At 34.4% G+C, this 57,671-nt stretch carries 22 protein-coding genes and 11 pseudogenes (1 of these 33 only partly in view); 9 read left to right on the top strand and 24 right to left on the bottom strand.

Features of this window, described 5'->3' with window-relative positions:
* Window positions 1–243 precede the first annotated feature (243 nt).
* A complete protein-coding gene (locus AC0L0O_RS20875; RefSeq protein WP_473786125.1) occupies window positions 244–1,269 on the top strand; it encodes an alpha/beta hydrolase in 1,026 nt (341 codons plus the stop codon).
* 329 nt (window positions 1,270–1,598) lie between these two features.
* Here the strand turns inward: AC0L0O_RS20875 and AC0L0O_RS20880 are convergent.
* The 5 genes and pseudogenes from AC0L0O_RS20880 to AC0L0O_RS20900 all read right to left on the bottom strand — a co-directional run.
* Window positions 1,599–2,939: pseudogene (locus AC0L0O_RS20880) on the bottom strand (IS4 family transposase).
* A 175-nt stretch (window positions 2,940–3,114) separates the two neighbouring features.
* Window positions 3,115–3,738, bottom strand: a pseudogene (locus AC0L0O_RS20885) (ABC-2 transporter permease).
* A pseudogene (locus AC0L0O_RS20890) lies at window positions 3,731–4,478 on the bottom strand (ATP-binding cassette domain-containing protein). Before AC0L0O_RS20890 ends, AC0L0O_RS20885 begins: the two co-directional pseudogenes overlap by 8 nt.
* Window positions 4,479–4,608: 130 nt before the next feature.
* Complete coding sequence (locus AC0L0O_RS20895) at window positions 4,609–5,451, bottom strand: DNA alkylation repair protein (protein WP_473786033.1); 843 nt, start codon at window positions 5,449–5,451, stop codon at window positions 4,609–4,611.
* A gap of 433 nt (window positions 5,452–5,884) precedes the next feature.
* A pseudogene (locus AC0L0O_RS20900) lies at window positions 5,885–6,580 on the bottom strand (IS4 family transposase); the annotation flags it as partial.
* Here AC0L0O_RS20900 and AC0L0O_RS20905 point away from each other — a divergent pair.
* Window positions 6,554–6,775: an ArsR/SmtB family transcription factor gene (locus tag AC0L0O_RS20905; RefSeq protein ID WP_473786126.1), complete on the top strand. Its 222-nt coding sequence runs from the start codon at window positions 6,554–6,556 to the stop codon at window positions 6,773–6,775. The pseudogene AC0L0O_RS20900 and the gene AC0L0O_RS20905 sit on opposite strands and share 27 nt — an antisense overlap.
* Before the next feature lie 727 nt (window positions 6,776–7,502).
* Here the strand turns inward: AC0L0O_RS20905 and AC0L0O_RS20910 are convergent.
* On the bottom strand, window positions 7,503–7,808 hold the full coding sequence (locus AC0L0O_RS20910; protein ID WP_473786034.1) for an ArsR/SmtB family transcription factor: 306 nt from the start codon (window positions 7,806–7,808) through the stop codon (window positions 7,503–7,505).
* 656 nt (window positions 7,809–8,464) lie between these two features.
* On the opposite strand from AC0L0O_RS20910, the gene AC0L0O_RS20915 reads away from it, so the two are divergent.
* On the top strand, window positions 8,465–8,842 hold the full coding sequence (locus AC0L0O_RS20915) for a DUF1093 domain-containing protein (protein ID WP_473786035.1): 378 nt from the start codon (window positions 8,465–8,467) through the stop codon (window positions 8,840–8,842).
* Window positions 8,843–9,071: 229 nt separating this feature from the next.
* Here AC0L0O_RS20915 and AC0L0O_RS20920 read toward each other — a convergent pair whose 3' ends face one another.
* Window positions 9,072–9,938: a LysR family transcriptional regulator gene (locus AC0L0O_RS20920; RefSeq protein WP_134189245.1), complete on the bottom strand. Its 867-nt coding sequence runs from the start codon at window positions 9,936–9,938 to the stop codon at window positions 9,072–9,074.
* A 317-nt stretch (window positions 9,939–10,255) separates the two neighbouring features.
* Between AC0L0O_RS20920 and AC0L0O_RS20925 the strand changes: the two genes are divergently transcribed.
* A complete protein-coding gene (locus tag AC0L0O_RS20925; protein WP_473786036.1) occupies window positions 10,256–11,422 on the top strand; it encodes an MFS transporter in 1,167 nt (388 codons plus the stop codon).
* A 602-nt stretch (window positions 11,423–12,024) separates the two neighbouring features.
* Here AC0L0O_RS20925 and tnpB read toward each other — a convergent pair.
* The 3 genes from tnpB to AC0L0O_RS20940 all read right to left on the bottom strand — a co-directional run bounded on the left by tnpB (window position 12,025) and on the right by AC0L0O_RS20940 (window position 15,523).
* Window positions 12,025–13,113, bottom strand: coding sequence for an IS200/IS605 family element RNA-guided endonuclease TnpB (gene tnpB / locus AC0L0O_RS20930; RefSeq protein WP_473786037.1), 1,089 nt, complete (start codon window positions 13,111–13,113; stop codon window positions 12,025–12,027).
* A 119-nt stretch (window positions 13,114–13,232) separates the two neighbouring features.
* Window positions 13,233–14,711 (bottom strand): sodium/proline symporter PutP, encoded by a 1,479-nt coding sequence (gene putP / locus AC0L0O_RS20935; RefSeq protein WP_473786038.1) that lies wholly within the window; start codon window positions 14,709–14,711, stop codon window positions 13,233–13,235.
* Between the two features lie 581 nt (window positions 14,712–15,292).
* Complete coding sequence (locus AC0L0O_RS20940) at window positions 15,293–15,523, bottom strand: DUF3953 domain-containing protein (RefSeq protein WP_134189235.1); 231 nt, start codon at window positions 15,521–15,523, stop codon at window positions 15,293–15,295.
* A gap of 222 nt (window positions 15,524–15,745) precedes the next feature.
* Between AC0L0O_RS20940 and AC0L0O_RS20945 the strand changes: the two are divergent.
* Together AC0L0O_RS20945 and AC0L0O_RS20950 are read left to right on the top strand one after the other, a co-directional pair.
* A pseudogene (locus tag AC0L0O_RS20945) lies at window positions 15,746–16,004 on the top strand (zinc ribbon domain-containing protein); the annotation flags it as partial.
* A 98-nt stretch (window positions 16,005–16,102) separates the two neighbouring features.
* Window positions 16,103–16,555: a hypothetical protein gene (locus tag AC0L0O_RS20950; RefSeq protein WP_134189234.1), complete on the top strand. Its 453-nt coding sequence runs from the start codon at window positions 16,103–16,105 to the stop codon at window positions 16,553–16,555.
* Window positions 16,556–16,804: 249 nt separating this feature from the next.
* On the opposite strand, the gene AC0L0O_RS20955 is transcribed toward AC0L0O_RS20950, so the two are convergent.
* On the bottom strand, window positions 16,805–17,701 hold the full coding sequence (locus AC0L0O_RS20955; RefSeq protein ID WP_473786039.1) for an Rpn family recombination-promoting nuclease/putative transposase: 897 nt from the start codon (window positions 17,699–17,701) through the stop codon (window positions 16,805–16,807).
* Window positions 17,702–18,394: 693 nt separating this feature from the next.
* Here AC0L0O_RS20955 and AC0L0O_RS20960 point away from each other — a divergent pair.
* Window positions 18,395–18,598 (top strand): annotated as a pseudogene (locus AC0L0O_RS20960) (nucleoside hydrolase); the annotation flags it as partial.
* A 925-nt stretch (window positions 18,599–19,523) separates the two neighbouring features.
* Here the strand turns inward: AC0L0O_RS20960 and AC0L0O_RS20965 are convergent.
* Window positions 19,524–20,222, bottom strand: a complete 699-nt coding sequence (locus tag AC0L0O_RS20965) for a YrrS family protein (protein WP_473786040.1) — start codon at window positions 20,220–20,222, stop codon at window positions 19,524–19,526.
* 237 nt (window positions 20,223–20,459) lie between these two features.
* Window positions 20,460–20,855: a sodium:proton symporter gene (locus AC0L0O_RS20970; protein ID WP_473786041.1), complete on the bottom strand. Its 396-nt coding sequence runs from the start codon at window positions 20,853–20,855 to the stop codon at window positions 20,460–20,462.
* A 423-nt stretch (window positions 20,856–21,278) separates the two neighbouring features.
* Here AC0L0O_RS20970 and AC0L0O_RS20975 point away from each other — a divergent pair.
* Window positions 21,279–21,427 (top strand): annotated as a pseudogene (locus tag AC0L0O_RS20975) (IS3 family transposase); the annotation flags it as partial.
* A gap of 101 nt (window positions 21,428–21,528) precedes the next feature.
* Here the strand turns inward: AC0L0O_RS20975 and AC0L0O_RS20980 are convergent.
* From AC0L0O_RS20980 to AC0L0O_RS21025, 10 genes and pseudogenes are all read right to left on the bottom strand, one after another.
* Window positions 21,529–21,750: pseudogene (locus AC0L0O_RS20980) on the bottom strand (nucleotide excision repair endonuclease); the annotation flags it as partial.
* Window positions 21,751–22,272: 522 nt separating this feature from the next.
* Complete coding sequence (locus tag AC0L0O_RS20985) at window positions 22,273–22,995, bottom strand: thioesterase II family protein (RefSeq protein ID WP_473786042.1); 723 nt, start codon at window positions 22,993–22,995, stop codon at window positions 22,273–22,275.
* A pseudogene (locus AC0L0O_RS20990) lies at window positions 22,982–23,218 on the bottom strand (4'-phosphopantetheinyl transferase family protein); the annotation flags it as partial. The gene AC0L0O_RS20985 and the pseudogene AC0L0O_RS20990, both read right to left, overlap by 14 nt.
* Window positions 23,219–23,513: 295 nt before the next feature.
* Window positions 23,514–38,396: a non-ribosomal peptide synthetase gene (locus tag AC0L0O_RS20995; protein ID WP_473786043.1), complete on the bottom strand. Its 14,883-nt coding sequence runs from the start codon at window positions 38,394–38,396 to the stop codon at window positions 23,514–23,516.
* Complete coding sequence (locus tag AC0L0O_RS21000) at window positions 38,393–44,863, bottom strand: amino acid adenylation domain-containing protein (protein ID WP_473786044.1); 6,471 nt, start codon at window positions 44,861–44,863, stop codon at window positions 38,393–38,395. Before AC0L0O_RS21000 ends, AC0L0O_RS20995 begins: the two co-directional genes overlap by 4 nt.
* A 2-nt stretch (window positions 44,864–44,865) precedes the next feature.
* The gene (locus tag AC0L0O_RS21005; RefSeq protein WP_473786045.1) at window positions 44,866–49,422 is read right to left on the bottom strand and encodes an amino acid adenylation domain-containing protein; all 4,557 of its coding nucleotides are present in this window, start codon (window positions 49,420–49,422) and stop codon (window positions 44,866–44,868) included.
* Between the two features lie 14 nt (window positions 49,423–49,436).
* Window positions 49,437–50,690, bottom strand: coding sequence for an MFS transporter (locus tag AC0L0O_RS21010; RefSeq protein WP_163247817.1), 1,254 nt, complete (start codon window positions 50,688–50,690; stop codon window positions 49,437–49,439).
* 958 nt (window positions 50,691–51,648) lie between these two features.
* Window positions 51,649–52,569, bottom strand: a pseudogene (locus AC0L0O_RS21015) (S-layer homology domain-containing protein); the annotation flags it as partial.
* Window positions 52,570–54,361: 1,792 nt separating this feature from the next.
* Window positions 54,362–54,826, bottom strand: a complete 465-nt coding sequence (locus tag AC0L0O_RS21020) for a DUF5065 domain-containing protein (RefSeq protein ID WP_473786046.1) — start codon at window positions 54,824–54,826, stop codon at window positions 54,362–54,364.
* Window positions 54,827–55,741: 915 nt separating this feature from the next.
* Complete coding sequence (locus tag AC0L0O_RS21025; RefSeq protein ID WP_243501055.1) at window positions 55,742–55,849, bottom strand: YjcZ family sporulation protein; 108 nt, start codon at window positions 55,847–55,849, stop codon at window positions 55,742–55,744.
* A 400-nt stretch (window positions 55,850–56,249) separates the two neighbouring features.
* Here AC0L0O_RS21025 and AC0L0O_RS21030 point away from each other — a divergent pair, with 400 nt between their 5' ends.
* Window positions 56,250–56,540: an LCI fold-containing protein gene (locus tag AC0L0O_RS21030; RefSeq protein WP_473786047.1), complete on the top strand. Its 291-nt coding sequence runs from the start codon at window positions 56,250–56,252 to the stop codon at window positions 56,538–56,540.
* 650 nt (window positions 56,541–57,190) lie between these two features.
* Here the strand turns inward: AC0L0O_RS21030 and AC0L0O_RS21035 are convergent.
* Window positions 57,191–57,671 (bottom strand): annotated as a pseudogene (locus tag AC0L0O_RS21035) (helix-turn-helix domain-containing protein) (it continues 412 nt past the right edge of the window).

The raw sequence follows: 57,671 nt of genomic DNA on the forward strand, positions 1-57,671 counted from the left end.
ACAAATTGTATACAATTTTGATATAATATTTTGTATCAAAAGATTTTACCTATCATTTTAGTCTATATATTTTGACGAAGGATATAGACTGTAAGTAACGTGGGTACTGTAAAAACAAATACCCTTTTGTATACAATTGCAAATATACATCAGGAGGTGAAAATACATCTGATTTTAAAATAGTAATCCTCATTTTACTTTTTTCGTGACTATCATACTAAAAAGGATGGAAATCGTATAATGATGAAAATAAAACAACCAAAGCCTAAAGGAGTATGGAAAAAAAGAATGTTTATATCTCTACTTATTGTTTTCGGATTAATTGTTGCAGGAGTTAGTTATTGGAACCTTTCTCCTACCCCAAAAGCATTTCTTATAAAAAAAGCGTTTGAAGGTGGAATGTTTGTTGAATCTGATAATTATAAAAATTCCTTCAAAGAAACAAATATATTTAAAGATATCAATTATAAATCTAAATTTCCCAATGGTACATTAGACATTGTTTATCCGAAAAATCATACTGAAGATTCACCTGTTATTTTTTGGGTACATGGAGGTGGATTTGTAGGTGGAGATAAATCTGACATCACTGGTTATGCAGTAGAATTAGCCGCTCGTGGTTACACAGTAATAAATATAAATTATGCTCTTGCGCCTAAAAGGCAATACCCTACACCAGTCATCCAACTTGGTGAAGCGTACGAATATATAAAGGAAAACGCAAAGAAGTATAAATTAAAATTAGATCATGTTTATTTTGCAGGAGATTCGGCCGGAGCACAAATATCCGGACAATTTGTTAATATCCAAACATCTCCCGATTATTCAAAATTAAGTAGAATTTCCTCTCTGGTTGATCCTTCAACAATTAAAGGAGTGTTGTTATTTTGCGGTCCATATAATATGCCAGCATTAGCTAAAATGGAAACAACTAAAGAAATTCAAGATTTTATGCGTACTACTGGTTGGGCTTACTTTGGGAAAAAGGATTTTGAAACATTACCTGAAATAGAAATTGCTTCTATCTTGAAACACGTTACAAAAGATTATCCGCCAACATTTATTACAGATGGAAATACTGCATCATTCGAAGATCAAGGCAAAGCATTAGCAGGTGCGTTAGAAAGCAAAGGAGTATATGTAAATAAACTCTTTTTTGATAAAAATATTTCTGGTGAGTTAGCGCATGAGTTTCAATTTAAAATGAACACGCCAGCAGGTCAAGAAGTTTTCAACAAAGCACTTGAGTTTTTAAATACAACCAAATAATATGTCTTACACTGGTTTTACTGTCATTTAGTTACCGATTATTAAAGTGAATATGTTCATATTTAATGTTGATATGTAATTATCCGTTGAATGTTTTTTACACTATTAAGCAAAGGCCGATTCCCTTAGCGTACAGGAAATCGGCCTTTGCTATGTGAAAAATTACTTAGCGTACGAAATTCGCTTTTTATTGGTTCTACCCCATCGCTATCAAGCTAAGCCCATACAATGTCAAGTATAGTAGAGGTTGTTTCTTTTTTCTAAAGGCTAGGTGTAGAAAATTTAAAAATTTGCATGTGAAATAAACCCTATCGGGTTTCATATTTGAATTAGGCCGCTTGATCATTAGACATGGTACAATTGTAAACAACACCTAATATATCAAAGACAGTTTTTTTCTCATACCTATGGGATTTTCGCCCGTTTTGCTGTAGGAGGTTGAACAGGCGAATGAGAATCTTTGATAGTTCTTGGGTGTCTTTCTGTGTAGCTTGATAAATAAGAAGAAAATAATCTTTAATCATATATATTGCCTTATATTCACTGAGTTCTCGCTTCTTTTTCATAAGAAGTAATTGTCGCATTTGAAACATAGTAGACGAACAGAGTACAATGGCAATCAGTTGCCCATACAAATGGCATTTCAACCTTTCTTGTTTTATCTTTTTACAATGATGAATATGAAAGAATGATTTCCATGTTTTAAATAAAATCTGGATTTGCCAACGTAAAGAGTACCAATCATGTACTTGTCCCATCGGGACAATATCTGTAGGGGTATTGGTCATGTATATATTGATACCGCTAAGTCGTTTACTACGAGCAGAATACCTCATTCCTTTCTTTTTTTCTCTTACAGCGTCGGATATTTCATATGTTTGACCTGGCTGAAGAGAATTCATTAAGACATCCATATCTATCTGTATATACTCTGTACCTTTTTTGATTCTTCCATCTTGAAAATAATCAGGGTTGGGATTTTTTTGATAAATACGTGTGTTGGATTTAATACGAGAGATATAATAAGCCTTTTTATCTTGTATATGTTGAAGATCTTTTAAGTGAAAATACCCTAAATCTCGGATACACAAATCATTCGCTGTTACAGTTGGGACACACAGAGAGCCATAGGTTCTATCATGTTGTTTACCTGAACCTGTATGGATATGTAGAAATTGTCCGCTTAATAGATCATATTCAAGTTGAATTTTCATCCCAGCAGTATGGCTACATCCTCCCGCCTCAGGATAAATGGATGAAAATATATCTGGAAGCTGAAATGCAGTTGAATCTAAAATACGAATACGCTTGAAAACAGAGGTATATGGAGAAGAAATTTACATAGATGAAGTTAGTTTTTTACTTAGTAGTTCGGCTAGTAGGTGTTGTAAAAGCTGGACGGCCGACTTATTAAATCGTTGATTCAGCCCCTCAGGACTGATGAGTACTTCTGTTGATGCTTCTAAACAACTAGATAACTGATTTAAAGAAGTCATAGCTACATTTTGGCTCGCCCATACACATAAAGCTACTAAATCTTTTGCTTGGTACTTACTGGTTCGTTGTACAAAACCAACATCTCTAGCAAAATTTCGTAAGATATTTGGAGATAAAAAACTTTGAATCTCTTGAGCAAATAGTTGTAATTCATTGGATACAGAAATAGACATAAAAAAATCGCCATCCTTTCCTATGATTCTACAGAAAGAATAGCGCATTTTTTCATTTTGGGGGAGAACTTTGTTTTATTAGTTTGATAGCGATTGAGTAGCGCCACAGCGTTTAAGAGCTCATCTGTATAACAGTGACTCATTAGGTATTTTATATTTCCGCTATACAAGACTCTTAAAAATCAGTGCGTTTATAAATTCTCGCCGTTAAGAAGTAAGAACCGATAAATATAAGTATGGTAACGATTGAAACAAGTATAGTGAGTTGATTAATAGTAAATTGTGTAGTCACGCTATATGCAAGGTCAGTAATATTTACATATGCCTCAATTGTTCTCCATAAAACAACAAATACAGGAAAAATAATTCTGACAGCGGCTATCAAATATTTATTGGTAAAGCGATAGAAAAATGTTAAGTAGAGAGATGCAAACAACATTGCAGTAAGAATACTAATCACAATTTCCTGTGGAGTTGCAATTTGATCATAAGTGGGAGATACAAACTGAATTATCGCTTGAATCGATAAAGAAAATAAAACCACTATAAGCATAAAAATCATTACACCTATATATTCTGACATAACAATTTAATTCCTACTATAAGGAAGGCTGTTAATAAACTTGTGACTATTATTCTTTGCGTCATAATAATGTAGATTTATCACATAAGAGCCAACTGGTAAAACGACCATTAAGTAAAAGCTTCCAAATGTCATAATAAAAAAGCATATGATAATCAAATACAATAATATAATTAATTTTTGTAATCGAAAGTCCTTTAATATTAAATTATACATATTGAATATTCCCCTTTTTTGTATAGTACATAATATCTTCTAATGTCGCTTCTTCAATTAAAAAATCATTCCCTAGTTGAGTATGTGTATGGAGTGCATTACTTGTAAGTGCTTCAAATCCAATGTTTGTTTCACGAATCCCAATTAATTGTTCCCTGATTTTTGGTGTAAGTAAAGCTGTATCCCCTTTTACAATTGCATATTCTTCAGAAATACTATGCATATCTTTTTCGAACACAATTTCTCCATTATGAATAAATACAATATAATCAGCTATACGGTCTAAATCCGTTGTAATGTGCGTAAAGAAAAAGATTGTTTTATCTTGATCAACCATTAAATCATAAAGAATGTCTAAAATTTCTCTTCGAAATACAGGATCAAGCCCAGAATTTGGTTCATCCATAATAATAAATTCGGCATGGTGTGAAAGTGCAAACGCTAGGGAAGTCTTCATTTTCATCCCATTTTTTATAAGCTGGAGCAATGAATTTTTTTAGTTGATGAACTGTCATATCTTCATAAAAGGTATTGTCATCATATACGAATCCAATACGTTCTTTAATAGAAACTTGATCCTTTTGATAATCCTTACCAAAAACTTTGATATCTCCACTATCCTTACTAATAAGATCCATAATTAGTTTAATTGTTGTACTTTTTCCTGCGCCATTTCCGCCAACATAACGCAAATTTCGTACGCTAAGGAATTTTTCATTTAAAAAACTTGGTTTTTCCATACGTTAAGAAGGTTCCATAAACGACCGTGTTGTTTTGGAATAAAGTTTAATCCAATTAACATTAATAACACTGATATCAAAACATACTCTTCTCATTTTTGTTCAAATTATTCTTTTATAAAAAGATTAATTATTTATATTCCTTGTTTTTCAATATTGTTCTTTTAGCTTTTTTAATAATTCTACTAGTCGATTTCATGTCAGTATCCTTTGTCCATTCTGCACACAAGTTGATCACCCAATCTGGTTTGGTTTTACTTGCATCATTTAGCCAATTTCCAACCGAATCTTGAACATATTTTGATGGATCTGACTTAAGTAAATTAAGAATAGGACGTGCTCTATCAGGTTCTTGTTTTAATATTTCAATATGCTTACTCCATACACCCCGAGGACGAATAGATTCTACAGAGAACCTGCGAATATTCTCATCTTCACTTTTTGCCCAGTCTACTAACAATTCCACACTTTTTTCTATATTTTGTGAAAGGTCTTCTCTAATAGACATCCAAGCAATTTCTCGAACACCAAAATGACGATCCGCTGCAAAAGGGCGAATGTACTTCAATTTATCTTTTAATGTGTTATTTTGTTTTTTATTCATAAACGCTGCCCAACATCGTACACTATCTGAGATATGATTAGAGAATTTTAATAAGAAGTCTGCTTTTTTCCTTTCATTCTCTTTGAATATGACTTTATCTAATAAAGCTCCTGTCATTCGTATGGCTTTCATTCCAGTTTCAACGTTCTGTTTTTTCAATTCAGCTACCACTAATTCTAAACTATCTTTCAGTCCTATTGAAGGCAAAACATTTTTAAGTAATTCAATATGGTTTATAGCTAGCCATTCTGTTAGATTAACACTTTCTAATTTCCCTTGATTTAGTAATTGTAATACCTCATTAGGGATTTCGCTTGCTTTCTTGGCTCCTTTTCTATTTAAGATAGCGTCTGTTTCTTTCACTACCATTTAATTTCCTCCTCACAATACTGTCTTCACATAGACATTCAATAAATAGGAGTAGCTTCCCTTTCTGCCCTTTCTAAGACTACTTTGTTCCCTGAGTTGAATAAGAGAAAAAATTGCATTGATAATACAAGCTTTTGATTAAACTTTTTTCAAAACGGTACGAAATTATTTCAAATCCACAGATCGCTTGCAGTTCTTATTACGAAATCCTTATTATATAAAGGGTTATAGTCTTAGCGTACAAAATCCGTGAAATGTTGGTGCTACCCCATGCCCATCAACTTAAGGATAGAAACTCCACGGTTTTCCATTAATTAAAATGAACAAACTTTTAAACAGTATAATTCTCTTAAAAATGAGCATACAAAATAAACCCTAACGGGTTTTATTTTTTCACTTATGCAGCTTTCTTTTGATTTCTATATCCACTATACTACTCATAGATAACACTCATAATATTAAAGATAGTTTTCTTCTCATATCGATGAGATTTCCGTCCATTTTTCTTTAGTAGGGTAAACAGACGGAGTACAATCTTTGCTATTTCTTGGGTGTTTTTCTGTATCGCTTGATAGAACAGAGATAGATGATCTTGGATCATCCCAATTACTTTATATTCACTTAGTTCTCTTTTGTGCTTTCGTAACAGAAGTTGGCGCATCTTAAACATCATGGAAGAGCAGATAAAAATGGCAATGAGCTTTCCATACACATGGCATTCTAATCGTTCTTGTTTGATAGTTTGCCAATGATGAATTTGAAATAGAGATTTCCACGTTTTAAATATGATTTCGATCTGCCAGCGGAGGGAGTAAAAATCATGGATTTGTTCCATCGGAACCACTTCCCAAGGCGTATTCGTAACATATATGTTGATACCCGTTAATCGTTTACTCTTTTCTGAAAATGTAATCCCCTTTTTACTTTCGGTATAGCTTTGTCTTTTTCTACGTTCCATTATTTATTTCTCTGTTAATCGGTAAATAATTACTCTTGTAAATAATCTTTGGTTCTTGCCAATATACGCCTCTTTTATTTCATACGTTTGTCCTGGCGTTAACGTGTGCATAATGTTCTCTAAATCAACTTGGATATACTGTGACTGTTTTTTGATTGTCCCATTTCGAAAGGTCCATTAAATGTATCCGAGTTACAGAAGTTACTACGCGTTCCACAATCTACAATGTTACAGCATTTAATAAAGCTAAAACAGTTTAAAATGGTTTCCTATGAGCGAAAAGGAAATGAGATTTATTATAAAGTAAGTGACGAAAAAGTGATTGAGAGTATGAAGGGATTAGAATGTTTGCAACAGTGGACGTAAGAAGATATGAAAAATCTCTTTATTTCTATAGATTGAGATTAACTTTTTATAGTATATATAGTTTTAAAATAACGAAAAGTAGATAATTTAGATGAATTGTAATACCAGGCGTACCACCAGCATTTCGGAAAAAAACCACGCTAAGAGTATGCAAAGTTTTATGCAAAAAAATCGGGAGACATAGGGAACTATGGGGAGGCCAAAAGGTACGTCAAAATAGGAATGTATAAAAAAATGCATAGAATTATAGAGAAATTCAAGAGAAAAGAGAACCCAAATGGATTCTCCTTTCTCGGCATATTTACAACATAGAGAATACTGAGACAGCTCTTTCAAAACTTTATTAGGGGAAAGTTTTAAAAAATCCTCTTATGACAATACTTACATAAATGTAATATATAGTAAATTGATATAATAAATACTGTTTATTAATAATTTTCAATAAATTTAACCTTTCCCATGCAATGGGCAACACCAACATTTCAATAAAACACCCTTATTTGAAATCTGAATTTATTTTTATAAAGAAGATTAAGCAAAACTCATGGACATATCTATTACAAAAATTTCTCACTTGTACTGGATTTAATCTATTCTTCAAAGCAAAATAGAAATTCAATTGTCATAGTTAGAGTAATTTGTAAGTCGAAAGATAGGAATATTGGTGGTTCTTCTCTTTTTGCTTATTTTTTTACTAACTGCTTCCATACTCTCACCAATACAAAAATTAGTCTAATAACCCTAATACTTTCATAATCTCAATAATTGTTTCATCTTCTACTGCACAATAAACCTGGTGGCTTTTATACTCACAAGTTACAATTTTGAATGCATACAATATCTGTAAATGCTGCGAAATTGTATGTTTAGGAATATTTAATGCCGCACTTAATTCAAAAACGTTCAAGGGACCACTTACAATTAATTCATGCACGATTAATAAACAAGCTTCTTCCCCTAGTAACCCTAATATCTTTGCTCCTCTATCATATTGGTTAGACTCCATTTGAAAAGCTTTTGACATATTGTCCATCACCTTACCCCCATAGCTATACAATATAAACTCAATGAATCATCTTAACAAAAAACAAATAAATTAATTTTTAAAAATTACCTGGATATATATGAAGTTTATATACTAATATTCACATCAAACAGCCAGCACCTTAAATGCTTAAGCTGCGGTTTGACCGGGATACGTGTGAAAAATAGGTATGGACTTACTTTTATTTCCATATGCAATGTACAAGGCTTATAAACACCGCTTTGTCTATTGTGGTTACACCCTAATCATCTATCATTAGTTACTAACAACACTTTATTTGAACTGTATGATAATAAGCACATTTAGAAATAAATGTATGTTTAATAGTTGCAATTACATGTATCTCGACTGCACTTAATTAGTTATAATATTCAGAAAATATTCGTTGTATTGTCGAATGATGTCGAGTGTTTGTATTTTATATTCTAATTTCAAAAAATATTTTTGTAAATATTTAATTTTTGGTAATCTTGAACAGACATATACCATTATTCCGTACCGAACAATTTACTGAGCCGCTATAAGTATAATTTCGACATCATTACAAAATTGTAAGATTAGACTATAGTTATTGTAAGAGTATCCCCTTACAATAAAGGATATATTAATATAGTAACAAAAAAGAGAATAAAGGATAAAATATTATGAAAAAAGGTGTGGGTTTATTAATTTTAACTGTGGTATTTAGTATGGGTTTAGCTGGTTGCAAAATATGGGATCGCTATAGCCCTTTTGCAAGTAAAACAGATGTTTACGGAGTGGTGACAATGGAACCTACATTAGACACTAAGGCTAAAGAAAACGGTGTAGTATCCTATAGCTATGATTTAAATGGATATGATAAAGATTTAAACAAAGTTGACTTAGGTTTTGGCTCACCTACCAAACATCCAATTGGAACATATATCAAAGCAGTGAAAAAAGGTAGCGATACAAGAATGCATGATATAGAGGTTATAAAAAAGGAAGATGTTCTAGAAAATATAGTAAATAAATTAAATGAAAATCAAAAAAAGAATTAGCATCGTTCTGTTGCAAAGCTTGAAAAGGTGGAGTCTCTTTGAAGATTTCGCCTTTGTTTGCATGGCCTCACCATATAAAAAAAGACCATTATACGTTATCAAGACCAAAATCCAAAAAATGCTTAAAATATCAAGCTTTTATAAAGTTAAATATAACAGTTCGAAGGAAAGGGTCTTGCTTAGCAAAAAAAGCGGATTTGGACGATTAGGATAAAAAATAGCAAGGAACTTAAAATAAGTTCCTTGCTATTTTTATAAATTCCAGAACATAATGGCCTTCTGCTTGTGTTAATTCTGTAGAATCTTTATAAGATATGTATATATTTCTATAATGTCGATCCGGTAGTTCATATATTTTTATATTATCAAATGATTTTAAGAAAAGCTTGGGTCCTATAGAAATACCTATACCTAAATCAATCATTTTCACTATTGTATTGCAGTCACTTATATATGAATTAATCTTAGGCTCTATACTGTGCTGATTAAAAAAATTCTCAACTTGATTTCTGTATGGCGCTGCTGGCATAATAATATTATTTTGATCAAAGAAATCCTTTAACGAGCAATCTTCAGGAATTAACTTTAAGTCACTTGGTGTTGCTATAACTAACTCATCTTCCCAAAATGGAACGGATTCACATCCGAATTCCCCGTTAATTGTAAATCCCAGGTCAATTACTTTATTAATAACCCATTCTTGAATTTCATCATAAGTCCCCTCAAATATTATAATTTCAATAAACGGATACAATTTATTAAATTCTTTCATAATTGGAGGTAATATATGTTTTTTTACACTTGTAAAGGCCCCAATCTTCAGTGTTTTAGGCGATAGTTCATCATTAAAATTAGTCTCTATTAATTTACGGTTTATATTTAATATCTGACCAATATACTCATAAGCTTTAGTGCCATGAGGAGTCAAAGTAATTGTTCGACCAGTTCTTAAGAATAAAGACGTCCCTAATTCCTTTTCTAAGCTAGAAATTGCATGGCTTACTGCAGATTGCGTCATGTTTAATTTTTCAGCAGCCTTTGTAAAACTCCCCGTTGTAATAACTGATTCAAAAATTTCATACTTGATAATACTCATGAGTTTTTTTCATCCCTTGCATTAATATTATTCATTTTATTTAATCCCATTCATTAAGTATACTAATATTAACCTACTTAAGCTAGACGAGTAATGATTATCAAATGTTATTTTACCTTAATTTAATCTGCAGATTTTTTAATTACTATGACATTATTCAATAATTATATATAGCCCAATTATTATAATTGAAAATAAAATCCTAATAGGGTTATATATTGATTTAATGATCATTCACTATTTGTATAAAACTAGCAACTAGAGTGTATAAGATTGATAATTTATTTTAATCTTGACAATGTAAAGGTGGCAGAACTATGAAAAAAGTTATTTTTTTAGCTATTGGTATGTTTGCCTTGGGATTCGATGCTTATATTATAGCTGGACTGGTTCCTGGAATTAGTGATACCTATCAAAAAAGTGCATCCCAAGTTGGGCAAGCGGTAAGTATATTTACATTATGTTATGCAATATCCGCTCCACTGTTTGCTTCTCTCTTAGCAGGTAAACCTATCAAAAAAGTTCTATTGACTTCAATAATTATATTTGGTCTTGCAAATGCATTAACTGCAATATCTCCAAACTTTTCGGTATTCTTAATATCAAGGGCAATTGCTGGTGTTGGTGCGGGGTTATTTTCTCCTTTAGCTGTCGCAGGCTCAACTATGTTAGTACCTGTAGAAAAGAAAGGACGCGCACTTGGTTTAACAATCGGTGGCATGAGCATGGGAACTGTATTAGGTGTTCCTATAGGTCTTTATATCGCAGAAAAGTTTGATTGGCAATCAGCAATGTGGTTTGTGGTACTACTTAGTTTAATTGCTGCTATTAGTATTCTTAAGTTTCTACCACATGTTCCAGTCACAGCACCACCTGCTATGAAAGAAAGACTTGCAATGTTTTTAGATAGAAGAGTTACTATCACTGTTTTAATAACATTCTTTGCAAGTATTTCAAGTTTAGGTTTATATACCTATCTATCTCCATTATTACAAGATCTTGATAATACAAGTGATTTAACAATTTATTTATGGGCTTGGGGATTGGGTGGATTATTTGGAAGTATAACAATTGGATATTTAATTGATTACTTCAAAAAACCAAAAACTTTAATGGCTCTTATTTTAATTATTTTAACTGTCTCAGTTGTATGTATTCCAATAATGATTAATCTAACAATTATAAAATACTTACCATTTTTCATATGGGGAGCAATGGGGTGGGCATCAGGAGCACCACAACAACATATTTTATTATCCTACCAACCTAAGCACGGAAGTGCAGCTGTGGCCCTTAATAGTTCGATTAACTATCTAGGAAGTTCCGTAGGTGCCACATTAGGTGGCGTAGTAATTTCTCTTGGAATGGGGACTATGGCTCTAATCTACTTTGCGATAATTTCTATGATTATATCATTAGGCCTACAATTTTATAGCATGAGAAGTAATACCTTTAAAATAGCTACTACTAAAAAAGCTGTTTAAAATAGATCTATTGCATTTATAAAACATGAAAATGGGCATTAATTAGTCTGTATATTTTTATAGAGAAATAAAAAGGGTTCACCATACATGCCCATGAACTTAAGGGAGTTTAATACCCCTAATTACCAAAAAACGTCATTCTTTCTAAACAAGCTAGATTAGAAAGAATGACGTTTTTTTATGAATCTTTCGATTAAAGATGAACTACAACCATTAGTGGAAGAATTACAGCGATATATTACACATGTATTTTTATTGTTCAAACTTAGGTACCATCTATAGGTGCTTTCATTGGATAACCATGTAACAGAACCCTATACATTATTAGATTTATTGTAATTTTTTATTATCTCCTCATTCTAAATAAAGAAAAAATTCATTAAGAAACAAGATGTTGAAATTCCCTTATCTCTTTTACCAAAGGAAATCCAATCTGCCTTTCTGTTAAAGGCAGTGTGAAGTCATCTGTGAACCACACACCACTTAACACCCTTATGGTTTGTTTGAAGTGGATGCTTCTTGGGAAGTAGACACTATATATTAGCCCATCTATATTTTCCAAGCTATCAGGGTAGTTCCTACCCCTAAACAAAAACATCAAACTACAGGGCTAGCTTTAGCAAGTTACTACTTGCATTTACATCTCGATTATGATGGCTATTACACATTGGACAATCCCATTCATAAAGATTTGTCTTTTCTACAACTTTGTTCTTATAACCACAGCAAGAACAAAGTTGATCACTTAAGTAATTCTTTGGTACAATGATTAACTCACGATTTTTCCATAGTGCTTTGTAGGTTTGATATTCTCTAAATTTAGCCCAAGATACTTCACTGATTGATTTTGCCAACTTATGATTATTTTGTATATCCTTCATTCTCAAATCTTCCATCACAATTACTTGGTTTTCGTTAGTGATTTCATTACTGATTTTGTGAAGAAAGTCATTGTGTTGGTTAACAATTTTTTCGTGAAGTCTTGCAATTTTTGATTTAATTTTATTTTGATTTTTAGAACCTTTCTTTCTGCGCAGCAAAGACTTTTGTAAAAAAGCTAATCTATCTTCAGTTTTTATCATCCACTTTGGAATTTCGTACTTCTTACCATTAGATAGGGTTGCAAAACCCTTTAAACACATAACAATACCAACTCTTTTTTTTAGTTCAGGAAACAGTTGTTCCTTTTCCTCAACTAAAACAGAAGCAAAATATTTGTTAGTAGTTGTTTTAGAAATCGTTACAGACTTAATCAAGCCCAAAAACGGTCTGTGTTGCTTAATTCTTACCGTTGTCCTTAGTTTTGGTAGCTTCATATATCCATTCTCTATACTTACGGTTCCTTTTTGATTATTCGTTGTATAACTACAACGATTTTCTTTTTTATTTTTGAATTTCGGAAAACCAATAGATTTGTCGCGAAAGAAATGAGCATACGCCTTATTTAAGTTCATTTGTGCATTAGCTAGGGCAAGGCTATCCACTTCTTTAAGAAACGGAAATTCCTTTTTGTATTGGGCTGGTGTAGGATACTTGATGGTTTTATCAATACTTGTTTGAGATTCATAATAAGAATTAATTCTATCAGCAAGCATTTTGTTATATACAAATCGTACACATCCAAATGTTTTAGAAAAAAATGTACGTTGTTCCTTATTCGGGTAGATGCGATACTTGTATGCTTTTAACATGAACTACACCTACTTTCTTATTCAAATATTATATATTCAATAAACATGGAGATTATAGTATTTGAACATTCTCACACAAATGTCTTTTGTATAGTTTAATATCAAACACTTACATTAGATTACTTTGTTTCTTGTTCCAGCAATGTTTTCATCTCACTAAATTCACAATAAATTGCCTTCGTAGGTTCTGGTGTCAACAAGCTCACAATAATGACAACTAGTAAACTTAGTGAAAATCCTGGTACCATTTCGTACATCATCACTTTTAGATTGGGAATTTGCACCCATGTAATGACTACTGCTGCACCGGTAATCATCCCTGCAAGTACACCCCATTTTGTCGTTTGCTTCCAATAAAGACTTAGTAAAATTGCTGGACCGAATGCAGAACCAAATCCTGCCCACGCATAACCGACAAGCGTTAAAATTGTATCGCTTGGATGATATGATAAAACAACTGCAATCATAGCTACTATTAACACGGACAGCCTACCTATAAATACGAGTTCTTTATCACTTGCATGACGGCGGAAAAACGTTTTATAAAAATCCTCTGTAACTGCACTTGCAATAACGAGTAATTGTGAGGAAATACTACTCATAATAGAGGCTAAAATAGCTGATAATAAAAATCCAGTAATATACGGATGGAATAAAACACTTGAAAATGTTACAAAAATCATTTCTGGATCTTCTAATGTAGCACCATTTTTGGCGTAATAAGCAATACCAATAAGTCCTGTAAGCATTGCACCTATTATCGAAATCCCCATCCAACCGATACCGATTCTACGAGAAGTTTTTAAGTCTTTAACGGAGGTAATTGCCATAAAGCGGACAATTATATGTGGTTGTCCAAAATATCCGAGTCCCCATGCTAAAAATGATATAATGGAAAGTATTGTAGTTCCTTTAAACAGGTCTAAATATGAGGTATCGACTTGTTTTATTATATTAAATGTTTCTGTTACACCACCCACATCTGTAAAAGCAACAATTGGCACTAATACAAGTGCAATAAACATAATGCATCCTTGCACAAAGTCTGTCCAACTGACTGCTAAGAAACCGCCAAATAGTGTATATGCAACAACAACACCAACTGTTATAAATAATCCAATTTTATAATCAAGATTGAAGGAATTTTCAAATAGACGTCCTCCTGAAACTAAACCGGCTGACGTATAAAATGTGAAAAAGACTAAAATAACAATAGCGGAGACAAAACGTAGTATTTTCGTGTGATCTTGAAATCGATTTTCTAAAAAGTCTGGGATAGTAATAGAATCATTTGCTACTTCTGTATAGGTTCTTAAACGTGGGGCAAGAATTAAATAATTTACATAAGCACCTACTAATAACCCAATTGCAATCCATACGCTTGCTACTCCTGTTACATACATTGCACCAGGCAAGCCCATTAACATCCAGCCACTCATATCAGAAGCGCCAGCTGATAAAGCTGTAACTGCTGGACCGAGTCCCCTTCCACCTAACATATAATCTGATAAATCGGATGTCTTCTTATAAGACCAATATCCGATGTACAACATAGCTGCCATATAAATGGCAAGCGAAACCATAATTTCAACCTTCACCAAATCTCTCCTTTGTGTTACCATAAGCCATTCAAAATTCCGGGAAATGACTCTTTCTATTTTTTAGTTTTTGCTTATGGTTCACTACCTTAACAAACATCTTCTGTTCTTTCAAGTGAACAATCCCTTTTAGTCAAAAGAAAAAACGTTATAAACGCCTTTATTACAGTAGATTACTCCGTTTTTCAAAAAAAGAAAAATAATAATATTCAGTCAATATAAGATTGACTTTTTTATACATTCTCAACCTAAAAATACTAGGATTATTCAGTATTATTTATGTATCATTTAATTATTCGCATACTTTCACTTTCAGGTATACAATTTCCATTTTTAAGGAACTACAAAAGTACTATTTTTAACAGACCCAACTAGTCATAAGTTGGAATTCCACACAGAAACTCTACAAAATGGTTTACACTATTATAAAGAATAAAAAAATATGACTTTTTATAAATCAAAACAGTTAGTAAAATAAACTCATGTTATATGTATGGATAATTATTATTGTAAAAAACTAGCTCTTTTTACTCCTAATAATGGTAAGTTGTGTTAACTTGATTTTTCTAAGTAAATATATGTTAAGAACTGAAAGTATAAACTGCAACAAAGATAATAAATCCTGATGCTAAAAATAGCATATACGCTGAAGCTTTTTGATTTTCTTTTAAGTCAGAAATTCCTGTCATTAAAATCATCAATCCCATAAATAACGACATAAAAGGCATTACTTCAAATTTATCAGTTACTAGATAGTGCATCGCTAAAATACAACCAATTAATCCAAATATAACCTTTAATAATGTCAGCAAATAATAGCCTCCTCAGTTCAATTTAATATAAGTATAGAGAATATTTTATAGGATATCATTATTTTTTTACTGTTTATCATTTTAGGCAAGAAGACTCCTTCCTAAAGGAATGTAGTGTAAAGGGGCACAGCCCTGGGAGATGAATTGGCTCTTCCAACAAGGGATGGTATGAAGTTATCTTAATTGTTAGGGATATATAGCGTTACTAAACAATTGGTCAGGTCAAAGTTTCGAACCATGTTAGAATATAAAGCACAGTGGGATGGCAAACAAGTTATTGTTGTATCAAAAACATTTGTTTCTAGCAACTATGTTCTTTAATTGTTAATACCAAAACAAAGATGTTAAAAATCTCAAGCCACATACATGGGACTGCCCTTCTTGTCGTACACATGATGATAGGAGGAATATTGGCGGAAGTATCCATTTAAAGAATGAAGCGATAAGGATGCTAACCGCAAGGACTTCAGAAATAGCCTAAGTGCGATAGAACTCTTTACTTAGGAATCCCTCACTTCTAAGCGTAGTGAAAGTAGGGAGAGTTCAAAATACGAAAATATTCTTAAGGAGGCATTTATTATGTTTAAAAAATCATCAAATAATGAACAAGCTATTGTTATCACTGCTAGTGGTACCTATGATGTGTTTTTATTTCCAAATATCGTTGACAATCGATTCCATTTGATCACGGAAAACTTTCACAATATGGGATATAATCATTTTGAGTTATATGTCGATACAGAAAATCACTTATTGCATATTTATGATGATATTGGTTGGGGTGCAAAAGGAACAAGTGTAATCAATATAATTGATCAATACTTAATAGATAAAATATGTGCTTGCCTACACCTATCTAATCCCGAAGAAGCAAAAGTCATTATCTATTTTCCAGAAAACCACACACAAGGTGTAGGTATTGCAACCTACGGTTATCATGCGCGAGAAGATGAATATGGTTTTGGGCATCCTTTTGACGAAACAAGTACATATGAACCATTTATCAACATGGCTAAGCAACGAAAATACTAACGTAATCCTCTAGAAATAATACACTTAAATGGGATCTAAACGACTATATAAGCATTAACCAAAAGGGGAGAAATTCAAATGAACTTTATAAGTTGTAAATAAACAGATGGAAACACCGGTTATTATATTGATGAACCAGGTGTAAGATGAAAATATACACCTGAAAATGATGGTGGTCAGCACCTTCCACGCGGGGACGGTCATTAACAAATAACACCTACAAATACTGTAGGTGTTATTTGTAATTATTTAGGCTTGTAAAATGTTTCGTATCTCTTCTATACTTAAATTTGTAAACTTTGCAATATCTTCTATTGGCATTCCGTTTTTGTACATACCACAAATAAGCTGTATTTTTCCTTTTTCAATTCCCTTTTCAATTCCCTTTTCAATTCCTTTTTGTTCTGCATAAGCAAACTTTGCAGCCTCATCCATAAGAGCTTTTTCTCTTGCTTCGTACGCTTGTCGGAAAGAAGAATCTTGACTCATACGTTCCCATTTATTCATTGCTTTTTGTAAAATCGGGTCTTGGTTCATCGCAATATCCTCCAATGTTTGGGTTAATTGTTCATCCTCATTCGCTGGAAGTAATAACAACCAACGAACAAATGAATCTTCCCAGGGATTTACTTGTTCATTTCGCCACTGTTGCATGAGTTTTGGAATCTCCACAATATGAACTTCAATATCATCACTCAATATCATCTGTTGTTGTTGATTCCACAGAATTCCTGTTGTATGAAATGCCTCGTATTCAGGAAACATAACGAAATTTAACAAATTAATCGTAATTGTTTTATGAAGAGAACTGTATGGCATTCCTTTTTGAAGTTGGGATGTGTATAGCCTCCCCCAATAATATAAACTGCGTTTAATCATATCATGATTATTATTCAGCTGTATTTCGACATTTATCTTTGTACCTGTGTCTAATGTAGCTGAAATATCTAAAATAGATAGCTTATCTTCTTCATGTTCTCGATGCAAGTGTGGGTCCTCTAATTGTAAGGAAACAATAGGGGATTCTAAAGAACCTTGTAACATAGCATTTAAAAACGCAATGAGAATATCTTCATTTCCACTTGTACCAAATAATTGTTTAAAAGCAAAATCAATGCGTAAATTCACTAATTGTTGATTGGACATGGGTTTTCCTCTCCCCATCTCATAAGATGTTTTTCTTTCATTGTACATAAAAGAGGGATACACATGCAAACAAGCTCTTATATCCATTGACATAAGAGCTTGTTTGACACCATACATAATTAACAGATTAGTTGTGTTTCATAGAAACTGAAAGATTGCCTACTGTAAGAAAAACTCACGTTTAGTATACAAAATACCAACGAAAATGCCAATACATAAATTCATACAAAATAGCTCAATACATTTAAATTTTTATCCAATCTGATTATTCAAAGCACCATTTTTCCTCATTTCTTATCCGAACAAAAGGATTTGTGCGTCATTTTTTAAAATTGCTCTCCAACTGTCACATAATAATAGCCACATACCTTTAAGTACATATACCTGAATCATGAAAAATATTGTGATTTCAACATTTTTTAATGCTTTTCTCTCAAAAAAACAAAAGATTATACATCACTCAAAACCGCAACTTAATACACTTTTACCATAATAAATATCACGTCAATATCAGCTTATAAATCTGTTCTTTAAATAATAAACTTATTTAAATTCTTAAAAAATGAAGAGCCGACATCATAAACCTGCATTATTAATGTAGAATAGTGATGTCGGCTCTTCATCTACTAAACTGGCAGGTTAGTGAATAAATTATTCATATTTATTTCAAGCTCATCTTCGAGAGGAGGTTATGCAATGAGTGCAATTGTCAATCCAGATTTTCTTCAATACATGTATCGAAAAGTAGAGATTGATTTAGAATCTTTAAGGGGACAAACTGTCGCAGATTTTCGTCCAGATGCAAAAGCTGAGGGAGCTAGAATTGGATTGAAATTAAATCAAAAACAGTTTATTAAAAATTTCATGGAGATTATGATAGATAGAGGAACAAATTAGAAAGTGAATTTACTCATTCGTATGTAAACCAGTGTGAAATAATAAATTTTCTTTAAATAACATACAATATACCTAAAAGGAGTATGTATGCACTTTTTTGTAGGATTATTAAAATACTCAGTACTTACAATTGGGTGGATTTTTTAATACTGCTTTGGTATGCAATATTCTTTTTGCAAAAACTCTACTATTTCATTCATACTACTCAAGAATCCTAAGAGACACAAAATGTGTCTTTTTTTTATACACAACTAATTGGCGACCATTGCAAAAAGAAGATGACACAGTTGAACTTAATTATTCTCCTTCATATCAAGAAATTGATTGATATGCTCTAAAGGTTACCCCAGTATATGAGTAATATTAATATATGAAAAACACCTTACTACAAATAAGGTGTTTTTCATATATTTCTTACTACAAATAAGGAAGGTATTATCCTTGTTGTATCTTTAATTTTAATCAATTCTATTATAATTACACAGATTGAAATATCTAATCAATTTCAAAAATAGTACAGGGAATGTATATAAAAAGATCACTTGTCTTGAAAACAAGTAATCTTTTCATTAGATAAATTGCTACTTGCAAAAAGCAGGTAGTTGCTATCCTATTCATATGTTCAATAAATATTATAACACTTTTTTAGTTATATAGACGGAATATCTTCTAATGAAATGAGTCCAAAAATATTTTAAAAGGTACCATTAATTATTTAGTATTTTAAAAATGCAATTTTGAATCTTTCGAAGCACTAAATCAGGTGGATTTTAATAAACTTCAAACTTTGTCTGCATCAGAATTTAACAATTGAGTCCTAGTAATTAATGCTGATAGCATTACCAAAAGAACCCTGATTGAAACGAACTCTTTTATGAGTTTTTACAAAAGTAAACTTTTAAACACATAATTACATTTTTATTATTTATTTTACCACTTGTACAGATGCTGGTTTCCACCCCTGATTCTCTACCCAATCAATATCAACCTTATATTTTTTGTTACTTTGCTTATCTCGCACATTACCGTAGGCTTTATTATTACCATTATTCCCAATAAAATCGAAAATCAATTGGCTCTCTGGAACATCAATAGCATAAGAAATTGCTTTTTTCATCTCATTCCAATCTACTGTTCCTTCTTTAAATTTCATTTCAGGTTTAACCCCTTGCTTTGTACCAATTGGCTTCCAAGAAGGATTAGTTTGAGAACCCTTTTCTTGAGATACCGATTTTTCTGCTTTTTGTTTCTCTTCTAACTGTGCTGCTTCTTTCTCTTCACGTTTCTTCTCTTCTAACTGTGCCGCTTCTTTCTCTTCACGTTTCTTCTCCTCTAACTGTGCCGCTTCTTTCTCTTCACGTTTCTTCTCCTCTAACTGTGCCGCTTCTTTCTCTTCACGTTTCTTCTCTTCTAACTGTGCCGCTTCTTTCTCTTCACGTTTCTTCTCTTCTAACTGTACTGCTTTCTTTTCTTGAGCAATTGCTTTCTTTGATGTATTAGAAGAGGTAAACAACTGGTATGTCACTATACCAACTGTCACTAATATTAAAGTAAATGCAATATTAAAAATTGCCTTTTGACGACGATTATGTTGTTTTTCTTGAAATCTGCTTACTTGTCCCATTCTTCAAACCTCCGTGTTTACTTTCTCCTCTACTCTTTATGTATTATCCCTATAATTCTTAATATTTTTATTAAATAATAGAAATACACTACACGTTCCATACAGGATTTCATATCATAATAAAATTTGTGTTTTTTCAAGCATCTGACATATGTTATTCAAAATAGTTTAATACATTACAAATTGATAAGTTTCTGCACTTAAACAACTTTCAATTTTATTCAAAGTTGTTTCCAATTACGTCCACATTAGATCTCCTGTAGAAAGCTTTTTAACAATTAAACCTCTTCTTCCCTTATTTATAATTTTTAAATTAAATTTCCCTCTATAGTATAATAAAGATGTTTCATTTTCTAATGGGGTATGTCGTAAAATCAAAAGGGATTTTATCTCTTTTACCTTCTTTTCAGAGTAAATTTCACCACTAGGAAATTCTATTATTCCTAATGTAATCTTTAATTCGCTCTCATCAAAAGGCCACTCCTTATTAAGTTCCCTTATCTTTTGTATAAAGCTTCTTTTAGTTTGTCCTATATAGAGCAATGTTACAGTCTTAGCATATACTCTAGAGATTGCAAATACTCCCTTCTTAGAAGCTTCTTCCCTATTATAAAAATCATTTATACTATACATTCCATACCATTTAATATGTACTGTTTCTATGAATCACACCTCATTTTTAGATAATATTATAATTTCTGAATGTTCGAATTATAATGGGTACATAGTCCTGATTACTTGAATTATAAATTGTGCTTTTCAATAATACATTTTATTATTACTAATTTCAATAATGCAGAAAAAATACAATATTATAGTTTAATTACAAAACTATCTAAAGACAAAGTGAAGTCGTACCAAATATTTTATTTTTTCAATATCAGACTATCGTGAACAAAAGTTAGGGAGTTATGGAATAAAACTGTTGACTAAATATCGGAGTATTTTTACATATTCTATTAATACTATTAATTCTTTCTTCAAAAATTCCCCTAAAATGAAAAGATACGATATTCTTTCTGTAGAATCATAGGAAAGGATGGCGTTTTTGTATGTATATTTCTGTATCAAACAGAATTTAGAAGTATAACACATTCCAAACAAGAATTAGCAAAGTATATAGACTATACTCAAAAAGAATAAGGGCAAAATTAAACGGTATGAGCATGGTACAATACCGGGCTCATACCCTAGAGGTTGTCTAACTTTCGAGAGGTCACTTCAACCGGCTGTAGCCCTTCACGTTTATTTAGGACGGAGCCCTCATGGCTAAAATGATAAAAGCTACAGATTTGCTACTTTAAAGTTAAGAATTTAACCTTGGATTACTTAAATTCTTTTTTCCAGATAGGGCATACATTATATCTTGATGCTTTATCGTCCTCTAATGATTATCTGGTATTCGGAATTTGTTTCGGTGTTCTTTAATTGTAATTAAAGTTTGAAGTTCTACGTTCAATACTTTTGCGAGGGCATGATAGTTAGATCTATTATCTAACAAAGAAATTATTTCATAAAACATAGTTTTTCATCCACCTGTTTCACCCTTTCTACATAAATTATAATTGCCTACTAAAAAATAACGAATTTGCAGGATGATTGAAAAAAGCCAAGTGCATTGCACTCGGCTTTATGGTCGATTAAACAATTTTACTTCAGAAGTATTCATGAAATAGTACAATGTATGCACAATTACATATCTAATTAATTGCTTTTAGTGTTATATTTTAATAGCGATGAATGCTATTATTTCATAAGTTGTCAACAAGCGTTATGTATGAGAAAAAGGAAGGGGTTAAATAGAAAACTTCCTTTTTCTACCAATTAACTAAATTACTCTCTGGTAAAAATTTAAATAGTGATGCAAATAAGTTGCATCACTTTTTTAGATAAATACGGGAAGTAACTCTTACGATTCAATGAGTCTTTTTTTCTGCCTTTGAAAAGTTCGTTTAGGCTTCAATGCCCTTATTCAATGATATTTCAGCAGTTCCTTTATTTTTCATATTTAATATTTTGTTCCTTAGCCATGAATATACTTAGAAAACCTCTAAAAACTATTTGATAATCTTTTAGAATCTAACTTTCTTATAATACTCTTTGCTATTTCTTCAATATTTTCATTTAGAAAGAAATGATTACCTTCAAAAGAATGAAGAGTACACGTTTTACTTGTATATTGCTCCCATTTTATTACTTGATCATATGTAGTAAATTCATCATTTTCCCCATTAAATATAAGAAAATCAATATCACATGGTCGTATATTATTGTCATGAATATATGTTTCGACAATTTTAAAATCTGCTCTTAGAACTGGGAGAAAAATCTCCATTAATTCTTCTGATTGAAGTACCCCGGCCGGTGTACCTCCCATTGCAATAACCTCTCTTTTAAATTGCTCATTAGAAAGATTATGTCGGATATTTTTTATTTTACTATTTGGATGATTTCTACCAGACAAAACAAGAAATTCAGGCCATACGTTTTTAGAATCTTTTATTTTTCTGCCTACTTCATAGGCGATCAAACTTCCCATGCTATGCCCGAATAGAATGTAGGGCGAATCATCTATCTGCATAACTATTTTATTGTAGACATCATTTACTGCCTCTTCCATACTTTGGTACAAGTTTTCTTCAATTCTATATCCTCTACCAGCTAACTCTATCGGGACTACCTCAATATATGGATTAAAGTAATTTTTCCATTTTGCGTAACTAAACGCAGATCCCCCAGCATGTGGAAAGCAAAAAAGTTTAGTCTTCTGCATTGATTTTCTCCTTACTTTCAAATTTGTATATATTTTGGCAAATTGCATAAATGTCTTTAATTATTATCTCTTGGGGAAATTCATCCCTTGTTGCACAAGCAGATATCTTATAATTTGGCTCAATGTTATATTGTCTAAAGTAAAAGTTTTGAGGTATATACTTATATGAAATTAAAGTTGGTGACTCTTTTTTTATAGAGAATAAATTTAACGGGATATAAATTCAAATTAACTTTATTAAATTGAAAATACAATAGAAAAGGTGCATATTTACATATCAATGAAAATATACACCTTTCCTCAGTAATATCATCAAAGCATTAGATTCTATTACAAAAAAATGGAGAGCATTTACATCATTCTATGAGCAACTCATATAGGTTTCTATGTCTCTATCAAGTAATTTTTCCATTATCCTCTTAAAAAGTAATACTCTTGATATATTCATTATTGCCTACACTTTATTTGCAGTTATTGGGCTGCCCTTTTCGTTCATAGCGTTGCATCTTTTGTACTCTCTACTTTTCAGTTAATGAAAGGGATGTTTCTTTTATCCCTTCAAATTCATTTAATAGGTACTTAGCTATCTTTTCAACTGCGGGGAAGTCTGCTATTTCTTCATGTGATCCAGGGACAGAATACTCATTTACTCTTCCTTTTAATAAAGGTCCCCAATCTGTAAACAACTCTTTTCCTTCCTCAGCACTAAAGTAGATAACTTCTCCAAAGTATGGTATCAAATCACTCTCTGCCATTAAGTTCAGGCATTTCCTATGAGCATTGATAACTTGCTTCAAATTCATAAGATTTGCATCAGGCGGGAGTACTCCTTCCATAATTAATCGCTCCACAAGCATATCTTGCTTATGGACGAGGCCTTCTTCCTGCTCAGTAAAATCTCTAGGAATGAAATGTTCAGATATATATGAGAGCATATCCTCCCTTGTTTTACGATCTTGCTCTGAAGGTACTTTAGTATCCATTAGTACCAAAAACTCAACTTCCTCTCCTTGATTCCTTAATACAGTTGCAATTTTATAAGCAATTGCACCGCCTAAAGACCATCCTCCAAGACGATATGGGCCTTCTGGCTGAACACGTTTTATTTCTTCAATGTAAAGTTGAATTACTTCCGGCAAAGTCAAATCATCAATTTCTCTCTTTTCTATGAGAGGATTCTGTAAACCATAAAATGAACAGTGGTTCTTAAGCAATCTTGCTAGTTGAATGTAACAAAATACATTTCCCATAAACGGATGAACGCAAAAGAAAGGTCTTTTCTCTGATTCTTGTAGTGGAACCAGCGCTGATACAGATTTTGTCATATCATGCTTATCACGAATAAGGCATGCGATTCCTTCCAATGTTGGATTCTTAATCAATGTAGACACCTTAATCTCTTTTCCAAACTTCTCCTTAATTTTTGAAATTAATTTAATTACAAGGAGAGAATGTCCCCCTCTATTAAAGAAATCATCATTTACATAGACATCTTCTATCTGTAACACATCCTGCCAGATTTTAATCAACTGATATTCAATTTCATCCCTTGGAATGATTGGTGTAGACAAATTATTTTCTCTTTGAATTGTTAAACTGTTCAATGCCTTTCGATCAACTTTTCCATTCGGTGTAAGAGGAATCTTGTCTACCTTTATAAAGTGTGCGGGAACCATATAATTCGGTACTTGTGTCTTGAGATATTCACGCCAGTCATGCATACTTCCATCTCCAACTACATAAGCAACCAATCTCTGCTCTCCTAGCTTATCCTCTGTCACCAAAACTACCGCTTCTTTTACCAATGGATGACTCTCTAGATTTGCTTCAATCTCTTCAAGTTCAATACGGAATCCTCGAATTTTCACTTGATTATCAATTCTTCTCAAGTAATCTAAATTACCATCAGGTAAATAACGAACCAAATCTCCCGTACGATATAAACGCTCTTCTTCATTAAATGGATGACGGATGAATCGCTCTGTTGTTAATTCTGGACGATTCAAGTATCCTCGCGCTATACCTGCACCACCAATATATAGCTCACCTGTTACACCCACTGGAACAGGTAACAAATTTTTATCTAATACATAAGTTTGAACGTTCGGCAACGGACGTCCAATTGTAACTCTCTTACTATCTGTTTCGATATGATAACACGTTGCATCAACCGTACATTCTGTAGGACCGTATACGTTATAAAAATCAATTTTTTCAGTCTCTACTAGCTGTTTCCATAATGACGGCATGATTGCTTCACCACCGACCAATATCTTGCTTGGCACATGAACATCAGCACTTGTTTCTAGTAATCCTCCATCTATAAGTAATTGAAGTAATGAAGGTGTCATATCAAACATTTCCAATTTATTCTCCCTAATATAAGACACAAATCGTTCCGGATTAGTGCGAACTTCACTTGGGATAATATATAAACTTGAACCATACAGCAGCATTTGTAATTGCTGAATAGATACATCAAAGGCAATTGACGCATTTAAACCGACTCTCATATTATTAGGTATTTCATGTGAGAAAACTTCTTTTTGTAAACCATATGATAGGTTTATTACAGAATGGTGCTGTACTAAAGCACCCTTTGGATTCCCTGTCGAACCAGAAGTATAGATAACATACGCTAAGTTTTCCCCTGTTACCTCACATATTGGTGAAAGTTTGCTTTCTTGAGAAAGCATCCCTTGATCCCTATCTAGGCAAACTATCTTGATGTCTTTAGGTATCCATCCTAGTAATACCTCATTTGTAACTAACACTTTAATTCCCGTGTCTTCTAAAATATATTGCAGGCGGCTTTCCGGATTCGATGGATCCAATGGAACATAGGCTGCTCCAGCCTTCCAAATTCCCATGAGACCAACAACCATCTCAACTGATCGATCAAAGCAGAGGCCAACTAATGACTCTGTCCCAATTCCACATTTCTGTAAATGATGGGCTAATTGATTAGCTCTTTCATTCAGCTCTCGATACGTTAGTTGCTGTTTTTCATCTACCACTGCCACCGTGTCAGGTGTACGATTTACTTGCTCTTCGAATAGTTGATGAATTACATTCTCACGTGGATAGGATATAGCATTATTATTCCATTCTTCCAATAGCCTTCTTTGTTCAGCCTCCGTAATATATACTAGCTCCGATAGATTTTGATCAATGTTTTTGAGCATTTGCATTAACACTTTGTGTAAATGACCCAGCATTCGTTCAATGGTTACTCTATTAAACTTACTACGATCATACATTAACTTTAACGATAACTGGATTCCTGGAACTACAGCCAATCCTAATGGGTAGTGGGTTTGTTCTACCCCTTTCAATTCACCAATTTCCAGATTTTCTGAAGATTCTTCTTTCACTGGATAATTTTCAAACACATATAAATAATTGAACAGCGGTGTACCTCTAGGAACCTCACTCCACCCCTGAATCTCTGTCAAAGAAGCATATTCATATTGTCTTCTTTCTATCTCTTCCTCTTGTATCTTCTGCAACCAATCTATTACTTTTATATCATCCATCAATTGAATTCGCGTCGGTGACGTTGTAATGAAAGGACCTACGATGTTTTCAACATCAATAATCTCCGTAGGACGCCCTGAGCTTGTTACACCAAAGACAATGTCATTTTCTCCACTATATCGGCTCATGAGATATGCCCATGCACCTTGAATTACTGTACTCAAAGTAAGTTTATTTCGTTTCGCCCATCCTTGTAACTCTTGAGTCTGCTCTTCTGATAAATACGTGACCTTCTCTGAGTAACCTTTTTCTTCCTCTTTACTTCCTAAACCCAGTAAAGTTGGTGCAGTAAAACCTTTTAGCTTCTCTCTCCAGAATTGTTCCGCCTGCTCCTTATCTTGTTCTCTGAGCCATTGGATATATTTCTTATATGGTGAGGGTTTAGGTAACTTTACAGCTTCTCCATTCATTCTCTTCTGATAGACTGTAAGTAATTCATTAAAGACCAATGGTAAACTCCATCCATCCAGTAAAATATGGTGATGTGTCCAAACAATCCGATATTCTTCCTCACCTTCTTGAATGACCGTTACCCGCATTAATGGCGCTTCATCAAATTGGAAGGCTTGTTTTTGATCTAATGCCAAAAAGACTTTCCTTTTTTCCTCTATCTCTTTAGTTGTCATTGTACGCCAGTCTTCTTTGTTCACTTTAAATGGGATATTTTCATACACCACTTGTAATGGTTCTTCAATTTCGTCCCAAACAAATGCTGTACGAAAAATTTCATGCCGCTGAATTACAGATTTCCACGCCTGCTCAAAAGTAGGAATATCCATTTTCCCTTTAATCATAAAACTTAATTGCACTATATACGGTGCAACATGTTCATTTCCTTGGTCATGCAATGTGTGGAAAATCATACCTTCTTGCAAAGGTGATAGTGGATATAAATCAGTAATCTGATTGTTCTTTCCACGATTCATTTTGTTTAGTACATTTGTCAAACCTACTTGGTTAAGATTAGCCATTGCAAAATCCGAAACGGTCAGCGCAGATTCTCTATTTGAGGATTGAATCAATCCGCTCAGTTGGTGAAGCATATTCTGTGCAATACTTTGAATCGTTGATTTCGCAAATTGTCCAACATTGTATACCCAAGTGAACTGAAGTTTTCCATCCGTTATAACCCCAATTACATCAATTAAATGCGATCGCTTGGAACCAGAAGCATGATTTAAGCGCTTAAATTCGTTCTCCGGCATAAACATTGCATCGCTAGAAAACATTTGATCAAATTGTCCAAGATAGTTAAAACTAATAGACGGTGTATGTTGAGAGCTCAATTGCTCACACATTGTTGCGTTCATGTAACGCAACACCCCATAATCAACACCCTTATTAGGAATTTTGCGAACTTGTTCTTTAACTGCTTTTAATGCTGCAATTGGCGTATTAGCACTAGTAATATTTAAATGAACTGGGTAAATACTTGTAAACCATCCCACGGTTCTCGATAAATCAACATCTTCAATAATCTCTTCTCGACCATGTCCCTCTAAATCTACGCTTAATATCGGCTGCCCCGTACATGCTGCTGTAGCTTGTACTAATGCTGCTAATAATACTTCATTGATTTGGACACGGTGAGTGCTTAAAGTCTCTTGCAATAACATACGGGTCTCATTCTCATTTAACACCACAGTAATTTCCTCAGTTACTGCGCTTACTGGATTACTTATAGTATCATCTACTGGCAGTATAACTACGTCTTGTTCAGCCTGCTGCTCCCAGTAATGTAGCACTTCTTTTGATATTCCAGTTTCAGCGTAATGTTGTAATTTCTCCGACCATTCTTTATAAGATGTACTCTTCATAGGTAATTGAATGTTTTGCCCTTGGACTGCTTGCGTATATGCTGTTTGCAAATCTTCCAATAAAATTCGCCAAGAAACACCATCCACGGCTAAGTGATGAATTGTCCAAAATAATCGGCCAGTCTTCTCACCTTCATCAAAATACACCATTCTCATTAAAGGACCATCATGTAAATTCAATCTTTCTTGTGCAACATTAATCTCTTTTTGAATAACTCCATGCCAATCCGCTTCCGGCACTTCGTCTAATGAAATGACAGTCAGCATCAATTGTTCTTCAATTCCTTCATTCCACTGTTCCCAAGTCCCATTAGGTAAACGTTCATATCTTAAACGCAGGGCATCATGGTGAAGTAAAAGGTTACGCGCTGCCTTTTCCAGTGATCCTATATCCAATTTTTCTTTCGTTCTAAAGAACATGGATTGATTCCAATGATGTGGATTAGGATGATTTTGTGCAAAAAACCTTTGCTGAATAGGTGTAAGTATCGTCTCTCCAGTTATAATTCCCTGTTCAGCTTGTACACCTTGTTCTTCTTTGACTACTTGCGCCAACTCAGCAATCGTTTGGTGTTCAAATATTTGTTTTGGTGTCAATTGTAAACCAGTTTGCTTCGCACGAGAGACAATCTGAATGCTAAGAATTGAATCTCCACCAATTTCAAAAAAGTTATCATAAATACCAATACGTTTTGAACCCAGCACACGTTCCCAAATGATAGAAAGCTTGTGTTCACGTTCATTTCTTGGGGCTACATAGCTTTCTTGTGTTCCTTGATAATCTGGTATAGGCAATGATTTCCGATCAACCTTTCCATTTATGGTTAGCGGTAAATCTTCCATTTCGACGAAGTAGGAAGGTATCATATGGGTTGGCAGTTTTATTTTAAGATACTCACGCCATTCTTCTAAACTGCCTTCGCCCACTATATAAGCTACCAACCTCTTATCTCCCGATTGATTTTCCCTAACTATTACAACTGCCTCTTTTATCAAGTCATGCTCCTGTAAAGTCGACTCAATCTCCCCAAGTTCGATTCGAAATCCTCTAATCTTCACTTGATTATCCACTCTTCCTAAATAGTCTATATTACCATCAGAAAGATATCTTACGAGATCGCCTGTTCTATATAATCTCTCGCCTTCTTTGAATGGATGAGAAATAAATCGTTCGGATGTTAACTCTGGACGATTTAAGTATCCCCTCGCTAGACCCGCTCCTCCGATATAAAGTTCGCCCATCACACCAACTGGAACTGGCAACCCATTTCTATCCAATACATAAGTTTGAACGTTCGGCAACGGACGCCCAATCGTTACTCTCTCACTATCTTTTTTGATATGATAGCATGTTGCATCAACCGTACATTCTGTAGGACCATATACATTATAAAACTCAATTTTATCAGTCTCTACTAGCTGTTCCCATAATGACGGCATAATCGCTTCGCCGCCAACCAATACCTTACTTGGAACATGAACACCATCGGACGTTTCTAACAATCCGGCATCTATAAGTAATTGAAGCATTGAAGGTGTTATATCAAAGATTGCTAACTTGTTCTCTCTAATATAAGCTACAAACTGTTCCGGATCACTTCGTACTTCATTCGGGATAATATACAAACTTGAACCATACAACAGCATTTGTAATTGCTGAATAGATGCATCAAAGGCAATTGACGCATTTAAACCGACGTGCATGTTAGATCGTATCTCATGTTCGAAAACCTCTTTTTGTAAACCATGCGACAAGTTTATTACAGAATGATGCTGTATCAAGACACCCTTTGGATTCCCCGTCGATCCCGAAGTATAGATAACATACGCTAGGTTTTCTCCTGTTACTTCACATTTTGGTGAAAGAATGCTTTCTTTTGAAATCATTGCTTGATCCCTATCTAGACAAACTGCCTTGACTTCTTTGGGTATCCAACCTTCTAATGACTCATTCGTAACTAATACTTGAATTCCAGTGTCCTCCAAAATATATCGTATGCGACTTTCTGGATATGATGGATCCAATGGAACATATGCTGCTCCAGCCTTCCAGATCCCCATAATACCAACAATCATCTCAACTGAACGCTCAAAGCAAAGTCCAACTAATGATTCAGCCCCAATCCCACATTGCTGAAGATAGCGGGCCAATTGATTAGCTTTTTCATTCAGCTCTCGATATGTTAACTGCTGTTTTTCATCTACCACTGCTACCGCATCAGGTGTACGATTTACTTGCTCTTCAAACAGCTGATGAATCGTACTTTCCTGCGGATATGCTACAGCATCATTATTCCACTCTTCCAACTGTTTTTGCTGTAATCCTGTTAATATAGGCAACTTAGCTAATGATTTATCAGGATTCTCCACGATTACATTCAACCAGTTTCCAAAATGTTCAGCCATGGATTCAATAGTTAAGCTATCAAATAAATCAGTTCTATAAACAAAAGTAAGTAATAAACCCTCTTCCACTTCTGCAGCAGTTAAACTTAAATCAAACTTAGCGATTGGAGCATTACTTTCCATTACTTCTATATTTCTTCCATGTAGTTCTGGTAGCTTCTGTCCCGCATTTTGCAAAGTAAACATGGTTTGGAAAATCGGAGAATAGCTTGTATTTCGTTCAGGTTGGATAACCTCTACAATTTTCTCAAACGGAACATCTTGATACTCATACGCCTTCAATGCTTTTATCCGCACTTGAGACAACAACTCTTGAAATGCCGGTGTATTACTTAAATCAGCTCGATAAACCAATGTATTGACAAAGAAACCAATCAGTCCTTCAATTTCTTGATAATTTCGATTTGCAATTGGGCTGCCAACAATAATATCCGTTTGTCCTGTATAACGAGCAAGGAAACTTTGATACGATGCCAATAAGGTCATGAAAAGTGTGGCCCCTTCTTGACGACTTAGTTCGTTTAATTTGTCCAGTAATGAGCGCGATAACAAAACATTATGAGTTAATCCATGATGGTTTTGCACTGGCGGACGCGGACGATCCATGGGCAACATTAAGACTGGTAACTCACCAGATAATTCTTCCTTCCAATATGCAAGTTGTTGATATAGTACTTCATCTTTCAACCATTCTCTTTGCCACTGAGCAAAATCGGCATATTGAACTGGTAGTGGTTCCAGCTCTGCTTGTTTTTCACCAATCGCATTCTCATAAAATGCCATCCATTCTTGAAGCAAGATTTCCATCGACCATCCATCCGAGATAATATGATGCATATTACACAAAAGAACCCATTCTTCTTCTGAAATTCTTATGAGTTTCCCACGGAACAATGGCCCTTGTTCTAAATCAAATGGAGATTCGACTTCAGTTTGAATCCATTGCTCCAACTTTCTTTCTCGCTCCTCTAATGAAAGCTTAGTTAAGTCCATTTGCAGAAGCGGACGGAAAACGTACGGTTGAATCTGCTGCACAGGATGGCCATCCTCTTCATAAAATACAGTCCGCAAAGATTCATGACGCTCTATCAACTGATTCCATCCCAACTCCAATGCCTCTGGTAACCAATTCCCTGTAAGGCGGCATACCATTGGCATATTATAAAGTGCACTATTAGGTGCAAATTGATCAATAAACCATAAACGCTGTTGGGCGTAAGATAGTGGCATATTATTTCCGCGTTCCACCGGCACCAATGGTGGAATTTCTCGTTTTTCGCTCCCCTTACGTAACTGATCTATTCGTTTCGATAATGCCTCGACCGTTGAATATTCGAACAGTTCACGTACTGACAATTTGATTTGAAAGACTTCCTGTAAGCGTGAGACCACTTGTGTAGCAAGTAGAGAGTGACCACCAAGCTCAAAGAAAGAATCCTGAACATCAATGTCTCTTATTCCTAGCACTTGACTCCACACTGAAGCAATAAGTTCTTCCAGCGGAGTTCTTGGGTATACAGTATTTTCAGCGGATTGTTCACTAAGTATAGGCAATGCCTTCAAATCAAGTTTTCCATTCGGTGTAAGTGGTAAAAAATCCATCTCAATAAAATTTGTTGGAACCATGTAATTTGGTAAATGTGTTTGTAGATATTCTCGCCATTCATGGACACTTCCTTCACCAACCACATAAGCTACTAATCTCTTATCACCTTGATGATTCTCTCGTACCAATACAACTGCTTCTTTCACAGAAGAATGTGCCTGCAAAACAGCTTCTATTTCTCCCAACTCAATCCGGAAACCACGAATTTTCACTTGGTCATCTATACGTCCATGGAACTGGAGATTACCATCAGAAAGATAACTTGCTTTGTCTCCTGTATAATAGAGACGTTCTCCTGACTTGAAAGGATGTGGAATAAATTTTTCCTTTGTAAGATCCGGACGATTAGCATATCCACGTGCAAGACTCTTCCCTCCAATATAGAGATCTCCAATTACACCAATTGGTACTAACTGAAGATGAGAATCTAACACATAAACTTCTGTATTCGCAATCGGTCGACCAATCGATGGCGTACCTGTTGTCACTCCTACGGGTACATAACAATCTGTGGTAACAACGGTATTTTCCGATGGACCATACTGATTAATTACCGCAAAAGGAATATCGTTAGATGGATACTGCGTTAATTGATCCCCACCAGTAATGATAAAACGAAGATCCGTTTTATCTGGCCAAGATAATTTCAAGAGCCTTTCCAGTATAGGTGTAGGTGCAAAGCTAGCTGTTATTCGTGAATCAATGAGCCAATCTCTTAGTGCTTCTGGATTAATTCTTAGTTCCTCTGTTGACAAGTAGAGCGCTGCGCCAGCAGTTAGATACGGCCAAATCTCCTGGACAGCCGAATCAAAAGCAACCCCTGCAATCTGAGTCGCACGATCCTCTGCTGAAATATGATAAACTTCCTGATGCCAAGAAACCATATTCATTAATGACCGATATTCAACCATGACACCCTTCGGTTTTCCTGTAGAACCAGAGGTATAGACAATATAGGCTAAGTTCTCTGGATTTATTTGACGTGTAGGTGCGATTACGCTTTCCACCGTTAATTCTTCTAACCTCACCATTTCGACGTGTGCGAAATGTCCTTCTTGTCCTTCTGCCGTCACTACAAATTGAATTCCCGCATCTTCAATCATGTATTCTAACCTTGATTTTGGATATAACGGATCTAAAACGACATAAGCTCCACCAGCTTTTAAAATACCTAGTAAACTTGCTATCAGCTCAGCTGACCTCGGAAGATAAACTGCTACCACTGACTCTGGGGCTACTCCCTTTCGCTGTAAAACATTTGCCAACTGATTTGCTTTTTTATCCAGTTCACCATAAGTCCACTGTTTTGTTTGATCAACTACCGCAATCCCATCAGGACGCCTTGCTACTTGCTCTTCAAATCTGTCGCAAACAAGACCCTGATGAGACATTTCCATTACAGTGTCATTCCATGTTTCTAATAACAAAGTACGCTCGGGTTCTGATAGCATGCTCAGGTCATGCAACGGATTTTGTGGGCGATGAGAAACTTCATGTAGCCATTTCTCAAAGTGTCCTGCCATCCGTTCAATAGTAGTAGCATTGAATAAATCCTTATTGTACTCAAAAGTAAAAAGTAATCCCTCTTCCGTCTCAGCTGCCATTACACTTAAATCAAACTTTGCAATTGGACTATGGCTTTCTATCATTTCAATACTTCTACTAGATAACACCGGAAACTCTTGTTTCATATTTTGCAAGATGAACATAGTCTGGAAGATTGGCGAATGACTTGTACTTCGCTCCGGTTGCACAACTTCTACAATTTTTTCAAATGGAATATCTTGATATTCATACGCCTTCAATGCCTTTTGACGAACCTGATACAGTACATCTTGAAATGTCGGTCTACCACTCAAATTAGCTCGATAAACCAGCGTGTTAACGAAGAAACCAATTAGTCCTTCAATTTCTCTATAATTCCGATTCGCAATTGGGCTTCCGACCAGAATGTCTTCTTGTCCCGTATAACGAGATAGAAAACTTTGATATGCAGCTAAAAGCGTCATGAAGAGTGTAGCCCCTTCTTTTCGACTAAGTTCATTCAATTTATCATGTAGCGTGCTTGGCAGAACCAGAGTGTATGTCGACCCGTGATGTGTTTGTATTGCGGGACGCGGGCGATCCATAGGAAGTTGGAGTACAGGAAGCTCCCCAGACAATTCTTCCCTCCAATATTGGAGTTGTTGATCAAGCACCTCCTCCTTTAGCCATCCTTTTTGCCACTGAGCAAAGTCGGCATATTGAACCGGTAATGGTTCAAGTTCCGCTACCTTTCCATCCGTTGCTTTCTCATAAAATGCCATCCATTCTTCAAGTAGGATTCCCATTGACCATCCATCTGAAATGATATGATGTAGAGTACAAAGGAGTATCCATTCTTCTTCTCCCACGTGCAAAATACTTGTCCTGATTAATGGACCCTCTGTTAAATCAAATGGCACTTCTGTTTCTTGTTGAATTAAACGTTTAACTTCTTTTTCTTGATCTTCAGAAGAAAGCATAGTTAAATCCGTTTTCGGAATTGATTGAAAAGCATACGGTTCAATTTGCTGTACGGGTTGACCGTTCACTTCGTGAAAGACCGTCCGCAGTGATTCATGACGTTCTATTAGTTGATTCCATCCCGTTTCCAATGCTTCAAGTAGCCAATTCCCTGTAAGGCGGCATACCATTGGCATATTGTAAAGGGCACTATTAGGTGTAAATTGATCAATAAACCATAAGCGTTGTTGGGCATAAGATAGTGGAATAGCTTCTCCCCGTTTCATTGGTATTAGTGGCGGAATCTCTCGTTTTTTATCTCCTTTACGTAACTGATCTAATCGCTTTGCCAGTGACTCCACCGTTGTATATTCAAATAGTTCACGTACTGGTAATTCGATTTGAAAAATCCCCTGTAAACGTGACACTACTTGAGTAGCTAGTAGTGAATGACCACCAATTTCAAAAAAGGAATCCTGAACACTAATATTTTTTATTCCTAACACTTGGCTCCAAACGGAAACGATAAGCTCCTCCACTGGTGTTCGTGATGAAGTAATATCTTCACTTACGAACTGTTCTTCTAATTCCAGTAAGGCTTTCCGATTCACCTTACCATTTGGAGTGAGTGGCATACCTTCAATTTGGAAAAAGTATGCTGGAACCATATAATGTGGCAGTTGCTTCTTGAGATATTCACGCCACTCTCCAGTATCCCCTTCGCCCACTACATAAGCTACTAACTGCTTATCTCCTGGTCGATTTTCCTTCACCAACACGACTGCTTCTTTTACAGATGAGTGATCATGTAAAGCTGCTTCAATTTCTCCCAATTCAATTCGGAATCCTCTAATTTTGACTTGGTTATCTATTCTTCCAATATATTCTAAGTTACGATCATTCATATATCTCACCAAGTCACCCGTTCGATATAATCGTTCCCCGTCCTTAAAGGGATGCGGAATAAAACGTTCAGTAGTTAAATCTGGTCGATTTAAGTAGCCACGTGCCAATCCTACTCCTCCAAGGTAAAGTTCCCCTGCCACACCAATCGGGACCACTTGTTGATATTGATCTAACACATACAACTCTGTATTATCAATCGGACGACCAATCGGAATAAGTATTGGTTCTTTTTCTAAATCACAATCAAAATAAGTCACATCCACAGTCGCTTCAGTAGGACCATACAAGTTAATTAGCTTTGTTTGCTGAACATTGTAAAAGATTCCCTTAAACCGGCGAACCTGCTCAGTGTTTAACGCTTCTCCACTAGTAAAAACTTGAATTAAAGACGATACATCCCTTTTCGAATTATATAGTTCCATATAATCTAAGAAAGTAGATAACATCGACGGAACAAAGTGCATGGTGGACACACGATATCGTTCAATATACTCCTCAATGACCGCAGGGTCTTTCTCTCCTCCTGGTGGAAGTAAACAAACACGTGCTCCTACAAATGACCACCAAAATAATTCCCAGACAGAAACATCAAACGAAAACGGTGTCTTTTGTAAGATTGTATCGTCCTCGGACAATGGGTATTTTTTCTGCATCCACTGTAGGCGATTGATAACGGAATGATGTTCAATCATTACCCCCTTTGGATTTCCCGTCGAACCTGAAGTGTATATAATATAGGCTAAGTTATTTGCTGTTACTCCACTTACCGGAGCTAAATTACTCTCTTTAGAAATCATCGCTTGATCCCGGTCTAAACAAATTGCTTGAATATCTTTAGGTAACCAGTCCTGTAGTGTCTCTTTTGTTAACAGCACTTGAATTTGTGAATTCTCCAAAATATATCTCAGGCGGTTTTCGGGATAACTTGGGTCCAGTGGGACATAAGCCCCACCTGCCTTCAAAATCCCAAAGAGACCGATAATCATATCAGGAGAACGTTCAATACATATACCGACCAATGATTCAGGTCCGATACCTCGTTTTTGTAGAAAATGTGCCAATTGATTCGATTTTTCATTAAGTTCTTGATACGTTAGCTTTCCACCCTCATAAACTACCGCCACTGCATCAGGTGTCCGTGCAACTTGCTGCTCAAATAGCTCATGAATCATACAATCATGACCATAAACTACGTCCGTATCATTCCATTCTTCTAGGAGTTGTTTTTGCTCAGTATCCGATAACATTGACAGCTTTGTATATGATTCATCTGGATGATGCGTGATTTCATTTAGCCAGTTCTCAAAATGTACTGCCATACGTGCAATGGTACTACTATCAAATAAATCCGTGTTGTATTCAAACGAGACAAATAGACCTTCTTCCACTTCATAGGCAGTTAAGCTCAAATCAAATTTAGCAATAGACATATTACTTTCTACCATTTCAATACTTCTACCAGGAAAATCTAGTCGTTCTTGTTTTATATTCTGTAGTGTAAACATGGTCTGAAATATAGGGGAATGACTTATGCTTCGTTCAGGTTGCACAGCTTCTACCACTTTTTCAAATGGTATATCTTGATATTCATAAGCTTTTAACGCCTTTTTCTTTGTTTGGTTCAAAATCTCTCGAAAAGTAGGGGTGCCACTCAAATCTGATCGGTAAACCAACGTATTAACAAAGAAACCAATTAATCCTTCTACTCCCTTATGATTCCGATTTGCAATCGGACTACCAACTAGAATATCTTTTTGTCCCGTATAACGAGCAAGAAAGCTCTGGTATGCGGCCATTAAAGTCATAAATAAAGTAGATCCTTCTTGTCGACTTATATCCTTCAATTGACTGAGCAATTCATAAGGAAAAATCACATGATGCGTAGCCCCAGAGTAAGTCTGCTTAACCGGTCGAGGTCGATCCACTGGCAGTTGTAAGATAGGAAGCTCACCAGACAATTCTTCCTGCCAATACGTAAGCTGACGATTTAGCACATCACCTTGCAACCACTCCTTTTGCCACTTCGCAAAGTCTGCATATTGAATAGATAGTGAACTTAATTTAGCAGGATTTCCTCCCGTTTCTTCTTCATAGAAAGCAAGGAATTCATTCATGAATATACCAATAGACCAAGCATCAGAAATAATATGATGCATCGTACACAGTAATAACCATTCATCCTTCTCTAATTGAACAAGCTGATTACGAATTAAAGGACCATTCATTAAATCAAATGGTTCTTGCGCTTCTCTCGCAATTAAACTATCTACCTCTTTTTCTTTTACTTCTAGAGGAAGTTGAGAGTAATCTCTTACAGGTAATGCTCTAGGAAGGAATTCGACAATTTGTTGCACTGGCTGTTCTCCTATTTCTTTAAAAACAGTTCGTAGTGATTCATGACGTTCAATGAGTCGATTGAATCCCTTCTCTAATGCTTCAGGTATCCAATTTCCTTTTAGATGCCATACTGTTGGAATATTATATAAAGAACTGTTTGGGTTAAATCTGTCCATAAACCACAAACGTTGTTGTGCATAAGACAACGGGAGTGCTTCTTTATTCTCCTTTTTTTGCATTTGCTTCTGAAGCCATGCTCTCTTCTCAGGAGAAAGTGAACTCAGCTTTGCAAGTAAATCACTTCTCATTTTTTTACCCCTTCCTCAATCAAATTACTCTCGAATATCCCTTGTGCTTCTTCCTCTGATAGCTCTTCTAATTGCTTAAGCAGTTCTAGTAATTCTTCATCATTACTGACTTCTGCTTCTTTTTGAATATAGTCTTGAAGACTTACATTCTCCTTACTATCATTCTGCATTTCTTGATTTTTGTTATAGAACAATTGATCAATCTGTTCCGCCAATTGCTGCACTGTATGAAACATAAATAAATCATGCAATGGTATCTCGATTCCAAAAGCCTCTTTAAGATTGGAAACAGCTTGCGTAGCGAGTAGTGAATGGCCACCAATTTCAAAAAACGAATCTTGAATTCCGATGTTTTCCATACCTAAAACTTCATGCCATATCGAAACGATTGTTTTTTCCGTAGATGTACGAGGAGCAATATAACCACTTGCTATTTCTTGTCTCTCTGGTGCTGGTAAGGCCTTCCTATCAATTTTCCCATTAGGAGTGAGTGGAAATGCATTTAATCCAACAAAATAGGCTGGAATCATATAATTTGGTAGTTGATCCTTGAGATAATCACGCCACTTTTGAGCATCCCCGTCTCCTACAACATAGGCGATCAAACGCGGATCGCCAGGATAATCTTCCCGCACCATCACAATAGCTTCGTTAACTAATGCATGCCTTTGTAATGCCGCTTCAATTTCTCCTAGTTCAATCCGGAACCCACGAATTTTTACTTGGTGATCGATTCGTCCAACATACTCCAAATTTCCATCTGGTAAATACCTTACTAGATCTCCAGTCCGGTATACTCGCTCTCCTTCTTTAAACGGATGCGATATAAAACGATTTTGCGTTAAGTCAGGGCGGTTTAAATATCCACGTGCTAACCCTGATCCACCAATGTATAGCTCACCAACTACACCAATTGGAACCAGTTTTTGTTCGGCACTCAGTACATATACTTCTGTATTGAATATTGGTTTACCAATTGGTGGTACCCTATGCATGACACCCTTTTCTAATTCCATATACGTGGAATACGTAGTATCTTCGGACGGTCCATATAGGTTGTACACCTTTTCAATCGTACTTCTCTCGTATAAATCTTGAACAAGCGAATATGGCAATGGTTCTCCAGCCAAATTCATCACCTTTACCGAAGAAGGTATTGTTTTTGTTCGAACCAGTTCCTTCGCTGCCGATGGCACAGTATTAACCAAAGTTACACCTTTGGAAGACAACTTCTCTAGATGTAAAGCATTTTCAGTGACAATCACCTTACCACCCATCGTTAAGGGAACAAATACTTCAAAAACGGATAAATCAAAAGATAGCGAAGTTGAAGCTAACACTCCCGCTAATTCCTTTCGGGAATACGTGTGATGCGCCCAATGAATCATTGTTACTGTATTCCTGTGCTCAATCATTACTCCCTTTGGATTTCCAGTGGAACCTGAAGTATAGATAATATAGGCTAAGTTATCAGCCGTCACTTCACTCATACATACCGTAGTTACTTCTTGTTCTATTTCTGCTCGATTACCATCAATACAAATCACGTCAATGAATTTAGGTATAACCATTTTTTGTTGTAACTTTTCCTGTGTCACCAGTACCTTTATTTGAGCATCTTCTAAAATGTACTGCAGTCGACTTTCCGGATACGCTGGATCAATTGGGACATATGCTCCTCCCGCCTTCATAATTCCTAAGAGACCGACAATCATCTCGGATGAACGTGTAACGCAAATCCCAACCAATGATTCGCATGTTACACCATTTTTTTGTAAATAATGTGCCAACTGATTCGAGCGTTCGTTCAACTCTCGATATGTTAGTTCTTCATCTTCGCACACTACTGCAATTGCTTCTGGTGTTTTTTCCACTTGTTCTTCAAACATTGTATGAATCGTGCTTTCTTCCATATCTATAACACTCGATTTATTCCATTCCTCTAGTAGTTGCTTATATTCTACTTTCGATAACATATTCAGTTCTGATAGTACACATTTTGGATGAGAGACAATTTGATTTAACCAATGTTTAAAATGACTTGCCATCCGTTCAATGGTTGTATCATTAAACAAATCAGTATTATATTCAAAGGTTAGTGATAATCCTTCTTCCGTCTCAGAAGCAAATAAACTCAAATCAAATTTGGCAACAGAAGCATGGCTTTCCATGAGTTCCATTTGTCTTTCAGATTGCTGAACAAACTCTTGTTTCGTATTCTGTAAAGTAAACATAGTTTGGAATATTGGTGAATGACTTGTATTCCGTTCAGGTTTTACGGATTCTACCACTTTCTCAAATGGGATGTCCTGATACTCGTATGCTTTTAGCGCTTTTTTTCTTACCTGCGACAAAAGTTCTTGGAACGTCGGATTTTCACTGAAATCAGCTCGATAAACCAACGTGTTTGCAAAGAATCCTATTAATCCCTCAATCTCTTTCACATTTCGATTAGCGATTGGGCTTCCAACTATAATGTCGTCCTGTCCTGTATAACGAGAAAGGAAGCTTTGATACGCTGCCATCAATGTCATAAATAAAGTGCATCCTTCTTGCAGACTTAAATCTTTGAGCTTTTCCTGTAGGGAATTCGCCACTATTAAGGACTGACTTGCACCACGATGGGTTTGAACTGCAGGTCTAGGACGATCCATCGGTAATTGTAAAACCGGTAGTTCCCCAGATAATTCTTCCTTCCAATATTGAAGGTGCTGATTCAAATTCTCTTCTTTTTGCCATTCCTTCTGCCACATGACAAAATCTGCATATTGGATAGATAACTCCTTCAATTCCGCCGGTTTGCCACTTAATGCTCCTTCATAAAAAGCCATCCATTCTTCAAGTAAGATTCCCATTGACCATCCATCTGAAATAATATGATGCATCGTACAAATGAGAATCCATTCTTCCCTGTCTACTTTCAATAATCGTGTTCGAATCAGAGGACCTTGCCCAAAATGAAATGGTTCCTCAGCTTCGTTTTGAATGAGGCGTTTCATTTCTCTTTCCCTATCTTCCAAAGAGAGATCTGTTAGATTCATTTGAGGAATATGTCTGAATACATGAGATTGAACTTGTTGAAAAGGTTCACCCTCTTGTTCTAGAATTGTCGTCCTTAATGATTCATGACGCTTCAACAATTGATTCCATCCGACCTCCAATGCTTCAATTGACCATTCACCTGTTAAGCGACACGCTGCATGGATATTGTACATAGCACTATTTGGCATTAATTGATTAATAAACCATAGACGTTTCTGCGCATAGGAAAGTGGGATAACTTCTTCTCGTTTCATAGGTACAAGGGGAGCAACCTCTCGTTTTTTATCTTCTTTTCGTAACTGATCCACTCGTTTTGCCAATGCTTCCACTGTATCGTGCTTGAAAAGTTCACGTAATGGAATTTTAATTTGGAACAGTTCTTGCAATCGAGATACGATTTGAGTAGCAAGTAGTGAGTGCCCACCACGTTCAAAGAAGGAATCCTGAATGCCAATATTTTCTGTTCCTAACACTTGACTCCAAACCGAGGCAATAAGCTCTTCCGATGGTGTCCGAGGTAGCACATTTAAATCTTCAATAGCTTGCTCATCAGGTGCTGGCAAGGCCTTTCGGTCGATTTTCCCATTCGGAGTAAGCGGGAAGTGTTCTAACTCTATAAAGTGCGCTGGAATCATATGATTCGGTAATTGTTTTTGTAAATACTCTCTCCACTCTTGGGTATTTCCATCGCTTATTACATATGCAACCAATCGTTGATCACCTGGACGATCTTCTCTAACTAATACGACAGCCTCTTTAATAAACGAACATTTTTCTAAAGTTGCTTCAATTTCTCCTAATTCAATCCTAAAACCACGCATTTTGACTTGATGATCCATTCTACCTATAAATTCTATATTTCCATCAGTTAGATATCTTACTGAATCTCCTGTTCGATATAGTCTTTCCCCCAATCGAAATGGGTGCGAAATGAATTTTTCAGCAGTAAGATTCTGACGATTTAAGTATCCACGCGCTAAACCAGCACCACCAATATATAACTCACCCTCAGTTCCTATTGATTGCAAGCGTTGATTTTGGTCTAATACATATAATTGCGTGTTCTGTATTGGCTGCCCAATAGAAACAAATTCTTGATTAGGCTGAATATCAAATGCATTCACATAAATAGTGGCTTCAGTTGGTCCATAAAAGTTGGTTAATTTCACTTGTCCACTATAATTCCATTTCTGTTGAAATCGTCTAACTAACCCTGAACTTAGTTCTTCTCCACCAGAAAATACATGGCGTACGGAGGAACAATTCATGTTCAATTCAATATGATTGAATTGATCTAAGAAAACAGATAACATCGAAGGTACAAATTGAACTATAGTAACCTGATGTTGTTTAATAACTTCAGCTATAATAGAAGGATCTTTTTCTCCACCTGGAGGTAAGAAAGATACACTTGCACCAACGTGAATGCCCCAAAACAATTCCCAAACAGAGACATCAAATGAGAATGGCGTTTTCTGCAAGACCACATCCTTTTCAGAAAGTGGATATTTATGTTGCATCCATTCTAGATAATTAATTACTGAATGATGCTCAATCATTACTCCCTTTGGATTCCCTGTAGATCCTGAAGTATACATAACATATGCTAAATTTTCTCCTGTTACACCACTTATACATGGGGTTGATTCTTCTTTTTCAATTGCAGTGTAATCTCTATTCATACAAATCGTTTCTATATTTTCAGATACAAACAAGTTTTTAGAATTTTCTTCCGTCACTAGTACTTCGATTCCAGCATCCTCTAATATATATCGAAGCCGACTCTCTGGATAAGTAGGGTCAAGTGGAACATACGCTGCTCCTGATTTTAGAATACCTAATAACGCTATCATCATTTGTAATGAACGTTCCATATATACACCAATTAGAGACTCTGGGCCTACACCATGCTTTTGTAAATAATGAGCTAGCTGATTTGCACGCTTATCCAACTCTTTATAGGTAATTTGTTCATTTTCGTAACTAGCCGCGATTGCTTCCGGCGTTTTTTTAACTTGCTCCTCAAATATTGTATGAACCATGCCTTCAGCCGAATAATTAACTTGAGTATGATTCCATTCCTCTAGTAACTGTATCTGTTCTTCTTCTGTTAAATGAGTAATTTCAAATAGTTTTGAATCTAGGCTCTTCGTCATCTGAATTAATATTTGCAATAAGTGATTCTGAATCCGATTTATTGTTTCTTCATTAAAAAAGCTTCGATCATACATCAACTTTAAAGTAATTTTCTTACCGGGCATTACAATGAGTGTTAAAGGATAATTTGTTTGTTCCGTGCTTTTAACATCTAGTAATCTTAAATCATCATTTCTCTCACCTTGAATTGGATAATTTTCAAACACATACAAGGTATGAAATAAGGAGCTATTTCGCGGAACCTCACTCCAGCCTTGAATATCTATCAACGAATTATACTCATACTGTCTTCGTTCCATTTCTTTCATTTGTATTTTACGAAGCCAATCTACTACTGATATATTATCCGTTAATCGAATTCTGGTAGGTAATGTGTTAATAAATAGCCCCACCATATTCTCTGCTCCCATTAAATCAGTAGGACGTCCAGCGCTAGTTACGCCAAATACGACGTCACTGTCACCGCTATACCTACTCATCAAATAAGCCCATGCACCTTGTACTAACGTATTCAATGTCAATCGACTATTTCGTACCCACTCTTGTAAATTCTCAGTGAGTTCCTCAGATACCTGATAAACACACTCTCCATAGCCCTTCTCCTGCCCTTGATCCTTTCTTTCCATCACTAATGGCGTAGGTGCATAGAACCCTTTTAATTCTTCTTTCCAAAATTCCTCTGCTTGACTTTGATCTTGTTTATTTATCCACTGGATATATTTTTTATAAGGAAGAGATTTAGGAAGATTCAACAATTCCCCCTTTATCATCTTGAGATAAACTTCCATCACTTCACTAAAGACCAATGAAACACTCCAACCATCTAGCAAAATATGATGATGTGTCCAAATAATTCTCGTTTCCCCTTCTGCTTCTTTAATCGCAGTAACTCTCATCAATGGTGCTTCATCCAATAAAAATCCTTTCCTACGATCTGCAGTCAAAAACTGGTGTAATTTCTTCTCCTTCTCCTCATGCGAATGGGTACTCCAATCCTCTTGATGAATAGTAAAAGGAAGACGTTCGTAAACTGCTTGTAGAGGTTTTTCTACTTCCTCCCAAACAAATACTGAGCGCAGAACCTCATGTCGTTGAATAACATATTTCCAAGCTTTTTCAAAAGTAGCAACATCCAATTGCCCCCCGAGCAAGAAACCTACTTGTACAATATAGGAAAAAGAATATTCATCATCTTGATCGTATAAAGTATGAAACAGTATTCCTTTTTGCAAAGGTGATAAACCATATATATCAATAACGTCTCCCATTTTTACACCCTCTTCTTTGTTAATTTAAGTAATACTTTGCTCAAGCTTTCTTCCGTAAGATCCTCTGCATCAGCAAAATCTGATACCGTAAAAGCAGACTCTGTTGTTGGTTTATTTATAAGTTGACGAAGATGCCTCAACATACCATCTGCTATTACTTGAATTTTTAATTTAGAAAACTGTTCTCTACTATACATCCAAATAAAATGTAACTTTTCATCTTTCACCATTCCGATAACATCAATTAGATGAGATGGCTTGGAATCTGGAGCATGATCTAAAAATGTAAACCCTGCCTCTTGCATAAACAAAGATTCCTTTGAAAACACCTGATCAAATTGGCCCAAATAGTTAAAGCTTATTGAAGGCTTTTGCTGATAAAACGGAAGTATTTCTTTATTCAAGTAACGTAAAATACCATAGTCTACTCCGTGATTCGGAATTCGACGCAATTGTTCTTTGACAGCCTTTAAGCCTTCAATTGGTGTTTTAGTTCCTTGAAAATTTAGATGAACAGGATAAATACTCGTGAACCAGCCAACTGTCCGTGATAAATCAATACCTTCAATCATCTCTTCTCTCCCGTGTCCTTCTAGATGAATAGAAACCGTGTGCTGATTTGTACAATCGACGATAGCTTGTCCTAATGCCGCCAATAGTACCTCATTAATCCTTGTCTTATGAGTGACTGGAACTTCGTGTAACAATGCTTGTGTTTCTTCTACCCCTAAAGTCCTCGTCACTTGATCAATCGATTCTTCTGTTGTTTCTTGTATTGGATAGTCCATTGGAATTGTCATCGTTTCTTTTTCTACTTGTTCATTCCAATAATCCTGTACTTCTTTTGAAATACCCGAATCACTGTATATCTGGAGTCGTTCAGACCATTCTTTAAAAGATGTACTTTTCGCAGGTAAGCGAATTCCTTGACCTTGTTTCATCTGGTTATATATCACCTGTAAATCTTCCAATAAAATTCTCCACGATACTCCATCTACTACTAAATGATGAATCACCCAGAACATTCGATCATTTCCAGTCAAGTTATCCTCAAAGTAAACCACTCTCATTAACGGACCAGTAACTAAATTGAAACTAGCTTGATTAATGTTCATCTCTTCTTGTATTATTTTATTCCACTCTTTTTCATTAACTTTGTTCCGTTTTACAACATGGAGTACTGACAGCTCATCAGTCCCTTCATTTCTCTGCCTCCATGTTCCGTTTGGTAACTGCTCGTACCTAAAACGTAAAGCATCATGATGTTTGATTAAATTTAATATTACTTCCTCTAGTAACTTCACATCTAATCTCTCTTTTACTCTTAAAAGCATTGATTGATTCCAATGCTCTGGATGTGGATGTTCTTGCTCGAAGAACCAGTACTGAATTGGAGTAAGAAGCACATCTCCTGTCACAATCCCCTGCTCCGCTTGTACTCCCTGCGTTTCTATAGCCACTTGTGCCAGCTCGGCAATAGTTGGGCATTCAAACATTTGCTTTGGAGTAAGTTTTAACCCTAATTGACTTGCTTGAGATATGATTTGAATACTGAGAATCGAGTCGCCACCAACTTCAAAGAAATTATCATAGATTCCCACTTTTTTAATACCTAATACTTGCTTCCAAATGGTAGCCAGTATCTGTTCATTACTATTCCGAGGGCCAATACATTCACTATTAATCTGCTTTTCCTCCGGCATAGGTAAGGCCTCACGATCAACTTTTCCGTTAGCTGTAAGTGGAATGATTTCCATCATCACATATCCCGAAGGTACCATATAGCTCGGTAGTTTCGCTTTAAGATACTCTCTCCACGAACCTATATTTCCACCTCCTACAACATAAGCTACTAATCGTTTATCACCCGGTTGATCTTCTCTTACAATTACAACTGCCTCTTTTATAGATGCATATGCATTTAAAGTAGACTCAATCTCCCCAATCTCAATGCGGAAACCACGTATTTTAACCTGATGATCAATTCTTCCACGATAATCCAGATTCCCATCTGGCAAATACCTCGCTAAGTCTCCTGTCCGGTATAATCTTGCTTTCGGATCACTACTAAATGGATGAGATATAAAGCGCTCTGCTGTTAATTCAGGTCTATTTAAATACCCACGTGCAAGCCCTGCCCCGCCAATATAAAGCTCACCATCTACACCTATAGGAACAGGTTGTTGATAAGCATCTAATATATACACTTCTAAATCTGGAATCCGTTTTCCGATATTACTTCTCGAAGCATGATGTACATCATCTAGAGTAATTGGATAATATGTAACATGAACTGTAGTTTCTGTAATTCCATACATATTAATTAGCTGTGGTTCTTTATCCCCATATCTTTGAAACCACGGTAACAAGCTAATGGGTTCTAACGCTTCTCCGCCAAATATCACATAACGCAGTTGCAAGTTTTTATTCTTATCTTCGTGTTCAACCACTCGTATTAATTGTCGAAATGCGGAAGGTGTCTGATTTAGAACTGTGACTTCTTCCTCCACCAATAATTGATAAAAATCTTTTGGCGATCGACTAATCCAGTACGGAACAACAACTAATTTCCCACCATATAATAATGCTCCCCAAATTTCCCATACTGAGAAATCAAATGCATAAGAATGAAAAAGCGTCCAAGTATCTTTTTCATTAAACTGATACCAACAATCCGTCGATTTAAATAACCGAATGACATTGTGATGCTCTATCATAACGCCCTTTGGATTCCCTGTTGATCCCGAAGTATAGATTACGTAAGCTAGATTTTGGGAATTCACATCAGAAACCGGCAAGGTCTTGCTTTCTTTCCAAATCTCATCTTGATCACGATCCAGGCAAATCGATTCAACATTTTCTGGTAACCATTTCAATTCTTTTAAACTTTCTTGCGTTATGAATAACTGAATGCTAGCATCCTCTAAAATATATTGAAGTCGCTGCTCTGGATATGTTGGATCAAGTGGAACATAAGCCCCACCAGCCTTCAAGATCCCTAAAATACCTACAATCATTTCGAGAGAACGTTCAACACACAGTCCAACTAAAGTATCAGGTCCTATTCCCTTTTTCTGCAGATAATGAGCTAACTGATTTGCACGTTCATTAAGTTGCCTATAGGTAACTTTTTCTTTTTCATACGTAACTGCAATAGCGTGTGGATAAATCATTGCTTGTCGTTCGAACAATTCATGAAGAGTTTCCCGAGGTGGGAAATCCAGCTTAGGATTGTTGAACTCAACTAAACTTTTTCTTTTATCTTCATCAGAAATAATTTTGATTTCAGCTACCTTCTGCTTTGGGTTTTCAAAAGTGTTTTCCATTATCGCTAACATAACGTTAAAAAAGCGTTTTATCTCTTCCTTAGAAAATAGCTCCTCACGATAATCAATATGTACATGTAAAGAGTCTATATCAATTAGATTTTCAATATGCACTGCAAAATCTTGTACCTCTTCACGGTTTGCTATCCATAGTGAGTCACCGCTTTCATCACGATCCCTATAATCAATCGTAGTTCCAAAAAGTCTCACATTGCTGTTATTCTCTTTATTAATCTGTTTTAATAATAAATCAAATGGATATTTCTGATGTCTTAATGATTTACTTTGTTTTCTGGACACCCTACCAATAAATGAAAGCACTTCTTCTTCTGGATTAATATCCATTCTTAAAGGAACTGTACTCACCATCATTCCAATCAATTTTCGTTCCATTTTAGTCATGCGGTTGCCGTAAGCCATTCCTAATGCAATATCAAGCGATGAGGTCCACCGATACATGGACAACGAGAAAGCAGCGACAAAAAGAGTATATAAACTAAATTTGTATTTTTCGGAAAAAAATTCTATTTTTCTCTTCAAATGCTCCGATAATATAAACGTTTCGCGTGATGCTTTGGTACTAACTTGATACGTATTATAGGGCTTCAATCCGGTCACAGATGGAAGTGTTTTAAATTCCTCTAACCAGAATTTTCGATCTTTTTGAAAACGACTACTATTCAAGTATGTTTGTTCATTGGCCAGAAATTGAACATATGAATTTTTAATTTCGCCTTCCTCAGTCTCGTTATGCATTTCATAATAATATTTTGCAATCTGCTCAGTAAATATTTGAATTGATAAACCATCCATGATAATATGATGAACATTTCCAAAGACTGCACATTCATCATCGTTTAATTTTATTAAAGCGAAATAGTATAAATTTGAATCAAATAATGTAAACGTTTCTTTTGTTTTCTGCTCTATCCATTCGTCAAGCAAATTTGAATTCTCAACATTACTGAAATCGAAAAACTCAAATTCTTGCTCTTCATGTTTAATAAAATATTGTTTAGGTTCCTGATGCCCATTTTCTTTTAATCTAATGCACAAACCGTCATTTTCACTGATAACACGATTCACAACTTGGTTTAATTTTGAATAATTCATTTTTCGATGAAGTTTAAATAAAAATCTTAAATTACATATCCCTTTATCAGAATGAATAACTTCTGTATACCAAATTCTTCGCTGCGGGTGACTTAATGGATAACTTTCCTCATTGGTCATAAAAAATCTTCCCTTCAAAAATTATTTGCTCTTATAGGTTCGTGTTTATGTTTCACCCATAAATATTTCTGCAGTGAAACTCCAATTACTCCAATGACAACAAGCCCAATCCCGCCATAAACATAGAGTTGAGTTACTCCAAACAAATGCACTAATGGACCACTCATAGCAGGAGAAATAATTAGAACTGCATTTGTTAAACTGCTTTGAATACCAAATACTCTTCCTACTTGATCTTGATCAGATTCTATTTGTAAAATGACTTGATTAGATACAAGCATCAGCCCACTTCCAATACCAGCGATAAAACTAATCAGATAGGCCAAAACGAAGACCGTACCGGGCGTTATCAAACCAATCCCCCCAAAACCAATTCCCATTAAAACCATGCCTCCACATACTACCCAACCATATTGAAATTGTTTTAATTTCTGAGTTAGTAATGCACCAAGTATTCCGCCAAGACCAATAATAGAAATGATATATCCCATTTTACTTTTATCATGTGGGAATAAGCTCTTAAATAAAGTCGGGAATTGTGAGTCTACTAATTGTAATACTGCCATGGCTATTGTAACGAAAATCATAGTTGATAATATTATCCGATTAGATAACACATAGCCCCACCCTTGTACCCAAGCGGCCCAAGTGCTTTGCTTTTGCTTTTCAACAAGTTCTTTCGATATAGTTTCTTTGAACTTTATTGTTGGTATCAGAACTAACGTAGCTAATAAACAACTTATAGCTCTTATAATTAGGCAGAACTCTGGCTGAAACCAGCTCAGCAACATGCCCCCTATAAGTGGGCCTACTATCTTGGTACCCTGCTCTACTATTCCGTTGATACTTACTGCTTTAGTAAGCAAATCTGGGGATACAATCTGTCTTGTTAGTGTTTGTTGTGCAGGATAATAGAAAACAATAAAAATGGAACGAATCATTAATGCCACTAAGAGCCAGTGGATATTTTGTACAAATAAAAGAGCAATTGTTATTAAACCAACCATCAAATTACAGAACATCATAATTGGAATTTTTCTAAAACGATCTGCAATAACACCTGCCCATGAGCCAAAAATAATTCCAGGAAGTGCATATGCAACAGGGATCAATCCAATCATAGTAGGATCTACTTCCCATTCAAACCCAACTATAGTCATAATCGCTAACATATCAATAAAAACACCAAGCATAAGCAATGAATAGGCAGAGAAAACTTGTAAATAAACCCTATTTCCTAATAGGCCTTTTGAATCGGTAGTTTTCATAAAATGTGCTCCTTAAATTTACTAAAACGGATGTTTTGGTGTACACAATACCTCTTTTTTGCACATAATTTATAACTCTACATATATCCATCCGAAATTTAATAGTATTCAAACTTCAATAACTATAAAATTCAATATCTTTGGTATAATTTATGCATTCAAATATATTTATTTTTAGTTTTTATACGTTCACTTCTGACCCTAAATAATCTTTTTTACCTATAAACGTGGACAAATTAAATGATTTCTAGTTATATCGTCATTACAACCACAGTAAAAAACGATAATATTTCATTAATTTATCTGAACAACTTTCTTTGATTTTCATATTCTACAAGCTAAAACTCTACTCAATGAAAATAATCCATTAATAGCTATCTAACCCTAAAATTCACAATAGTTAAACCATCCAAATTACACCCTCTTTTCAGAATTGTCTTTTTTTTCTATTTAAAATACTATCACACAAATTTTCTAGCTACTATCTTCATAAAGTTGAAATAATCAAATTGGAAAATTCTGATAAAACAAAGTGAATTTGCAATTATCTTACTTAATATTATTTTCACAAATGCTATTGAGTCCTAACAAACGATATAATCCTCTTTTTCCACACGTATGTTAGTACAACAAATGATTTTTTCATTTAGAATGCGCTTATTACTAGTTTGGTTTTCGCATAAATCAATCCTATTTATCCTTCCTTTTTTACGCTTCTCTTTATTTGTATCCTATACGATACAAATTTCTTTTTTCTTATGCATTTCTTACAATTTCCTTACGTTCAAATCACTTCTATAATTAGGGGGTTTTCATTTTAAAACCTTTAGGGGAATAAATCTCACGATTTCATTGAAGCTGGAGTAATAACCCTGTACCCAATTATCATGTACATCTCTGATGTTTCCTTTGATTCCCCCTCAACTTTTACCACAGTTCCAACCGGCAACAACAATTCTTCCATTTGGAATTGTTTTCCCTCGTAGGTTACACCGCCTTTTTGAATAACACCGTTATCGTCTGCATAATACCAATGGGTAGTTTGAGAGAACCATCCTTTTTGTGCAGCTCCACTTACCTTATCAAAATAGTAGTCTTTCCCGTCTACAGTATTCCATCCGGAAGCTAGATTACCATTTTTATCGAAGAGATATGTATCATCCCCTGAACGCAACAATCCAGTATGTTTCACGCCTGGTTTGTCATAATAGTATTTCTTTTTTTTATCTACAAACCAGCCAACTGCGTCATTATTTTTTTTACTTGTTGCCATAATTGTCCTATATAAGAACATAGAAAATTGCTCTCTTGTGACAATTCCATTTGGATTAAAATTGCCGTCCCCTGTTCCATTTGTTATTTTGTTACCGGCTAATATTTTGACATATTCGTTGGCCCATTGACCTTTCATATCCGTAAATTCAAAATTCCCTTGCGGCTTTAAATTGAATGTTCTGACAAGCAATGTAGCCATTTCAGCACGCGTCATATTATTTTTCGGATTGAATTGTTTCTCTACATTTACGGTAAATATGCCCCGTGCAGTAAGTGCCAAAATTGCCTTTTTAAAATTGCTGTCACCAATATCAACAAATGGATTATTTGCACTATCTTGCGGTTTCAAATATCGATACAAGAAAGCAGCAAGATGTTCGCGAATAATAGAATCCGTAGCACCGAAATATCCATTTCCATATCCTGTTATAATCCTATTCTCAGCCATATACATCATTTCTTTATATGCCCAGTGGGTTTTAGGAACATCAATAAATGATAATGGATTCCCTTGACTATTTTGTTCTGCATATGCTGTTCCCACTGTACTGAATAATAAAACACATACTATAGAACTTAGAAATAATTGCTTAATTTTGTTCACAATAGACCTTTTATTTAATTGTTAAAAATATAATTTCAAAATCAGCAATTATTTTATAATTAATTATTAGTTTATATAAAAATATAGATAATTATATGTATTTCGCTAATATCGATATTTCTGTCAAGTACAAACTAAGTAATTTTATTTAATCTATAGTTATTAACAGGCCTCACTATACAACTAAAATCATTACGATCTAGAGTAGGATTTAAGAAGAAAAAATGGAAGTACCGCCTTCACGATTTGTGAAGGGGTCAGTATACATTGAAAGGGTACTTCCATTTTAATATGTAAAAGAAAAAACTCGTATTGATAAAATTAACCTTTTGGTTTTTGCTGCTTTTAATTCACTATAAATTAAATTCATCCTATATATATTTTTTGTGTTCCTCATTAGACATGTATATTTTATAAATCATATTTTTTATGCAATATTGCATAAAAAACACCTGTTACTCCTGTTATAATGTTGAATGTAAACTGTTGCATCCAACATTTTATAATCTTCTATATTTATTAATATAGAGACCCTAATTGCAGGAAAAAGGAAAGAATATTGGTGGTTCTTCCCTTTCCCCTTATTTTTTAACTATCTGATGATTCATTCTATAGTCTAAAATATTTTTATTAATGAAACCTGTTAAAATACAAAATTTTAGTTAGCAAACGAGAAATAAACACTTCATTATTATTTCTGCTTTATTTAAAGGACTTTTTTTCTAATACAATAAGAAAAACAAAAAGAACTTCTAGAAATCACTACAAGTTCTTTTTTCTTTAAAGCGATTACACGGGACACATAAATTATCTCATTATTCATAACGGGGAAAACATATTGATTACGGCTTGATTTCATTATATAACAAATATTAAAATCCTGAGTTTTAATGTTTGAAAATTACGTAAATTAATAAATATAGTCCCATCTTTCCTCTAAAAATCTCATTTATTGATTTTATATAAACTGGTTTTAAATCAACGTTGATATCATAATAGATTAATTAACTATTATAATATGAATTTCATTTTATAACTAAATATAATTTTCGAATATATGTTAATGGTGTTTTCTTCTGTTTTTTACTTATATGATTCAGAAGTTAGTTATGGGAAAATGAAACAAACATTTGTTTAAAATATTTTAGTTATGAAACAATGTTTGAGATATGTGAAGAATGGATTTACGGGTTCAATGGTCCGCTTTGTTAAATTATGCTTTTACTATATAAATTTTATATAACAAAGAAAAAGAACATATTTTCATAGTTGCTTAGGTAACAAGATAAACTAAGGCCCTCTTGTCCACTATAAAAAAAATTTTGATTATTAATTCGCCAATTAGGGGGCATCATACATATCTATCAACTTAAGAATTTTATAACGTCCCAAAACAAAAGATTGTACATTTTTACCTGACATGTCAATTCTTTTATTTTGGGGTATTTGCGTTTCTTAAGCTAATGGACATGAAAGGACTAGTAAAAACTAAGTATACAATAGTTCATCCGGAATTTTAAAGAAAGGGAATACGAATGATAAATTACTTGTCCTTGGCAGAAGCGATCTTACTCTATTATCGTAGTTAATTATTTATGCTCCCATTACGATACCCTTTTTCTGATAAAACAAAAAAACGGATACTTCCATCATAGGAGCGTCCGCTATAAATATACTTCTATATGGTTAGTATTTTTCTACCCTAAAAATTCCTAAAAAGAATCTACTATTAAATCTTCGATACCTCTTACCTTACTCTGAAAACCCCTAAAAGGGAGTTTTGTTATTGATATTATTTTAAATAAAATACGTCTGTATTAAACGTTCCTAAATATACAGAACCTGAAGATGTTGTTTTGTACGTATCAACTTTCAAACGATATTTTCCCTTTTCATAAATGCCTACGCCATCATAATTGACTTTACCAATATCAATGTTCATTCCTACATATTCTCCAGGTACAAACCAAGAAATTAAAGGTTTGTTCACATTTTCCCACTTGCCATTTGCACGCTGAATTTGTGGTTGCATACGAAGCTCAACTTCATAAGCCTTGTTGTCATTTTTAATTTTAATATTTATATATGAATCTGTAACAACATAATGAATTGCTTTTGTTGTATTTACGCTAGCTCCGTAACCTGAAGCCGCAGCTGCTTTTGATACGGGGTTAACTAATTCTAGAGTAGCTACACCTCCTAATGCGATTGCTGAAGCCAACATTGTCATACCCATTTTCTTTTTCCATGGTTTCATGTGAAATCCCTCCCAATTTCCAATGATTTTATCGTGTTAATTTTACTGACTCTGTTTACATTGTATCAATTGAACCAGCAGCATTTTCAACTTCAACTTTCACACGGAAAGTACCTATTTCAGCGATTGATTAGCCATTGCCTGTTGAAACAATAATTTCTTTATTTTTACAAACTGGTAACATAGCCCCCCTTCCAGATTCATTCCATTACGTCGAAATTAAGGGTATTAATTCTATTAATATGTTATAAATCTCATTTTAAAATCCCATTATAATAATATTAATTTTCTCTCTTCTTTGCATATTTACAACATGGAGAATACAGAGACAACTCTTTCAAAACTTTATTAGGGGAAAGTTTTAAAAAAACATTATAATAATATTTACATAAATGTAATATGTAGTAAATTGATACATTAAACACTAACTATTCTTAATATTTAATAATCTTATTCTTTGCACTACAAAGAGCAACATTAACATTTCAAAAAAACAAGCAAAGTACGTTTAGGTAAAGATATCCAGATTTCTCCTTATTAAAAATAAGTCAGCTCTTTTATATAAAAAGGATGTAAGGTTTGTAAATTAGTCAAATGTAACTCCTCAATATTCTATGCACCAAAGAAATTGACATATTCCCAATGTAGAGATCCTCCCCCTATCAGAAAAGAAGAGTTCCATACAACAATGATGAAAGTGAACTAAAGTTTATAAAGGTATACCTTTAAGAACAAAATTTTAATCCACATAAAATCAAGGTTTGTCATGTTTATAAACATTTATTAATCCCTATTAACCTTTATAAACTTCTTAACGTACCATTTTCTTAAAATGATATGGTGACCCCTATAAGCCGAAAATTATGTTCTTCACATAAAGAAAAGACACCCAAAGGCGTCTTTTCCGACAGTTTTTTAGCAGAAGCAGCTGCACCCGATAATGATTAATAAGATAAAGAGTACAACAAGTAAAGCAAACCCTCCAGCGAAACCACAGCCACCGCAACTACCACTATATCCCATAACAATAGTTCCTCCTTTAAGTAAGAGGGAAAACAAGGGTGTACGCATATAATTTGACGGATTCAATTTACTTTATGTTTTTGCGAAGAAATTGAGCAGGTCCTTTTTAATAAAAAAAAGACGCCATAAAGCGCCTCCCATTTGGGTAAATAAGAAGTAAGGTTTCAAAGATAACTGAAAAAAATAGAACAGTTGCTTAGATTTTATTACTATTTTTTTCTGAATGAACATGTATTATTACATATCATTGTAAATCCCTGTATTTTCCATTCGATAAAATATATTACAAATATTCACAAAGTTTAAATAAACATTTCTACAAATTCAAAATATTTACAATAATTTTGAAGGTGGTACATTTAAGGTGCAAGTTATAAAAAATATTTAAGGGGGATTTATTATGTTCAAGAAATTAGTAGTAGGAGCATTAGCAACTGGTATTGCATTGACAGGGGGGGTTGGGGCAGCTTCAGCAAGTACAGAAAGTACAGCAAGTTCTGTAAACGAAATGGCGCCAATATGTGAATCTTATTACTATATTGGTAATGGTAAGTATGAAAGATACATTTATTATTCTGATGAAATCTATCCTGATTCTTTTCAAGAGTACACTTGTCATGGGTTAATGCAGTGGCATTTAAAAAATATTGATGGGTCTGGAGTAGCTCGTTATGAAGGAAGGGTACAATAGAAAATAGATATCTGTATGAAAAGCCTCAATATCTGAGGCTTTTTTCTTTGTGTAGGTTTTTTTAATGTATAAAGAAAAGACACCCTAAGGTGCCTTCCTCCGACTTGAACCACATTCATTTTGTATAAATTTATCCGTATTATCCCTTTGTTTATACGTGTAAACACATCCTATAAAACAGAATCGTCTATATACACTAGATTGTTAGTTTACAAAGCATAAGAGATTTGAGATCAGTAATAGAGTGAAGGCATATCTTTTATAATGGTCAATATGTTACGTCTTTTAAAAGAATCTGCTTTATAGAACATGTCCACAATTTATATTTTACTACATATAATATTCATTTAGTGTAAATTTTGCATATATGTATAATTACATAATTTTTATGAGAAATAGAGAGTATAAATTGATATTGTGTAGTAAAGATAAGGCCCACCTACGGAAATAGGTGGGCTTTTTTATTCGGTACTACTATCTCATTGCACAAAAGGGACTTTGCATTAAAATAATATCATATTCTTAAAGTTTTTATATTGAGAAATAAAGAGAAGACACCCTAAGGTGCCTTCCGACTTGAACCACTTTATTTTTAATAATATAGTGCTAAGTTTAAAAACTATAGGGATTTGTAGGTAATTTTTACGAAATTATGAGTGTTTTTCATTCTGTATTTCAATAAGTTTTTCTTTAATCATTTGTATATAATGTTCTTTTTCTGTTAATTCAAATATAAATAATGCTTTTTTCATGTTATTAACAACAGCTTCTTCATTAGGTTGTTTAAGTTTTAATAAATTCGAAGCTTTAAAATAGTATCATTCACCTAATAGGTAGAGAGTATTTAGATTTATAGCTATTTTGATGCCCTTGTCACTGTATTTTATTGATTCTTCATATTGATTCATTAGATTTAAACATTTCGTTAAATTAAAAACGACTTTTAATTTAATTTCTTTATCTCTAGGGAAATCCATATTGTCAAAATTTCTTAAATATCTTTTTAATATATTAATAGATTTTTCATATTCTTTATTTTCCGCATATAATATAGCAATTGATTGCATAATATCTATTTCTCTTTCTGATAAACAATGAACATTCGTTACAGTTAGTTTTAATGCATTATTT

Source organism: Bacillus sp. GS3m_15504 (assembly GCF_055825275.1).

Excerpts from the sequence above, each read along its gene's own strand:
- AC0L0O_RS20875 (WP_473786125.1), top strand. The coding sequence starts at position 244 with ATGAAAATAAAACAACCAAAGCCTAAAGGAGTATGGAAAAAAAGAATG.
- AC0L0O_RS20895 (WP_473786033.1), bottom strand. The coding sequence starts at position 5,451 with ATGGTAGTGAAAGAAACAGACGCTATCTTAAATAGAAAAGGAGCCAAG.
- AC0L0O_RS20910 (WP_473786034.1), bottom strand. The coding sequence starts at position 7,808 with ATGGACAATATGTCAAAAGCTTTTCAAATGGAGTCTAACCAATATGAT.
- AC0L0O_RS20915 (WP_473786035.1), top strand. The coding sequence starts at position 8,465 with ATGAAAAAAGGTGTGGGTTTATTAATTTTAACTGTGGTATTTAGTATG.
- AC0L0O_RS20920 (WP_134189245.1), bottom strand. The coding sequence starts at position 9,938 with ATGAGTATTATCAAGTATGAAATTTTTGAATCAGTTATTACAACGGGG.
- AC0L0O_RS20925 (WP_473786036.1), top strand. The coding sequence starts at position 10,256 with ATGAAAAAAGTTATTTTTTTAGCTATTGGTATGTTTGCCTTGGGATTC.
- tnpB (WP_473786037.1), bottom strand. The coding sequence starts at position 13,113 with ATGTTAAAAGCATACAAGTATCGCATCTACCCGAATAAGGAACAACGT.
- AC0L0O_RS20950 (WP_134189234.1), top strand. The coding sequence starts at position 16,103 with ATGTTTAAAAAATCATCAAATAATGAACAAGCTATTGTTATCACTGCT.
- AC0L0O_RS20955 (WP_473786039.1), bottom strand. The coding sequence starts at position 17,701 with ATGTCCAATCAACAATTAGTGAATTTACGCATTGATTTTGCTTTTAAA.
- AC0L0O_RS20965 (WP_473786040.1), bottom strand. The coding sequence starts at position 20,222 with ATGGGACAAGTAAGCAGATTTCAAGAAAAACAACATAATCGTCGTCAA.
- AC0L0O_RS20970 (WP_473786041.1), bottom strand. The coding sequence starts at position 20,855 with ATGTATAGTATAAATGATTTTTATAATAGGGAAGAAGCTTCTAAGAAG.
- AC0L0O_RS20985 (WP_473786042.1), bottom strand. The coding sequence starts at position 22,995 with ATGCAGAAGACTAAACTTTTTTGCTTTCCACATGCTGGGGGATCTGCG.
- AC0L0O_RS20995 (WP_473786043.1), bottom strand. The coding sequence starts at position 38,396 with ATGAGAAGTGATTTACTTGCAAAGCTGAGTTCACTTTCTCCTGAGAAG.
- AC0L0O_RS21000 (WP_473786044.1), bottom strand. The coding sequence starts at position 44,863 with ATGGGAGACGTTATTGATATATATGGTTTATCACCTTTGCAAAAAGGA.
- AC0L0O_RS21005 (WP_473786045.1), bottom strand. The coding sequence starts at position 49,422 with ATGACCAATGAGGAAAGTTATCCATTAAGTCACCCGCAGCGAAGAATT.
- AC0L0O_RS21010 (WP_163247817.1), bottom strand. The coding sequence starts at position 50,690 with ATGAAAACTACCGATTCAAAAGGCCTATTAGGAAATAGGGTTTATTTA.
- AC0L0O_RS21020 (WP_473786046.1), bottom strand. The coding sequence starts at position 54,826 with ATGAAACCATGGAAAAAGAAAATGGGTATGACAATGTTGGCTTCAGCA.
- AC0L0O_RS21025 (WP_243501055.1), bottom strand. The coding sequence starts at position 55,849 with ATGGGATATAGTGGTAGTTGCGGTGGCTGTGGTTTCGCTGGAGGGTTT.
- AC0L0O_RS21030 (WP_473786047.1), top strand. The coding sequence starts at position 56,250 with ATGTTCAAGAAATTAGTAGTAGGAGCATTAGCAACTGGTATTGCATTG.